Below are 56,480 nucleotides of genomic sequence, written 5' to 3'. Positions count from 1 at the left end.
AGGAAGCCGCAGTGTCGCGTGATGCAGTAACGAACTTCGCAAAAGCGGGAGAGATAGACAAAGAGCCGTTCCTTGAACAGCGTCGGGATCGGGTTGTCCAGGTAGGCTGACTTCGCGAACAGCCACAATTCGCGAATGACCAAAGGCGCATCCGGTGCAGATCGGAAAAAATTCGGAACAAGGCCGAAGCGCGCGGCGACCTCACGCTCGAGATCTTCTTGGCTGGTGTTCTGAGGGCGCGAAGGCCCTGGGAAACGCGTAATCGTAGACACGCTGTAACCTCAACTCGGCAAACCGCTGATCTCCGCACGGCAGAAGTTAACTAGCTTAGAACGGTCGTCAGTTTGAGTCTGAGCAAAATTGCTCACCTTTGGGACCAGCGAGTCGCACCGATTAATCCAAGACTGAGGCCTATTGTGTGGACCTGCCGCGACTTCCGCACGATCGTAATTCCAATGAAGCGCATCATACGCTGCAAGTGAGTACGGCTGCTTGAGATGGAAAAGTGTCAAGAACTCTCTCTTCAATCGGCGTCAACTCGCCGGAACCTGAGCCACTGTTGATTATAGCCTTTTATTCCTGGATGGCGCTCTCCCACCTCAACTGCTGCACAGCTATGCCTATAGGCACCGGCCGCCACGAAAAAAGTAAGGCCGCCAGTTGGCGGCCTCATTGACCAGCCCTAACCGGCGGGCTTTCTTTGTGCTCATGCGGCGCGCCATGGTTTTCGTCAGTCTGCTCCGCATCCCCGGGCTTTTTCCCGGCCATATTTCCGGGATTGAAATGGTACTTACCTTCCGGATTCTCGCCGGGCTGCTTCTCATTTGGGTCTTTGTTGTTAGCCATTAGACTCGTCACTCCTTTGGAAGGGTAACAATGTTGAACGGGACCAAAGTCGTTAGGTTCCAACACTCCGTTTCAGTCGCTTGTCTTGATTTGGTATGGAGCAGCGCCATGCAACTCAGTAAGGGTAATCTTGAACTGGCTAGGACGACAAGGTGCCAGATCCCATGAGAAGAGCGATAGCGGCTGTGATGGCAACAAATACAAACGCATGAGAACCTCGTAGTGATTGCGGCGGCCGCGCCTGGCGACACCATGTCAGTAATGCCGTCGCAAATTGCGGTTGGAACGAAAGCTCAGCTGCCCCCGTTTAGGATGAGCTGCAACATTTCTCATTTGACTGAGGCATCGTGCAGACCACCTGAGGTACTGCGCATGGCTTTTCCGCAAACACGCTCCCCCTCGTTTCTGTCCGACTGTCTGGTCGCCTTCAGGCGATATCCTGCAATCACTACCGTTGCTGGTGCAGCTACCCTCGTGGCGGCGACCGCGCTTGTAAACCGGCAGCTTGCCAAGAAGGCGCTACGCGATAATCCGCCGCAGGGGCGGTTCATCAACGTCAACGGCGTGCGTTTGCACTATGTGGAACGCGGCAATGGCCGGCCGCTGATTCTCTTTCACGGCAATGGCAGCATGATCCAGGATTTCGAGTCGAGCGGTCTAATTGATCTGGCGGCCGCGAATTACAGGGTAATCGTGTTCGACCGTCCGGGATTTGGACATAGCTTGCGGCCCCGGAACGTCGTTTGGACCCCGGAAGCACAGGCAGATCTGTTCAAGAAGGCACTTGATCGGCTGAGCGTCCAGCGGGCGATTGTGCTTGGCCATTCATGGGGGGCGTCGGTCGCCGTGGCGCTGGCGACAAGACATCCGTCGTTCGTCGAAGCTTTGGTGCTGGCATCGGGATATTATTTTCCGACCGCCCGCGCCGACGTAGTGGCCTCGTCGCTACCTGCCATACCTGGGCTTGGCGATATCATCAGCTACACCATCTCACCGATCCTCAGTCGTTTGATGTGGCCTGCGATGTTGCGCAAGGTGTTTGGCCCGCGATCAGTCCCCGAGAAATTCGCCGGCTTTCCGAAGGAAATGGCCTTCCGGCCATCACAGATCCGGGCCAGCGCGGTGGAATCGGCGTTGATGATTCCCGCTGCGTCTGCTTCCTCGAAGACCTACAGCGAACTCGACATGCCTACGATCATACTTGCGGGCGAGGATGATCGTTTGATCGATATCGATGAGCAATCGGCCAGGCTGCATGACGAGGTCAAGCAGAGCAAATTGCACCGCATCGCCGGAGCGGGGCATATGATCCAACAGTCTGCCACTCCTGATTTGATGGCGGCCATCGACGAAGCCGCTGCCAAGACCCTGCACTAGTCCATCGGATGCGGGGAAGCGCTGGCGCGTACCGCTAACCATGGCCGAGTTCGGAGGCTTCGCGGGTTCGGGCTCCGGCAGGACATACTTGCGTGGGGGATGGAGAAAACGCCGTGGTTTCGCTTTCAATGTTGCCGCAGGCGACAAGAGGCAAGCTGTGGACATCTCCCAGCAGATCGAAGCGGACATATCCGCCTATCTGCTCACGATCACCGCCATGAATGCTGCGGTGGGAATTGCGGCGGGGGTTGCGATGTATCTCTGCGGGCTGGGAGACCGACCTCTGGTTGTGGGCAGCCGCCGCCTTCATGCTTCAACTACGTTCCAATTCTGGGGCCGCTTTTGGGAACCGTTATTTTCCGCCGGCTTATGACAGTACCGGGCGTTGGGCCCCTGGTGGCTGTTACCTACAAATCGGCGAGATGACCCTCATCGCATCTTAAAATCGAAGGCGGCAGGCGCGCTGTTCGGGCTCACGCCCAAAAAATACCAATCGGGAGAAAAGGACGTCACGGGCGGAATCACGCTGGCCGAGAGACGAGATGGTGCGGCGGTGTTGTATGAAGCCGCCAACGTTCTGCTATCGCGCATCACGCGGTTCTCAAAACTCAAGCGCTGGGGGATGGACGTCGCCAAGCGGCGAGGCTCGAAGCGCGCAAAAGTGGCTTTGGCACGTAAGCTTGCAGTGATCCTGCATCGGATCTGGGTCGACGGCACAACTTACCGATGGACCGAATCGGGCCCGATCGTAGCATAGAGCACGGCGAGAAGAGCAGGAATGCAACCGGGCTGAACTGAAGCCCATTGCCCGAAGTCCCGTCGCCGGGACGGTGGATGCGGTGAAGCCGTTACACGCCCAGTGGCCGTCGTCCGACGAACCACGCGTATCTAGATAGGCTCACCGCTCCCTCTGACAGCATGATGTGGCGGCCAGGCGTTGACCACGGACAGAAGCATGAGCTCGGCGGCGTGACGTTCACTCGGGAGGCTTGACATTATCGGGCCCATTACAGAAGGGCGCGTACTCATAAGTGTGGTCAGGAGCGACGTGATCGCTTCAGCGCGGCGAATAAGCGCGATTGCTCCTGTGCGGAAGCGACTAAGCACGATTGGCAAGCTCGATATTTCCTCGTAGTGCCCCCTATCGAAGAGCAACATTTGCAGTACGCCCATGCAGGCAACCAGGGTTTTGCGTTCAATCAAACCCTTTTATGCTCACTGGCGACGTCGTTACCTTTGGAATTGCAATCCATGGAATACATCTCGTCTGGTCTCGCCAGGCTTGCCACAGAGGTCGTGGGTAGCGGGACTCCTACAGTATTTCTTCATGCCAACGTGTGCGATAAGCGCATGTGGCGGGCTCAATTAAATGGAATGGGCGCCAGACACAAAGCGGTTGCTTATGACCGGCGCGGATTCGGTGAAACTCGCGCCGAGCCGGAGGATTTTTCCGCCCTGGCAGATCTCGTGGCGGTGCTGGAGGCAACCGCAGACGGAAAGCCCGCGGTCCTCGTCGGCTGCTCTCTCGGAGGCCGCATCGCGCTTGATGCCGCCATCCGGCACCCGTCGCGCGTTCGCGCCCTTATTCTGATTGCCCCAATGTCGTAGGTGCCCCTGATCCGATCTACCCTCCCGATATCGAGAAACTGATGATGCAATCGAAGGAGGCAGAGGAATCTGGCAACCTCGATCGGTTGAATGCAATGAAGGCGCGTCTCTGGCTGGATGGACCGCTGGCCCCCGAAGGTCGCGTAGCCGGTCCCGCTCGCGATCTGCTGCTTGATATGAACGCCATCGCGCTCCGCTCCCCGCCGTTCGGATCGGACGTTGATGTTCAGCCCTTCTTTAACCGGCTCAATGAGATTGCGGTGCCAACTCTTGTGGTATGGGGGGACCTAGATTTCCCGTACGTTCAGGAACGCTGTCGCCACGTTGCAGCGGCAGTACCGGGCGCCGAGGGGCGTGAAATGTCGAGTGTGGCTCATCTCCCTAGTTTAGAGCGGCCAGCGGAAATAACAGCTCTCATTGCCGAATTCATAGCCCGATCTACGGCGGGAGGGGGTTAGATACGAGAATCTGGCTCTGGTCACTTTAAGCTGGGAGCCTGCTGTCGTGAATGAACCGGTGATCCGGATCTGCCGTCGTTGCGTACCATCTCACTTCGCTTGGTCCAAAACGCCCGTTGCCGGCCCCTCCGGCGGCGGGCGGTGCGTTTGGTCAGACACTTGTGATTCAAACTCCCAAACCGGAGCACGTATCATGCGCTATGAGCTCGCCGATTTTGAATGGGTTACTATAAAGCCAATGCTGCCCAACAAGCCGCGTGGCGTTCCTCGGGTGAGCGATCGTCGTGTCCTTAATGGCATCTTCTGGGTCTTGCGATCAGGAGCACCCTGGCGTGATCTGCCAGACGCGTTCGGGCCATACACCACCTGCTATAACCGATTCGTGCGCTGGCGGCGGGCTGGTGTCTGGGGCCGCATCATAGATGCACTTGCCTCTACCCATGATGCCTCTGTCCAGATGATCGACACTTCCATCGTCCGCGTGCATCAGCATGGAGCCTGCATTACGAACCGGCGCCAACGGCGGCGAGGTCTTCGTCGATGGAAGCCTGGCGCAAGTCTGAGGGCTTGAGCATCTGAGCGAGAGGGCTTCATTGCTATCGAAGCCCTCAATGCTTGCTGACTCTAGCTAGATCGGGGCGGGGCTCGTTGCACAATTCAGATTGCCGCGACGTTTGGCGCTCGAAGGGCTCGATGCCTGGTCGGCCGAGTTAGCAGCCCGCCTTTTCGATGTGCTGCCAAAACGCCTCCGCGGCTTGTGCGAGTCGAAGCTTCGGCCGGAATACGTGGATCTCGATCGGCACCCACCATGTCGGTTCCCCTGCCGCGACGATCTCGCCGGAGGCGAGCTGATCGCTGATCAAACTCTCCGGCAGCCACGCCATGCCGCGGCCGGCCTGAACCATCGTCACCAGCAGCTTCGCTAGATGAGAGGTGAAGGTCGGGCGCAGATGGATATCCAGAGGTGACGTCGCGCGCACCGCTTCGAGGATTCGTCCCATGCCGGATTCGAGACGGTAGCTGAGGAAGGGGACAGGTGCTGCTTCCGTCCCCGGCAGCCTGAAGCGCGGCTTACGGCTCCGGCCGGAGACCGGGACCGATGCGGGAATGAGCCGGTCATCTCCGACATGCAGCGACCGGAAATGCGAGGGCGCCAGCGCCGTCGTCGCCGCCGGATGGTAGTGGCAGAGCAGGAAATGCGCATCGCCCGATAGCAATATCCGTTCACAGGCCTCCATATGATTGGCAACGAGCTGAACGTTCGGTACGAACGACAATTTCGTCTCGATGCCGCGCAGCCAGCTGGGAAAGAAGGTCAGCGACAGCGCGTTCGTAGAGGCAAATTTCAGCACGTCGGAGGCGCCGCGGGCGCGCTCCTGAGCGTCCAGTCGGCCGGCGGCGAGCCGGCGCAGAATGTCCTCGGCCGTCTCGCGAAAACCTTCGCCGGCTGGCGTGAGATTGACGGTGTGCGTGGTGCGCTCCAGCAGAGGTGCGCCGGTCCACACTTCGAGCGCCTGTATTCTTCGGCTCAGCGCAGGCTGCGAGCAATTGCGCTGCTCGGCCGCCCGCGAGAAGCTGCGCGTGGTCGCCACCGCGATGAAATCGTGCAGCCAGTTGATCTCCATCGCATCGCCTCCGCCAGTCCGCATTGCTTATGCATGCTTTGCATAACGATATCAGAACACGACATTGGATTTCCAGTGCCGCGGGCGGCACCTTGGAAAAAGAGTTCTCGAGGAGAAAGGCGCGATGGCCGCGCGCACGCTTTACGACAAGCTGATCGACGCCCATGTCGTCCGCAATCTCGATGATCGGGGTCTCGTGCTGCTCTATGTCGACCGTACCGTGCTCAACGAATATACCAGTCCGCAAGCCTTTGCAGGCTTGCGCGCGGCCGGGCGCAAGGTCTGGAATCCGAAGGCGGCGCTGATGGTGGTTGATCACGTCAACTCCACGTCCGCCCAGCGCACCCGCGCGATGCCCGACGGCGCGGCGGCGCGACAGGTCGACTATTTCGCCGAGAACGCCCGGTATTTCGGCATCGAATATTTCGACATCCTCGACCCCCGGCAGGGCATCGAGCATGTCGTCGCCCCCGAGCAGGGACTGGTCATGCCGGGCATGGTGATCGCGGCCGGCGACAGCCACAGCACCGCCTATGGTGCCTTCGGTGCACTCGGCTACGGTATCGGAACGTCCGACATCGAGCATTATCTCGCGACCTCGACGGTTCGCTATCGCCGGCTCAAGACGATGCGCGTGCAGTTGACCGGCCGTCTGCCGCTCGGCGGCACCTCCAAGGACATCGTCATGGAGGTGATCCGGCGGATCGGTGCCGACGGCGCCACCGGATACGCGGTGGAGTTCAGTGGTCCCACCGTCTCCGACATGAGCGTCGAGGCCCGGATCGTGATGTCGATCATGATCGTCGAAGGGGGCGCGCGCGGCGTCGTGATCGCGCCGGATCAAAAGGTGCTGGATTATCTGAAAGGCCGTCCGCGCGCGCCGAAGGGCGAGACGTGGGAGCGGGCGGCCAGGAGCTGGCTGGCACTGGCCTCGGATCCCGATGCCCGGTTCGACCGCGAGGTTGCGCTCGACGTGTCCGAGGTGGCGCCGCTGGTGACCTGGGGCACGAGTCCCGATCAGGCGATCGCGGTCACCGAGACCATTCCCGATCCCAAGCGGCAGGCCGCGCCGGACCGCGCGGCGGCCGCAAGCCGCGCCTTGACCTATATGGGCCTCACGCCCGGACTGCCCATTCAATCCGTTCCGATCGACTTCGCTTTCATCGGGTCCTGCACCAATTCGCGCATCGAGGACCTGCGCGATGCGGCCGAAATCTTTCGCGGCCGCCGCGTCGCCGACGGCGTACGGGCGATCGTGGTGCCGGGGTCGACCCAGGTGCGAGCACAGGCCGAGGCGGAAGGCCTGGCCAAGGTGTTCACCGATGCCGGCGTCGAATGGCGGCAATCCGGCTGCTCGATGTGCCTTGCGATGAACGACGACGTGCTGAGGCCGGGAGAGCGCTGCGCTTCCTCGACCAACCGCAACTTCGAGGGCCGCCAGGGACCCGGCGCGCGCACGCACCTAATGAGCCCGGCGATGGTGGCGGCGGCAGCCGTCACCGGACGCATAACGGATGTACGTTCCCTCCTGGGAAAGGCACGCCAATGATCCCGTTCGATCAGGTCGCGGGCGCGGCAGCTCCACTGATGGCGCCGAACGTCGATACCGACGTCATCATGCCAAAAATGTTCCTCAAGGGCGTGGACCGCAGCGGGCTCGGGGAGGGCGCCTTCAACCTGCTGCGCTTTAGCGCAGGCAAGCCCAATCCGGAATTCGTTCTTAATCAGGCCGGCTATCGCGACGCCTGCTTTCTCGTGGTTGGCCCGAATTTCGGCTGCGGGTCGAGCCGCGAGCACGCCGTCTGGGGACTCCAGCAACTCGGCATCCGCGCGCTGATCGGCACCAGCTTCGCAGGCATCTTCAACGACAATTGCGCCAATAACGGTCTGTTGACGATCGCTCTCGAGGCCGGCGTCGTGGCCGGGCTCGCCGCCGTCGTGGCCGACCGTTCGCGCAACGACGTCACGATCGATCTTGCGGCGCAGACGATCCACTTCGACCGCGGTGATCGCGCGATCTCGTTCGACATCGAGCCGGACAGGAAGGAGGCTTTCCTGTCGGGCCGCGACTTCATTGCTACCACGCTCCTCTTCGCCGACGACATCCGCGCCTTCGAGGCGCGGCACCGCGCGGAGAATCCCTGGATCGTCTGACCTGCACGACCTCGAGCGCGGCGCGGATCGCCGCGTCACGAAGAAATCAATGACAAACAGCGGAGGGACCCTTGGTAGACACGACATATCGCCCGGCTGAGGCGCCGGAGGCTGCTGCTGCGGTGAAGCTTGCCCGTCTCAAGATCGGCCCGTTGCCGAGCGGCATCTACCTCGCCGCCGCGCTCGTCTGTGGAGCGGCCGTCCATTTCGGCAAGCTGCCGAACGATGTGATCGGCGGTCTATTGGTCCTGATGCTGCTTGGCTTTCTGCTCGGCAAGCTCGGCCAGACGATACCGGTCCTGAAGCAGATCGGCGGCACGGCCATCCTCTGCCTGTTCGTGCCGTCAGCGCTGGTGAGCTACGGCCTGATGCCCGATGCAGCGCTGAAGGCGATCACGACCACGTTCCGCACGGCCAACTTCCAATATTTCTTCATTGCCTGCCTGGTCGCCGGCTCGATCCTCGGGATGCCCTACCGCGTCCTCGTTCAAGGCTTCATTCGCATGTTCGTCCCGCTCCTGGTCGGGACGATCGCGGCGGTCTCGGCGGGGATCGCAATGGGGCTGCTATTCGGTCACAGCCCGAAGGACACGTTCTTCTTCATCATCATTCCGATCGTTGGTGGCGGCCTTGCAGAAGGCGTCCTGCCGCTCTCCATCGCCTACGCGGAGATGTTGCAGCGGCCGCAGGCCGAGCTCGTTGCGCAGATGGTGCCGGCGGCTCTTCTCGGCAATGTGGTCGCGATTGTCAGCGCGGGCCTTCTGGCCCGTCTTGGTGAGGAGCGCGTCCATCTCAATGGGAGAGGGATGCTAGTCAGGACCGGAGACGGTGACATTCTCGGCGAAGCGCGGCCGGACCAGCCGATCGATCTCGCCTTGCTCGGCGCGGGCATCGTCCTGTCGTGCGCCCTGTTCGTGCTCGGGATGGTGCTGGCGCCGGTGACGGGGATTCCGGGCCCGATCATGATGATCATCGCCGCGGTGGCGCTGAAGCTGACCAGGATACTGCCGGCTGAGATGGAGCTCGGCGCCTATCAAATCAACAAGCTCATGTCGGCGAACCTGACCTTCGCCATCCTGGTCGCGATGGGAACGCTGCTGGTGTCCTGGCAGCAACTCGTCGCGTCCTTCAACCCAGGCTACATCATGATCTGCACGGCCGCCGTTCTGGCGATGATCGCGTCGGGATTCTTCGTCGGCAAGTGGCTGAACATGTATCCGGTCGAGGCGGCGATCGTGACCGCCTGCCACTCGGGGCTCGGCGGAACCGGCGATGTCGCCATTCTCGGCGCCGCAGATCGCATGGGCCTGATGGCATTCGCCCAGATCTCCACCCGCGTCGGCGGTGCGATCATGATCGTGATCGCGACGCTGTTGATAAAATCGATGTCTTGATCAAGGCCGCGCCTTCGTTCGCGACGAATACTCCAGGAGACTCTCATGCTTGACTTCGAACCGACTAAATCGCGCACCGATCCCTCTGAGATCGGGCTGACGCGCCGTCATCTGATGTCGATGGCGCTGACAACGGGTGCCTTCGGTTCGGCAATACTGGCACCGGGGGCTTTTGCTAAGGAGAACGATGCTGTGAATACGGGCCAGATTCAAAAGCTGCTGCCGGGGTTTCGCCAGATGCGCCTCAAGACGAGCGGGGCCGAGATCAACACGTTCCTGAAAGGCGACGGACCGCCGCTCCTGCTGCTGCACGGGCACCCGCAGACAGTGGCGTGCTGGCACAAGGTGGCTCCCACGCTTGCGGAGCGATTTACCGTGGTGCTGGCCGATCTGCGCGGCTACGGCGACTCGAGCAAGCCTGAAGGCGGCAAGGACAGTATCGGATATTCCAAGCGCGAGATGGCGCGCGATCAGCTCGAGGTGATGCGCGCGCTCGGTTTCGACCGCTTCCAGGCGGTGGGCCACGATCGCGGCGGGCGCGTTCTGCATCGCCTGCTGCTTGATCACCCGGATGCCGTTTCCAAGGCCGTTCTGCTGGACATCGCGCCAACCGCGACGATGTACGCCAAGGTGAACAAGGAGTTCGCCACGCGTTACATGTGGTGGTTCTTTCTCATTCAGCCGGCGCCGCTCCCCGAAACCTTGATCGGCAACAATCTCGAGTTCTACCTTCAGACCCATATCAACAAGCAGAACAAGACGCCGGGCGCGATCGACCCAGTTGCATTTGAAGAGTACCGCCGCTGCTACAGCCGCGAGACCCTGCACGCTGTGTGCGAGGACTATCGCGCCGCCGCCGGGATCGACCTGATCCACGATGAGGCAGACTCCGACAGGAGGATCGGTTGCCCGTTGCTGGTGCTCTGGGGAGGAAAGGGAGTCGTCGGATCGAGTTACGACGTGCTCGATACATGGCGTGCCAAGGCGAACGATGTGCAAGGTGGAAGTCTGCCCTGCGGCCACTATCTTCCGGAAGAAGCACCGGAGCTGCTCCTCGGGAAGCTAAATGCGTTCCTTGCCTGACAAATGCATCCGGCCGCCGAAGTTGGCGAGCAAAGATTCAGTCCCCGGCACGGGTCGGCCGTTGAACCTAACGATCGAAGTGATCGCCGCGCTCGCGGCGAAGCTCAACCAACCCGCGCTGTGTCCGACGAATCGAAACTCGATCACGATCGTTGACGGCGAGCATTCACTAGAGGGCGAGCATCAGCAGAGGTTTCTGCAAGGAACGAATGGCCCGCGGTCCTGATCAGCCCTCCCGCATGGGGCCCGGCTCAGGTCATTGCCGGCTGCGATCACCTAGCGCAACAATCGCATGAAGGTCGCAGCTTCCGCAGCCGACAACCCAGCCAACATGATTCGCTGCGCCGCCCGACCGCCGGCTCGATTCCCTCCACCGTCTTGGTCAGAACCTGGGAGGTGGCGCGCGCGCCTGCTTTATGGCTTTTTATGCCCCGGGCGACCGCGCCGGCATCGCGAAATCTTCGGCGACAGCCAAGATCATGACCGAACGCCTGCTGCTGCTTACCCCCGCCGAAGAGGAAGACCTTTTGCAGGAAGCCGGATATTCGGACGTGGCGCTGTTCTATGCGGCTTTCAGTTTCCGCGGATGGGTCGCAACTTGCTAACGGCGGTCCACGAGATCGACGGCTTGAGCCGCGCCGGGCTTCGCGACGGTCCGCGAAGAGGATTATCGTCAAGGATGACTGGCCCGAGCAAGTTCCGGTCGGCGACGCGGAAATGCGCGCGGCGAGAGCTGGACGAGATGTTCGGAAAGTGACGGGTGAAGTGTCATGACCAGCGCTGCCCCACGACTAAATGATATTGAGGGGCCGCGGGGCCAACTCCCTGAACTTAGGAATGGACCCCGGCGGCCCCGTAGGAGAAGCCAGGACGAGAGAGGCCGGCGCCCGCTATCACAATGTCGACCTGTCCCATTTTTTGGGCTGGCAAGGCGACAACATGTTCTGCCCAGCGTTCAAGCGCCTCGCGCATCTCCGTCGCGTACCGAGCGCGGTTATATACGCCGGCAACGCCAGCCCGGTGGCCGCTGACGTGGTTTAGGATCGCCTCCACGATGTGTGGCAATACGCAAAGCCGGTCGGCCATCACCGTGGATGCCGACCTCCGAAGATCGTGAACTGTCCAATGGGGCAGGGGTTCGCCGAGGGCTTCCGCGATCCGTGCATCGAGCGCCGCCTTCGACTTTGACCAGCCGGAGAACCCGCGATGCGGGTCGCCGCTGCGCCGAGGGCCGTCACCAAAGAGGAAGTCTCGGCCATCTCGCCGGGGTGGGAGTAGGGCTAGGGCGGCGGGAACTAATGGTAGCGAATGCTCGCGATGGTTCTTGGTCCGGGCGCTTGGCAGCGTCCAAAGCCCGGAAAAGGTATCAAGTTCGGCCCATTGCATGCTGCCCACTTCATCACGGCGTTGTGCTGTGAGCAGCAACAAACGCACAATGCGTCCGTAATCGTCATCGCCACAGGCGCGCCAGATGGCTGATAGCTCCGTCTCCGTGAGGACCCGTTCGCGGCTTGCCGGCTGGGCGGGTCGGTTAGTGCCGAGAACCGGATTCGCAGCGATCTCAAGGCCCTCGCGTATTGCCCAGTTGAACATTGAGGACAGGGCTGTACGGGCGCGGGCTGCTGAGACCGCTCCATGAGCTGATGCGAAGTCAGCGATACGAGCCGAGATATGGCGGCGAGTGATCTGGAAGACCGAGACCGGATGCAGTGGTTTCCAACTGACCAACAAGTAGCGTTCTATCTCCGAATAGGTCCGGGGCTTCAGCCTTTGTTTGGCGTTCCGGAGGTATTGATCCGCGATTGCTCGGAGGGTCTCGGCCGCCTGCAGGCGCGCCTTGGCTTTCTCGTCCGCCGGGTCTTTGCCATTCGCAACCAGGCCCAAAAGCCGCTTGGCCTCCTTGCGTGCAAGCTCTGGTGTCCAAGGGGCGCCGTGAGGACCGATGGTCACGAAGCGCTGCCGACCGAACACTCGGTACTTGAGAACGTACGTCGCTTGATCGCGTTGACGCCGAACGCCAAAGCCCCGCACCGCTTCGCGGTGGTCTGCGTCCCAAATAGTCTCGCCCGGCTTCAGTGCTTGCACTGCGCGGATCGTTATATTTGAGACAGCCATCGATCACCTCTGTAGCTACCACGTAGCTACCACCATAGCGCCAATTGCAGCGCAGGTAAGGCGGGCGGCGGCGGGCTTGATCATTGATAGTACTATTATTTTCGTACGAAAGGCGGGGTTGGCGTAGTAACGGCGAAGCCCTCGCGGTGTCTGTGGAACAGGAGGTCGGTGGTTCGAGCCCACCCAACTGTACCAGCCATTTCAATGCCTTAGTGTAATACTGCGGATCGCGTCGCTTAGCGGAGGCGATAGCGGAGATTGCAGTCGACTATGAAAAACAGCGACGTACGATGACGGCGTGCCTCATTTATTGGAAGGTGAAGATCAGAGAAGAGGGACCTTGGCTGCCCATGCTTGATCTCGGACGGGCCAAGTAAGATGAACGCTATTTGGCGACCCATTGATCAATGACAGACGCGCAATGCTTCTAAACTTGGATAAGCCTCAAAAGCGTCTCTATACCCGCCTCCATGTGACAAGGGCTGACTTCGGATACGTAAGCTCGTGTGCGCATTTTCTGTTGCGCAAAGGATGGCACAATAAACGTTGGGAACGCCGCGGTTCGATCTACTTCCAGCAATCTGCATACACAACCGCAATGGTCACAGCTTATGGCAGGCCATTCACGAGTTATAAGAACTGGGACGGATATTTGCTCGACCTGCTAAGCTACAACACGTCACAATTGGCCCTTCATACGGCGCTCATTGAAATGCGGCATCAAGTTTATGCCCATTCAGATACACGGCGTTATGATGTGAGGCCTTTCCACGACGGCAGGGTCACTGCGGCGCGTTATCAAATCAATCGTCGCGAAGTCGTCCTGCAATCGCCCCAGTTCCATTTCGAGCATGGTTGCTACTTTCGCGCCGAATCGCGCATCTTCTCTGCCGTGATGACGTCGGTAAAGGCTTGCTGAAACGCAACGTTGGCGTCAGCTTCTGACATCTCGTTACGGTCTAGCTGCTCCGAAATTTGGGCGCGCTTCGCGATCATCAGCGCCACCAAATCCATGTAGCGATAATTCGCATTGCTAAAGGCTTCGATGATCCGCGGGCCAGAGCACTGAGCAGAGGCAGTGAAGTTTTTCAGCTCGCCCGAAAGACGCTTTGCTCGGCATTCGCTGATCGCTGTCGCGGCTTGATTGCCGGCGGTTTGGAGTACCGGCGGTTCGGCCCGTGCCGAGCCCGGCGCGAGAGCCTGCGATGCCGTAGGTGCGGCCGGGGCTGGCGATGCCATTGCTTTTCCGCCGACAAGCACCGCGAGGCAGCGGCCTGGAGAGAGCTGCCCGTACCGAGCTGCCATCGAGAAGTCTACAACCGCATCAGGCAGGACGCGCGCCAAGCCATCTTGCCGGCGCGTCGTCTCGCGGAGTGCGTCGCAGGGTGAGAGCGTGCCGTAATAGAAATAGGCCGCACCAACGGCAAAGGCCGCACAGATGCCAAGCGTCTTCAGCGTTGTACCGCTCATTGATCGCCTCCCCCGAGCTTGGTCAGGTTCTCACAATCAAAACGAGTTCACAAGTTCCGGCATTACGGTGACAGTGCACGAAACTCCACGAGATCAGGCGACTTCGGTTTAGTGCTGCCGGCGGCCACCGGTCAGTGAGCTTGGCGCCGAGCTCCTTCCTGAGTGAGGTTGACTACGCCTCGATTCTCAGGACGGGGCTCTCCACTGCTACCAATATCCTCTCAACTGGCTACCGACCTCTCGCCTCTGGCTCCCGCGCAGCGGGCTGGAGCGCAGCGACTTAATTGGAAAATCTGCTTTTGCCATTTCATCGAACGGGACAGCAGTGCTGGCTTGAAGAGCATCGCCGCCAGTCACATGTGATGAGGATCGGGGATCGTTGGCCCGACACAGTGGCAACGCACCCACCGGCCTCATTGAAGGTCGTGTGCGTCCAAATAAGAGCAAGCACGGGCTGCGTTCGAGCACCGCTCGACGCAGTACCTCTACTCAAATGCAACGGCATGAGTCGTCGAGGGAGACCTTGGCGGTTTTTTGCGTGTGGCCAGATCTGCGCAAAGAAAAACGGCCCCTTAGGGAAGGTCGGCCAGCCGAGGTTCTTGCACCTGGGTATGGAGATCGGCCGCGCCTTTCATGCCATTACGGTAACAGCACACAAAACTCTCGACGCGGGGAGTGCCCCATCCGCAACGCTGCTCAAAGCCAGTTTTGTCCGTGGTCACCGTAGCTCCTCGGTTCGCAATGCGCTATCGGTAGCGAGCCAAGGACGTTCATGGACAAGCAAGCCGGGCGAAAAAGATCGTGAGTTTCTTCGAGCGTCTCAAGACAGAAGCATCCGTTGAGTGGCGGGCTTACACCGAGCATCCCTTCACGAACGGGTTGGCAGACGGCTCGCTCCCCGAAGCGGCGTTTCGTCACTACCTCGTTCAAGACTACCTGTTCCTCATCGAGTTTGCTCGCGCCTACGCGCTCGCGGTCTACAAGTCGCCCAGACTTGCTGACATGCGTGAAGCAGCGGTCGGCCTTTCGGCCATCCTTGATGTCGAGATGAACCTGCATGTGAAGCTCTGCGCCGATTGGGGTCTGTCCCCGACAGACCTTGAACAGACCCCTCCGGCGGCCGAGATGCTGGCCTATACACGCTACGTGCTCGACGCGGGAATGCGCGGCGATCTGCTGGCACTCAAGGTGGCGCTTGCCCCCTGCGTGATCGGGTACGCGGAGATCGCCACACGGCTCGCCTCGCGACCCGATGCGGACGCCGCGACGAACGCCTATCGCGTCTGGATCGCCGAGTACGCCGGCGCGCCGTACCAGGAGGTCGCTGCCAAGGCGCGGGCGCACATGGAGCATCTCGCCGATCTCTACGCCACGCCGGCCCGCGAGGCAGAGCTGATTGCGATCTTCAAGGAAGCCACCCGACTGGAGGCAGACTTCTGGGAGATGGCCTGGCGCGCGGGCCAGCTTGTTCAATAGCCCTTTCGGCAGTGAGGCTCATAACCTCAAGGTTATACAATTACGATGACGATGCTCCTCGATCTGTCGGGTCGAGCTTCCGTCACGATTCCTGAAAGCCTGACAGGAACCACGTCTGTCGGCCGTCCCCGCTAGACCGCATTCATCATTTCGCGTAGTCTTTTCGCACAGCAACATGTCAGCGGAGGTCCTCCGTGGAACATCGCGGCGTCAGCTTCTCGATTGCTAGAATGCGCTATTTGCCCGGCTGGCAGTGGACGGTCGGAAAGGGCCGAACCGTGTCGGTCGGTGTCTGTGCGACGAGGGCGGACGCGATCCGCCAGGCTCAGACTTTCATTGACGCGATTATGGACTGGGCTGCTTGAGCTGATGATTCACCGGCTGGCGGCGCGCACTGATCTACCTCACCCCCGCCACCACCATCACCACCACCGGCAACGTCACCGCCGCCAGCAGCGTCCCCAGCGCCACCGCGCCCGACACCGGGTTCACCTGCCGCTGATACTGAACCGCGAAGATGTACGCGTTCGCGCCGGTCGGCATCGCCGCGAACAGCACGATCACGCCGGCTGCGGTCGGAGGCAGGCCAAGCAGCTTTGCCAGCACGAACGCTGCCGCCGGCATCGCCAGCAGCTTCAGCGCGCACATCACGACGATGCCGAGCTTCTCGCCCTTGACCTCGAAGCGGAACAGGTTGATGCCGAGCGCGATCAGCGCCGCCGGCGATCCCGCCTGTGCCAGCAGCTCGATGGTCCTGTCGACGACGGGATTGAGGCCGAGGCCGGTGAAGCGCCAGACCACGCCAAAACCGATCGCCAGCATCAGCGGGTTGCGCGCGAGGTCCGCGAGCACGGGCCAGATCACCGTCAGCGCCGAGCCGGTCCGCTTGCGGCTGACGAGCTCCATCTGCAGGATGCCGCAAAGCCAGAGCAGCGGCGTGTTCACCGACAGGATCAGCGCCATCGGGCCTGCGGCCTCGTTACCCAGCGCCGAGAGCGTCAGGGGAATGCCGAGCATCACGATGTTGCCGTAGACCGAGCCGATCGCGAACACGACGCCGTCTTCGCGGTCCTCGCGCCGCGCGCGCAGCAGCACTGAGAGCGCCAGCGCCGCGATCCAAGTGACGGCGAGCGCGCCGTAATAGGCGCCCCACATCCGGTAGGGGCTGACATCGGGGAATTCCGACACGACGATGGTGCGGAACAGGAGGGCAGGGATCGCGATGCTGAAGGCGAATTCGGAGATGCCCTTGTGCGCGGTCTCGGAGACGAAGCGAAACAGCACCGCGGCATAGCCTGATGCGATCAGGGCAAACACCGGCGCGACGATCAACACGGTGGCCATGCGCCCCCTCTCCTGACGGGGATATCAGCCGACCACCCCACGCACTCTCGATGATGGCATCATGCCCCTGTTTTGCCCGACGAGTCAAAACCGATTCGTAAAATCCGTAGAGGCGATTTGACAAGGCATATCAAGGCCCCGGCTACTGTGCATGGGGTTGTTTTCGCGGTTTTTGTTGGAGGGGCGCCGGAGCGTCACGCCGAACCGATCTCGCCAGGTCTGCCAAGGGTTTAGCCGTGAACCTCGGAGTCTCCCCGCGCATAGCTGTCATCCCCCGCGACCCGGCTACGCCAAGGCTTCGCCGGGGTTGAGGTCGAGGCGCGCCGAAGCTTTTAGCGCAGGCGGCAAGCGGGGGATCCAGTACGCCGCGGCCTCTCGGGGAACGTCAGGCGTCTCTGGAATACTGGGTCGCCCGGTCAAGCCGGGCGACGACAGCGGAGAAAGTGCCGCACTCTCCGCCCTGTTGCCGAGAGCGCACACGTTCCGACCTTTCGCTCCCGCCCTCGTTGCCAACGAACGGCGGTTCACCCACACTCCACCCCGACCAGACATTGGGGGGATCGATGCCGGCGTTTCAGTTCAGGAAGTCCGTTCTTGCTGCCATGTCGGGGCTTGCCCTGGCCGTGCTGGTCCACCCCGGCGCCGGCTTCGCCTACTCGCAGGAAGAGCAGCAGGCCTGCACGCCGGATGCGATGCGGCTGTGCGGCGAGTTCGTACCGAACGTCGATGCCATCACCGCCTGCATGATTCAGAAGAAGGCGCAGCTCTCGCCGCAGTGCAAGGTGTTCTTCCGCCGGGGGCCCGAGCCGGGCGAAGCCCGCGCCGGCAAGCCGACCCGCATCGCGCCCAAGACCGCGAAGAAGAGCACCAAGCCGGCGCCGAAGGCGACCAAGAAAAAGAAATCCGAAGGCTGAGCGCGGCAAGCGCGTTCTTTTCCTGAAACCCAGGCCTGGGCAACCGTGCGACGCGCGGCTTCGCGCGCGACGGCATCGGCTCCGCGAAAGCTACCGGACTCCTTTTGTTCGCGCGCCTTGCGCGCCCGCTTGCGGCAATTACCGCCACAGGCGGTCGAAAAGAGTCGCGCCACGGTTTGCGCGGCAAGGTTGCATTCCGGTTTTTCCCGCGCCGCTGCCCAGAAAACGCACGATTGCGCGCAGCGGAGGCGCTTCATTGCAGTTCGTGTCCTTGTCGCGCGCGGCAGTGTGACTCAAAAGCCAACACGCCTTGTTATTTCGTGGCGGCGGAGCAACTCCCGGTAAATTTTTCTTTCCCGAATCAGCGCGCTGATTCATTTTCGGAGCCTGGGGTCAATCTGGAGGCCGAAGGTATGAACGTTATTGTTTTTGCATCGCGTAAAGGCGGCTCGGGCAAGAGTACCCTGGCCGCACATCTCGCCGCGCAGATCAAGGCGAGCAAACAGGTCATGCTCGTGGACGCGGATCCGCAAGGGTCGCTCACGCTGTGGCACAAGCTGCGGGGCACCAACGAACCGCCGATCAAGTCTGCCGTCAACTCCGTCAGCGGCATCGTCTCCGCTGCCAAGCGCGACGGTTATGAATGGGTGTTGATCGACACGCCGCCGAACCTGTCGGCCGTCGTCGACGACGCGATCAAGAACGCCACCATGGTGGTGATTCCCGCCCGTCCCGGCGTGTTCGACGTCAACGCGGTGCAGGAAACCATCCAGATGTGCCGCGCCGCGCGCAAGCCCTATGCGGTCGTGCTCAACGGTGCGCCGGCCAAGCGCGACGAAGCCGAAAGCCCGATCGTCACCATCGCCCGCGAAGCCCTGGCGAAATTCCGTGCGCCGGTGTGGGGCGGCCAGATCACCAATCGTTCGGATTTGTTGATGGCGCTCAGCCACGGCGAAGGCGCGCGGGAGTATCAGGCCGAGAGCCGTGCGGCTCAGGAGATTGCAAGGCTGTGGGCGGCGATCGAGCGTTCGGTCAAGGCCATTCGCGGCACGGCGTCGGCGTCCGGCGCAATGCACAAGCAGGCGGCGTAATTTTTCATAAATCATTCCCCGGACGGAAAACGCGTGGATGTCCGCGCGTTTTGCGTTTTGGGGATGACGATGTTCTGCGCTCTACGCCACCATCAGCATGTAGAACACGATGACCGGCGACAGCGTCAGGATCACCGACCAGATGCCGACGGCCCAGAGAATGTCCCCGGTGGTAAAGTTCTGCTCGGTGGTAAAGCTCTGCTGTCCGGCGCCGTAATGCGACGCCATTTCATTCTGACTATTCACAAACGCCCCCGCGATTTCTTCGCTTATGGGCGTCACGCTAAGCGAGATGTTTTAAGATTCCGGCTTGCAGCGCCGCTCGCATTTTGAGCGCATTTGTGACCTCCGTTTAACCATCCGCGCGGGCCCTCGTCAGCCGACGAGCCAGACCCGAAACAGCAGCACCGGCATCAGGCCGAGCATCACCGCCCAGAACCCGAACGACGAAACCACCAGGATTCCCCGCAAAAGATCGGCGGGCGCGAATTGCTGTGCGGCCGTAGGCCGGCTGCGATGTCCCATGGTCATTCCCCCTTTGGAAGGCTTTGGAGAAAAACGATAGGTGCGAGAGCGTAAACGAGACGTGGACGCGCCATGCGGCGGATGCGAAGGCGATTGGGGCGCGGTTAACCACGGTGGTTCTTACCAGGGCAGGGCAATCGCATTTAAGGCCGCTGCTCTGCGGCCCATCCTTCGAGACGCCCGCCTTCGGCGGGCCCTCAGGATGAGGACGGAGTGTGCGGCAGCAATTTCGAAGATGCCGCTTAGCCTCATCCTGAGGAGACCGCTGGAAGCGGTCGTCTCGAAGGACGAGGCGCGCGCTCAGGCCCCCGCCAAGAAATCAAATGCGATCGCCCCGCCCTCAAGGGGACGGGAGGAGAGCCCCGCTAAACCCACCCGCTATATTTGCGCCTGATCTCGTCGCACCAATTCCACTCCCGCATCACGATCTCCTCGCACAGGCCGATGTCGCGGCGCAGCCAGGGCGACGCCGGATATTTGCCGGCCCATCTGTAACCCTCCACGGATGTCAGGCGTTGCCACAGGGCCTTGAGGGCGCACAGCGATCGGTGAATTCGCATCGGTTGATGTCCAGGGGAGGCTTTCGTCGGGCAGCACGCGGCCGTTCGAACCGGAGCCAACCGGTTCGTTCGCAAGGCCACATGCGGGTGAGGTGAAGAGGGTGGTGCTACGCCGCGACTTTCATCCGTCGCTCGATCTCGCGGTCGATCGTTGCGGCGAGCTCGCTGCTCACTTCCACCATCGGCAGGCGCACTTCGGGGCTGTCGATCAGGCCGCTGCGCCACAGCCAGTGCTTGGCCGGCGCGGGGCTCGGCTCGGTGAACAACAGGCGCGTCAGCTCGGCGACCTCCTGCCAGCGCGCCTGCGCCGCGTCATGGTTGCCGCGCTTCAGCTCGGCATACACCGCTGCGAACGTCGCGGTCTCGACATGCGCCGAGAGCACAATGCCGCCGTCGGCGCCGTCGACGAGCGCCTCGAGGTAGTTCGCATCCTCGCCGGTGAGCACGCGAAATCCCTCGGGTCTGTCGCGCAGCAGCGCGATCGATTGCTCGTGGCTGGCGCCGCAATCCTTCAGGCCAACGATGTTGGGATGCTCGGCGAGCCGCAGCATGGTCTGGTTGGTGATGTTGACCGCGCAGCGATAGGGAATGTTGTAGAGCGCGAGCGGCCAGGCGGCGTGGTCGGCAAGTGCTTCGAAATGCGCCAGGAGCCCGCGTTGCGACGGCCGCACATAAAAGGGGCTCGCGATCAGGTACCCCTCGATCGGCCAGTCCGCGGTTTCGTCGAGGCGCTCCTTCAGCCGCGAGGTGTCCGCGCCCGATAAGCCCAGGCAGATTGGAATGGTGCGGCGGCCGGCCGCCATCTCGTCGCGCACGATAGCGACGAGGCGTTCGAGCTCGGCGTCCCGCAGCGTCATGCCTTCACCCGAGGTCGCCCCCAGGATGAAGCCGTCGACGGCCTGTCCGCTGTAATGTCGCGTCAGCCGCCGCAGCGACGTCTCGTCGAGCTTGCCGTCGCGAAACGGCGTCACCAGCGGCAGCCAGAGTCCGTGCAGATGCGTTCGCAGGTCGGTCATGTCCAGTTCTCCTTCTCGGGAAAAAACCTGAGACGGAGGGCACATGAAAAAACCCCGTCCAGGTGGCGGGGTTTTCGGGATTTGCTGCAATGACGAAGCGTAGTTAGCGCGCGCAAAAATCCGAGGTCCCCGGGCGGGGGCCTTTTTTCGAGACGATTGCGCACGACTTCGTGATCATTTGCAAATGATGCGGGCGATACGTGGAACTGTCAATACACGCGGAAGGCGAATACCGAATTGGACAGAAAAAAAGCCGGGCTCGAACGAGCCCGGCTTAAGGTATTGGCCACGTGAGGCCGACACAATCACCTTCCAAGAGGGATTACTGAACTCCCGCGCCACTGGAGGAGGGGGACAAATGCGCAACGCGAAGGCTCAGCGTGCAAACATTATGAGCTTGCCCAACGCCATGCAGCAACAGCCGAGGCCGCATGTCAGACATGCGGAAATCAGGACGGCCAGCGCTGCGCCTTGCTCACCACGAAGTCGCGGAACACCTGCACGCGCGCGACCGTCTTCAACTCCTCGGGATAGACGAAATACGTATCAAGCTGGATCGAATCCGATTCGCCGAACAGTTGCACGAGACGGCTCTGCTCTTCGATCAGATAGTCCGGCAGCGCGGCGATGCCGAGGCCCTGCTGACAGGCGCGCACCAGGCCGAGGATGTTGTTCACCCTGAAATAGGCCTCGCGCGGACCCGAGCCGTTGCGGCCGGCTTCGACCAGCCAGTTGCGGTTCTGAAGATGCGGCGCGAAGTTGCCGTCCGAGAGCGTGATGATGCGGTGGGAGTCGAGCTCCTCCAGCGTGCGCGGCGTGCCGAAGCGCTTGATGTAATCAGGCGAGCAATAGGCGTGGAAGCCCATCGCGAACAGCTTGCGCTGGATGAGATCCGGCTGCGTCGGCTTGCGGGTACGGATCGCGACGTCGGCCTCGCGCATCGACAGGTCGAGCTCCTCGTCGGTGACGATCAGCGAAATCCGGATCTCCGGATAGAGCGCGGTGAATTCGCCGAGCCGCGGGATCAGCCAGTTGATGCCGACGCCGGGCGTGGTGGTGATTTTGAGATCGCCGCTCGGCCGCTCGCGGCTGTCGGTCAGTTTGGCGCGCGCCGCCTGGAGCTGCATGAACACGTCATGCGCGGTGCGGAACAGGAGGTCGCCCTGCTCGGTGAGGATCAGGCCGCGGGCGTGGCGGTGGAACAGCGAGACCGAGAGCTCCTGCTCCAGCGCCGAGACCTGGCGCGAGACCGCCGATTGCGACAGGCCGAGCTGCTCGCCCGCATGCGTGAAGCTGCCCGCTTCCGCTGCCGCGTGAAACACCTTCAGCTTGTCCCAGTCCATATCCGTAAATCCGTCGCGTGATCGAGGCATGATCTCTATTCCGCTGCAGCGCGCTCGCTGGCGCGCAGGGCCAAGAAACGTTCGGCCTCGAGCGCTGCCATGCAGCCGAGGCCTGCGGCCGTCACGGCCTGGCGATAAGTCTCGTCGGCGACGTCGCCGGCGGCGAACAGTCCGGGCACCGAGGTGGCGGTCGAGTTCGGGGCGACCTCGACATAGCCCGACGGTTTGAGCTTGACCTGGTCCTTTACGAGCTCGGTCGCCGGGGCGTGGCCGATGGCGATGAAGATGCCGTCGGCCTTCAGCTCGGTGAGCGTGCCGGTCCTGACGTTCTTGAGGCGGACATGGGTGACCTTGTTCGGGTTCTCGGTGCCGCAGATCTCGTCGACGGCTGAGTCCCAGACCACCTTGATCTTCGGGTGCTTGAACAGACGCTCCTGCAGGATGCGCTCGGCGCGGAAGTGGTCGCGACGATGCACGATGGTGACCTGCGAGGCATGGTTGGTGAGGAACAGCGCTTCCTCGACCGCGGTATTGCCGCCGCCGACCACGATCACTTCCTTGCCGCGGTAGAAGAAGCCGTCGCAGGTGGCGCAGGCCGAGACGCCGCCGCCCTGGAATTTCCCTTCGGACGGAAGCCCGAGCCAGCGCGCTTGCGCGCCCGTGGCGAGGATCACGGTTTCGGCGAGATAGACGTCGCCGCTGTCGCAGGTGAGGCGGAACGGCCGTCGCCCGGTCTCCAGCTTGGTCACGAGGTCGGTGACGATCTTGGTGCCAACATGGACCGCCTGCTTCTCCATCTGCTCCATCAGCCAGGGGCCCTGGATCACGTCGGCGAAGCCCGGATAGTTCTCGACGTCGGTGGTGATGGTGAGCTGGCCGCCCGGCTGGATGCCCTGGATCAGGATCGGCTCGAGCATCGCGCGCGCGGCGTAGATCGCCGCCGTGTAGCCCGCGGGGCCAGAGCCAACAATCACGACCTTTGCATGAACAGGAGCGGACATTTCGATGGACGCCTTTCACGGGGGATTTGCAGCGCGGGCGCGGAAGGAGCCAGGAGGCCTCGCGGAAGCGCTGAAATATCAGAGCTAATCTAAGCGTTCTGGTGAGCTATGCAAGAATTGCATTCCCTGTCGGCGGATTTTTCCAACAAGGAACAAAAGTCGATTGCGCTGCACGCGCAATAAAATTGCGCAATGGGTGCGGACTGGGCTATGAGGATTGCGACAGACCCACCCGATACCGCCGCAAAGGCCAGGAGTTCCAATCACGTGTCGCGGAACCTAGACGAGATCGACCTGAAAATTCTCACCGAGATTCAGGCCGACGGTCGAATCACGAATGTTGAGCTCGCCAAGCGGGTGGGCATTTCGCCACCGCCCTGCCTGCGCCGGGTCCGGGCGCTGGAGGAGGAGGGCTATATCCACGGCTATCGCGGGCTGCTGGACGCGCGAAAGCTCGGTTTCGACGTCACGGTGTTTGCCGCCGTGCACCTGTCCAGCCAGGCCGAGGCGGATTTGCGCGCCTTCGAGGAGTTCGTCCGCGCCGAGCCCCTGGTGCGGGAATGCTGGATGCTCTCGGGCGAGGTCGATTTCATCCTGAAATGCGTCGCGCCCGACATGGCAACCTTCCAGGATTTCGTCACCCACCTCACCGCCGCGCCCCATGTCCGCAACGTGCGCACGTCGCTGGTGCTGCACAATTCGAAATACGAGGCGGCCGTGCCGCTGGACGTGAAGGGGCGGCGGTAGCCGGGCCGTCGCCCTTCGAGGCTCGCCGAAGAGGCGAGCACCTCAGGGTGACGGTGAAAGGATTGGGCGCGCTGCTTCCACACCGTCATTGCGAGCGTAGCGAAGCAATCCAGACTGTCTCCGCGGAAAGATTCTGGATTGCTTCGCTGCGCTCGCAATGACGAGGGGTGAAGGCGTGCCCACCCCACAGCAACACGCGGAAACAAAAAGGCCGCGCCAATCGCGGCCTTTTCAAAACATCATTGCGCGCAGCGGCAAGTCCTTACCGCCACTCCACCTTGGTGATCTCGTACGCCTTGGCGCCGCCGGGTGCGTTGACCTCGACGGTTGAACCCTTCTTCTTGCCGATCAGTGCGCGCGCGAGCGGCGAGGTGATGGAGATGCGGCCCTTCTTGGCGTCGGCCTCGACCTCGCCGACGATCTGCCACACCGTCTTCTTCTCGGTGTCCTCGTCGACCAGGGTCACGGTGGCGCCGAACTTGATGGTGTCGCCGGACAGTTTCGAGATGTCGATGATGTCGGCGCGCGCGAGCTTGTCCTCGAGCTCGGCGATGCGGCCCTCATTGTGGGACTGCTCTTCCTTCGCGGCGTGATATTCCGCGTTTTCAGACAGGTCTCCGTGCGAGCGCGCCTCCGCAATATGCTCGATGATGCGCGGACGGTCCTCGGACTGGCGCTTCTTCAATTCTTCCCCGAGCGCGGCAAACCCGGCCGAAGTCATCGGAACCTTTTCCATCTTCTCTCTCGTCCTTCGATCGTGCGCCCAGAACGCGAATGGGCGCCCAACCTTGATTCGTCGGTATTTCCGGGGCTCGGTACATGAGCCGCCGGACGTCGACAGATATGGGCTTGGCGCCGGAACAGAACAACCATATGGCCGGACAGTTCCTGCGGCCATTGTGGCTTGACTGCCAATCACTTAGCGGAAGGCTTAACCTCTCAAGGCCTTGCCTTCCACTCGCGATCAGGTTTCCGAAAAGTAGCTCTGCAGGGTACGAACCTCAAGGTCCCCATCCAGATAGGCGCGGATGCCCTGCGCGGCCGCCACGGCCCCGGAAAGAGTGGTGTAATACGGCACTTTATGCAAGAGGGCCGCGCGCCGCAGTGAACGGCTGTCGGCGAGCGCCTGCGGGCCTTCGGTGGTGTTGAAGACGAGCTGGACGTCGCCATTGGTGATGGCGTCGACGATATGCGGCCGCCCTTCCAGCACCTTGTTCACCTTCTCGGTCGGGATGCCCTGGTCGGTCAGGAAGCGCTGCGTGCCCGACGTCGCCAGAACCTTGAAGCCGAGCGAATGCAATTCGCGAACGGCCTCCGCGATGCGCGTCTTGTCGCTCTCGCGCACCGAGACGAACACCGTGCCCTTGCGCGGCACCCGCGTGCCGCCGCCGAGCTGGCTCTTGGCGAAGGCCACCGCAAACGAGCTGTCGATGCCCATGACCTCGCCGGTCGAGCGCATCTCGGGGCCGAGCACCGTGTCGACGCCGGGGAAGCGCGCGAACGGGAATACCGATTCCTTGACGCCGACATGCTTGAGCTGCGCCTTCTTCAGCTTGAAATCGGCGAGCTTCTCGCCGGCCATGATGCGCGCGGCGATCTTGGCGACCGGCGTGCCGACCACCTTGGCGACGAAGGGCACCGTGCGCGAGGCGCGCGGATTGACTTCGAGCACGTAGATCTCGCCGTCCTTGATGGCGTATTGCACGTTCATCAGGCCGACGACGTCGAGGCCGAGCGCGAGCTCGCGCGTCTGCCGCTCCAACTCCTCGATCATCTTCGCATCGAGCGAGTGCGGCGGCAGCGAGCAGGCGCTATCGCCGGAATGGATGCCGGCTTCCTCGATGTGCTCCATGATGCCGACGATGAAAGTGTCCTTGCCGTCGCAGAGGCAGTCGACGTCGATTTCGGTCGCGTCCGACAGGTAACGGTCGAACAGCAGCGGGTTCTTGCCGAGCACGGTGTTGATCTGCCCGGTCTTGTCGTTCGGATAGCGCGCCTTGACGTCGGCCGGCACCAGCTCGGGCAGCGTGCCGAGCAGGTAGTCGTTGAGCTGGTTCTCCTCGCGGATGATCTGCATGGCGCGGCCGCCGAGCACGTAGGACGGGCGCACCACCAAGGGCAGGCCGAGATCGGCAGAGACGAGCCTCGCCTGCTCGACCGAATAGGCGATACCGTTCTTCGGCTGCTTCAGCCTCAGCTTGTCGAGCACGCGCTTGAAGCGGTCGCGGTCCTCGGCAAGGTCGATGGCGTCGGGCGAGGTGCCCAGGATCGGCACTTCGGCCGCCTCCAGCGCGCGTGCCAGCTTCAGCGGCGTCTGGCCGCCGAACTGCACGATCACGCCGTGCAGCGTGCCGTTGGTACGCTCCTTCGCGATGATCTCCAGCACGTCCTCGGCGGTGAGCGGCTCGAAATAGAGCCGGTCGGCGGTGTCGTAGTCGGTCGACACCGTTTCCGGGTTGCAGTTGACCATGATGGATTCGTAGCCGGCGTCATGCAGCGCGAAGCAGGCATGACAGCAGCAATAGTCGAACTCGATGCCCTGGCCGATGCGGTTGGGCCCGCCGCCGAGAATGATGACCTTCTTCTTGTCCGACGGCGTGCTTTCGTCCGCCGGGGCGCCCGCAAACGGCGCCTCATAGGTCGAGTACATGTAGGCGGTTGGCGAGGCGAATTCGGCCGCGCAGGTATCGATGCGCTTGTAGACCGGGCGAACGCCGAGCGCGTGGCGCTTCGCCGTCACCTCGGCTTCCGTAGTCTGCGCCAGCACTGCAAGCCGGGCGTCCGAAAAACCCATGCTCTTGAGCGTGCGCATGCCGAAGGCGTTGGTAGGCAGGCCGTGCTTGCGAACCTTCTCCTCCATGTCGACGATGCCGCGCATCTCGCCGAGGAACCACGGATCGATCTTGCAGGAGTTGAATATCTCCTCATTGGTCCAGCCCAGCCGCATCGCTTGCGCGACCTGGAGCAGGCGGTTCGGCGTCGGCGTGCCCAAAGCGGCGCGGATCGCGTTCTTGTCGTCGTCGCGGCCGAGACCTTCGATCTCGATCTCGTCGAGGCCGGTCAATCCGGTCTCGAGCCCGCGCAATGCCTTCTGAAGACTTTCCTGGAAGGTGCGGCCGATCGCCATGACTTCGCCGACCGACTTCATCGAGGTCGTCAGCGTATGGGAGGCGCCGGGGAATTTCTCGAAGGCAAAGCGCGGCACCTTGGTAACGACGTAGTCGATCGTCGGCTCGAACGAGGCAGGCGTCGCGCCGCCGGTGATGTCGTTGGCGATCTCGTCGAGCGTGTAGCCGACCGCAAGCTTGGCCGCGACCTTGGCGATCGGGAAACCAGTGGCCTTCGAGGCAAGTGCGGACGAGCGCGACACGCGCGGATTCATCTCGATGACGACCATGCGGCCGTCGTCGGGATTGACGCCGAACTGCACGTTGGAGCCGCCGGTCTCGACGCCGATCTCGCGCAGCACCGCCAGCGAGGCGTCGCGCATGATCTGGTATTCCTTGTCGGTCAGCGTCAGCGCCGGCGCCACCGTGATGGAATCGCCGGTGTGCACGCCCATCGGATCGAGGTTCTCGATCGAGCAGACGATGATGCAATTGTCCTTCTTGTCGCGCACCACCTCCATCTCGTACTCCTTCCAGCCGAGCACGGATTCTTCGATAAGCACTTCGTTGGTGGGAGAGGCGTCCAGGCCGCGCTCGATGATGTCGAGGAACTCTTCCTTGTTGTAGGCGATGCCGCCGCCGGTGCCGCCCATGGTGAAGGAGGGGCGGATGATCGCGGGCAGGCCGATTTCGGACAGGGCCATCATGGCCTGGCCGAACGCGTATTCCTGGTAACGCTTGCGGCGATCGCTTTCGCCCAGCGTCCACTGCCGCTCGAGCTCTTCGAGGGCAGCGCCGGAGAGCTTTTCGCGCTCGGCGAGATATTTGTCGCGGAACGACTTCTTCAATGCCGACGCATTGGCCAGCCGTGACTTCGGCGTCTCGAGCCCGATCTTGGTCATGGCCTCGCGGAAGAGCTGGCGATCCTCCGCCTTGTCGATCGCATCGGCCGTGGCGCCGATCATCTCGACATCGAACTTTTCCAGCGTGCCCTGCCGGCGCAGCGACAGCGCGCAGTTCAGCGCAGTCTGGCCGCCCATGGTCGGCAAGAGCGCGAAGCCGCCGGGGATGACGTGACGTTCCTTCTCGATGATCTTGGCGACGATCTCGGGCGTGATCGGCTCGATATAGGTCGCATCCGCCAATTCCGGATCGGTCATGATCGTGGCCGGGTTGGAATTGACGAGGACGATGCGATAGCCCTCTTCCTTCAGCGTCTTCACCGCCTGCGTGCCCGAATAGTCGAACTCGCAGGCCTGGCCGATCACGATGGGGCCGGCGCCGATGATCAGGATGGTGGTGATGTCTGTACGTTTGGGCATCAACTCTCGCCGAAGTCGGATTTGGGCACAAAAAAAGGGCGCGCGGCTGCGCGTCCCTGTGGCCGAGAGCGCGGTGGTCTCCCTCGCGCGCGGGTGGGTCTTAGACCAGTTTTCGGGGCGGCGAAACCCCGAAAAACACCCATCAACCGGCAATTTTGACCGGTTTTGGCCGTGCCTGCCAGCCACGGGCGAGGTGCACTAGAAGCGAGGCCGCAACGCTCGTTCCGCCGATCCAGCCGAGGTCGTTTGGCGAGAGGGTGGCCAGCACCGCGCCTCCCAAGGCGCCGCCGATGGCGAAGCCCAGATACATCGAAGAGGCGTTGAGCGAGAGCGCGATCATCGAGGCCTGCGGCTCGATCCGGATGATGCTGGCGATCTGGGCCGGATAGAACGCCCAGCCCGAAATGCCCCAGAGGAAGATCGCGCCTAGCACGGCATAATGCGCCTGTCCGGGCATCAATTTGAGGACCAGCGAATGCAGGATCAGCGCGGTCGCCATGCCGGCGAGCCCGAGCGCCGCGGTGGCGAGCGTGCCGAGCCGGTCGGCCAGGACGCCGCCGAGCATGTTCCCGATCGCGGCCGCGCCACCGAACACTAGCAGCGCAAGGCTGATCTGCGAGGCATCGAAGCCGAGGCCGCGCAACGGCACCGCGAAATAGGTAAACACGGTGAAGCCGCCGAGCCCCCATAGAATTGTGATCAGAAGCGCGACCAGGACACTGTTGTGACGCGCCACCGCCAGCCGTTCGCCGAGCGAAGCGGTGTTGCGCGGCAGGCCGCGGGGCAGGCCCAGCAAGAGGCCGGCGAGGGCAACGGCACCGATCAGGGCGACCATGGCAAAGGTCGCGCGCCAGCCGAGCAGGCTCCCGACGAGATTGCCGAGCGGGACGCCGATCACGGTCGCAACCGTCAGTCCCGAGGTGACCAGCGCCACCGCGCGGCCACGCCGCTCAGGCGAAGCGACGGCGACCGACACACCGAGCGCCGTCGGCATGCACAGCCCGGAGCCCAGGGCCATCAGCATCCGGGAAGCCAGAAGCAGGGCGTAGCTGGAAGCCACCATTGCTACGAGATTTCCGGCGATGAAGGTCGTCAGCGCCAGAGCCAGCACGGTACGGCGGTCGATATTGTTCAGCGCCACCGCCAGGATCGGCGAGCCCACCGCATAAGTGAGGGCATAGGCGGTAACCAATTGACCGGCGGCCGAGACCGAAATCGACAGGTCGGTGGCGATCGCAGGCAAAAGCCCTGCAATAACAAATCCTTCGGTGCCGATCGCGAAGGCCGCCAGGGCCAGCCAGAACACGCTCATTGGAAGATCCTATGTTCAATGTTTATTGAACTATCGAACGCAACGGCTTCAGTGTCAATCGGTTCAAGAACTATTGAACATTGCGGGCGCATCGCTATGATTCGGACCATGAGCCGCACGCCCCTCCATCCCACCCGCGAGCAGATCGAGCTGCCGACGGTCCTGGATTGCCTGAGCGATCCGATCCGATTGGCGATCGTCTACCAGCTCGCCCAGCAGGAACGTGTCAGCAGCGAGCTGTGCTGTGGCGACTTCAGTGGTCTCGCCGGCAAATCCAACCTCGCCTACCACTTCGCCAAACTGCGCGAATGCGGCCTGATGCTGACACGCGTGGCAGGCACCAACCGCTTCATGCGGCTGCGCCGCGAGGATATGGACGCGCGCTTTCCCGGCCTGCTCGATGCCGTGCTCAGCTCCGCAGCCAAGGATGCGGACCGGCTTCAGCTGTTGTCGGAGTGTGAAGTCGTCAAGGTAGATTGAGCCGCGGATACAGTCCGTCTACGCTTTCGCTTCGCCACGCGTAGCCCCGCAGGGGCGAAGCGTGGAGACCCGGCCTGGATTTGAACCAGGATGAAGAGCGATGCACCGCTCTCGCGTAGACACTTCCGCCACCGGGCCATACCGATCATGGCGGAACGGGGTGCGGCAAGCCACCTCAGCCAAATGTTATGCTTAACGGATCATTGGCGGCCGCGCGATGAAGGTCATGCGCCAGCGATTGTGGCCGATATTGGTGTGGGCGCGCTGGACCGCGAACCCGGCCGCCTTCAGCCTGGCCGTGATCTCGTCCTCGCTGTAGCGCTGCAGCCCGATGCGCGAGCGCAGCTGGCGGTAATCGGACAGCGCGGTGCTGATCAGCCCGATCAGCGCGTCCTTCAGGAAGCCGTGACGCAGGCCGAAGCAGAGCAGCGCTGTCACGTCCCTGAACATGCCGACATTGGGCTGGAGGATGTCGCCGAGCACCAGCTTGCCGGACGGGGTCAATAACCGCCGGATGTTGAGCAGCGCGGCATCGAGCTCCTCCGGCGTCATGTATTGTGCGACCGAGTTCATCACCACGAGGTCGATGGACTGGTCCTGCATCTTGCGGACGTCGTCGAGCGAGCGGACGCGGATCTTTGTGTTCGGGGCAAACCGCGCGATCAGCCGGCCGCGCACGCCCGGCGCAGGCTCGGCCAGGATCAGCTTGGCGCAGGCCGACGCCACCTGGCTCGCCGACAGCGCCTCGCCGCAGGCATAGTCCAGCACCGTCGCTTCGGGCGAGGAGATGTAGCCGATGATGTCCCGCGCGATGATCTGGAAGTGCAAATCGCGATGCAGCTTGCTGACATAGATCGTGTGCGTGGAGTCGTAATAATCGATCCAATCGTCCATGGTATTCGAGGGCCCCCACCAGACAGTTCCTGCGCAGGAACCGGTGCTGCCGCCTTGCGTTAGGGGTGCGACGGCGCGCCGTCAATGTCCGCGTCCTAACAGGAAGGTTTCCCGTGAGCAAAGCCCCCAACAAGGTCTCGCTCGACACCCCCACCGATCTGTCGCCCCAGGCCGTCAACAAGGTTTCGGAGGCGCTCAACGTGCTTCTGGCCGACGCATTCGCGTTGTATCTGAAGACCAAGAATTTCCACTGGCACATCAGCGGCCGGCATTTCCGCGACTACCATCTGCTGCTCGACGAGCACTCGGACCAGATCTTCGCCACCACCGACCAGCTCGCCGAGCGCGTCCGCAAGATCGGCGGCGCGACGCTGAAGTCGATCGGCCAGGTCGCAAAACTCCAGACCATCAAGGACAACAACGAGGATTACGTCCCGCCGCGCGAGATGCTGCGCGAGCTGATGCAGGACAACAAGCATGTCGCGAGCGCGATGCGGAAGGCCCACGACGTCTGCGACGACGCCGGCGATGTCGCCAGCGCCAGCATCCTCGAGGTCTTCATCGACGAGACCGAGCGGCGCACCTGGTTCCTGTTCGAAGCCACCCGCCAGGAAGGCGCGAACGAGGCGTAGGGGCGCAAATGCCTCCACGGTGTCGTCCCGGCCTAGTGCGCAATTGCGCACGGGGGGCCGGGACCCATAACCACGAATGTTGGTTTGGCGAAGATTCGCCCACGCGCATCTCGCGCCACAACTTCTCCCTGGGGTTATGGGTCCCGGCCTGCGCCGGGACGACGGCGGAGATTGTCGCGCGACCAGCGCTACGACCGCCACAACCGCATCAGCGCCCCATCCTTGCCGGTCACAGGATCGGCCGGCGGCAGCGCGACCTTCGGGATCGTCTTCAGCGCCTTGGCATGGTTCTCCGGCGTCGCCCGCGTGATTTCCATCGTCGCGCCCGACGGATAGGCGCCGATCACGCAGAAGTCGCGGCTGGCGTTGATGCATTGATGCCCGGTGCCGGCGGGCAGGATCGCGACATCGCCGGTCTTGACGTCCAGCTCCTGGCCATGGTCGCCGCCGAAGCGAACGCGTGCGCTCCCACGGGCAACGCCAAGTACCTCATGCACCGTCGCGTGATAGTGCAGATAGTCGTAGACGCCGTTGCGCCACGTGCCGCCCCAGCCGTTCTCCTCGAACAGGTTTTCGATCGTCTCTTCCGGATGCTCCGGGTCTAGTTTCACCGCCCCCTGGTAGACCAGGAAGGGGAGGACGTTGTTCGGCACGAGCCCGTCATCCTCAAACACGATGGCGAGCGGCTCGGCATTGTCGCGGACGACGGACATGGCTGGGCTCCTGCGTGGGCGTAGCAAGGATCAACGAGGGGCGTCAGGCGGCGTTCCTCGCTCCACTGTCATTCCGGGGCGACGCGCAGCGTCGAGCTATGATGCGCAATTGCGCATCTGAGAATCGCGCCGCAGAATCCGTTGCCCGATGGATTCCGGGTTCGCGCTATGCGCGCCCCGGAATGACAAAAGCCCGGGACTGGGCCCGGGCTCGATGTCGTCAAGACAGTTTTCAAAAGAGCGCGCCCTACGCGCTCTTCTTCTGCCGCATCAGATCGGCAAAGCGCTGGAACAGGTAGTGCGAGTCGCGCGGGCCGGGTGAAGCCTCGGGATGGTACTGCACTGAGAACACCGGCTTGCCGTCGAGCTGGATGCCGCAGTTGGACCCATCAAACAAAGAAATGTGGGTCTGCGTCGCGCCCTTCGGCAGCGTCGTCTCGTCCACGGCGAAGCCGTGATTCATCGAGGTGATCTCGACCTTGCCGGTGGTCTCGTCCTTCACGGGATGATTGGCGCCGTGATGGCCCTGATGCATCTTCTTGGTCTTGGCGCCGACGGCGAGGCCGAGCATCTGGTGGCCAAGACAAATCCCGAAGGTCGGCGTGCCCGACTTGATGACGTCCCGGATGACAGGCACGGCATATTTGCCGGTCGCGGCCGGATCGCCGGGGCCGTTCGACAGGAACACGCCGTCCGGTTTCATCGCCAGGATGTCTTCGGACGATGTCGTCGCCGGCACCACCGTCACCTTGCAGCCGACGCCGGCGAGCAGGCGCAAAATGTTGCGCTTGATGCCGTAGTCGATGGCGACGACGTTGAACTCGGTCTTGTCCTGGCGGCCAAAACCCTTGTCCCAGAGCCACGGCGTCTCGTCCCAGGTGAAGCGCTGGCCGGAGGTGACCATCGGCACGAGGTCCATGCCCTCGAGCCCCGGCCATTCGCGCGCTTCTTCCTTCAGGCCGTGCAGGTCGAACTCGCCGTTCCTGGCGTGCGCGATCACGGCATTGGGCATGCCCTTGCTGCGGATCAGCGCGGTCAGCGCGCGGGTGTCGATGCCGGAGAGGCCGATGATGCCGCGCGCCTTGAGCCAGGCGTCGAGATGCTTGGTGGCGCGGTAGTTCGAGGGATCGGTGATGGCGGTGCGCAGGATCACGCCGCGCGCGCCTGGCGTCGCGGCCATGTTCACCGTCTCGATGTCTTCCTCGTTGGTACCGACATTGCCGATATGCGGGAAGGTGAAGGTGATGAGCTGGCCGGCATAGGAGGGATCGGTGAGGATCTCCTCATAGCCGGTCATCGCGGTGTTGAAGCAGACTTCACCGACGGCATGGCCTTCGGCGCCGAGACCGAAGCCTTCGAGCACCGTGCCATCGGCGAGCACGAGGAGCGCGGTCGGTTTATGGTCCGGCCAGGCGGGATCGTTGTCATGTTGTGTCATGAGCGCGTTTCATAGTCTGCCCACGCGCCTCCGTCAAAGCGGGAGAGGCCCGATTCACATGCGTTTTTGCATATTTGACAGCCCGTCCCGGGTACTTAAGCTTGGTCGCACAACTTCCGGCAAATCTAGGGGCTTTCGAGGCAATAATGGACCAGACCACCCCGCTTCTGCTGGTTCCGGGGCTGGCCTCCTCGGCCCGGATCTATGCCCCTGTCATCCCGGCGCTGTGGCGGTTCGGCGCGGTGATGGTCGCCAACCATATCCGCGATGACAGCATGGCGGCGATCGCCCGCCGTGTGCTGAGCGAGGCCCCGCCGCGCTTTGCGCTCGCCGGCCGTTCCATGGGCGGCTACATCGCGCTGGAGATCATGCGCCAGGCGCCCGAGCGGGTCTTGAGGCTCGCGTTGATCAACACCCAGGCCCGGCCCGATACGCCGGAGGCGACCCAGCGCCGCCGCGTCCTGATGGAGCGGGCAAAGCGCGGGGAGTTGCGTGCCGCGCGCGAGGAGATGTTCCCGGAGCTGGTGCATCCCTCGCGCCGCGACGATTCCGACATTCGCCGGCTCGTGCACGAGCAGGGCGATGACGTCGGCGTCGAAGGCTATCTGCGGCAGCAGACCGCGATCATCGCGCGGGTCGACTCGCGGCCGACGCTGGCGACGATCAAGTGCCCGACGCTGGTGCTGACCGGCGATCAGGACGCCACGATTCCCAACGCCTTCTCGAAGGAGATGGCGGACGGCATTGCCGGCGCGAAGCTCGTCGTGTTGGCGAATTGCGGGCATCTGCCGCAGCCGGAACAGCCAGAAGCTACGGCGCAGGCACTGACCGGATGGCTGCAAAGCCAGGTTGTCTCAGGGGCGCGAACGGCCTAGATCAGGCGTCGGATATTCGAAGGGATCACGATCATGCTGCGCGACGACATCAACAATGCGGTCAAGGAGGCCATGAAGGCCAAGGACGAGCGCAAGCTGTCCACGCTGCGCATGGTCAACTCGACCTTCAAGAACGCCGACATCGAGGCCCGAGGCAACGGCAAGCCGCCGCTGTCGGACGCCGACCTGCTCGCCGTGCTGCAGAAGATGATCAAGCAGCGCCAGGAATCAGTCGAGCTCTACGACAAGGGCGGCCGCGCCGAGCTCGCCCAGCAGGAGCGCGAGGAGATCGCGGTGATCTCGGCCTACCTGCCGAAGCAGATGTCCGAGGACGAGGTCAAGAAGGCGATCGCGGACGCGATCGCCGAAACCGGCGCCGCCGGCATGAAGGACATGGGCAAGGTAATCGCGATCCTGCGGGCGAAGTACGCCGGCCAGATGGATTTCGGCAAGGCGTCCGGCCTGGTGAAGGCGGCGCTGTCGGGCTAGCCGTCATTCCGGGGCGACGCGTTAGCGTCGAGCCCGGAATCCATCGGGCCGCCAGCTCTGTTGCGAAATGGATTCCGGGCTCGTGCTTCGCACGCCCCGGAATGACGAGAAAAGATGGGGAGGCCGCCGATGAGCGCCATCAAACCGTTCCGCATCGCCATCAGCGACGACATCCTCACCGATCTCAAATCGCGCCTTGCCCGCACGCGCTGGCCGGAGGCTGAACTCGTCGACGACTGGAGCCAGGGCGCGCCGCTGAAATGGATCCGGGAGATCTGCACCTATTGGGCTGATGGCTACGACTGGCGCGCCCGCGAAGCCAAGCTCAACCGCTTCGATCAATACACGACCGAGATCGACGGGCTCGATATCCACTTCCTGCATGTGCGTTCGAAGCAGCCGGCCGCGCTGCCGCTGATCATCACCCATGGCTGGCCCGGCTCGATCGCGGAATTCCAGAAGGTGATCGCGCCGCTGGTCGATCCCGCCGCACATGGCGGCAATCCCGCGGATGCATTTCACGTGATCTGCCCTTCGCTGCCGGGCTTCGGCTTCTCCGCCAAGCCGAAGACCACCGGCTGGGGCGTCGACCGCATCGCCGCGACCTGGGCCAAGCTGATGGACCGGCTCGGCTACGCGCGCTACGGCGCGCAAGGCGGCGACTGGGGCTCGGCGGTGACGACCTCGCTCGGTGCGCAGGACGCCGGGCATTGCGCCGGCATCCACATCACGCTCGCCTTCAACGCGGCGCCGAAGGTCGAGGGCGAGCCGACGCCGGAGGAGAGGCGCGCGCTCGCCGGCCTCAAGCATTATGTCGATCTCGACTCCGGTTATTCCAGGCAGCAATCGACGCGGCCGCAGACGCTCGGCTACGGCTTGACGGATTCGCCGAGCGGGCAGGCGGCCTGGATCCTGGAAAAGTTCTGGGCCTGGACCGATTGCAACGGCCATCCCGAGAACATCTTCACCAGGGACGAACTGCTCGACAACGTCATGCTGTATTGGGCGACGGAGACGGCGACATCGTCGGCGCGGCTCTACTGGGAAAGCTTTGGCAAGCGACGCACGACGCCTGAGGTCGGCGTGCCGACCGGGGTCGCCGTGTTCCCGAAGGAGATCATCACGCCGGTGCGGCGCTGGATGGAGCCCAATTTTCACAACATCACGCATTGGAGCGAGATGGAGAAGGGCGGCCATTTCGCCGCCTTCGAGCAGCCGGAGCTGTTCGTGCGCGAGGTCAGGAAGTTCTTCCGAACGGTGCGGTCATAGTGTGTCGTCATTCCGGGGCGATGCGAAGCATCGAACTATGGTGCGCAATTGCGCACCTGAGAATCTCGAGATTCCGGGTTCGCCCTTTGGGCCCCCGGAATGACATCAAATGGAGACGTCATGCCCGGGCTTGTCCCGGGCATCCACGAGCTTAGACTAGGCTCAAGAAGCAAGTGCGTGGATGGCCGGGACTTTGATCGCGAAGACGCGCTTCGCGCTTTCGCCCGGCCGTGACGCCAAGACCGTGGAAACGCGAGCCATGCTCACCGAAGCCAAATCCTACGACGAGCTCTATCGCAACTTCCGCTGGGACGTTCCGGCGCGCTTCAACATGGCGGAGGCGTGCTGCGACCGCCATGCCGACGGCACTGGCCGCCTCGCGCTGATCTATGTCGACGAGAACGGCGCCACCACGCGCACCTCCTTCGACGAGGTCGCGGACATGTCGCGCCGCTTCGCCAACGTGCTGAAGGCCGACGGGCTCGTGCGCGGCGACCGCGTCGCGGTGTTCCTGTCGCAATCGCTGGAGCTGCCGATCGCGCATATGGCCGCGTTCCGCTCCGGGCTGATCTCGATCCCGCTGTTCGCGCTGTTCGGCGAGGACGCGCTGGAATTCCGTCTGTCGAATTCGCAAGCAAGAGCCATCATCACTGATGAGGCGGGCTGGGAGAAGCTCACGAAGGTCCGCGATCGGCTGCCCTATCTGCAGGACATCTATGTCACGAGCAGCGCCGTCCACGCCGGCGCAAAACCGTTCTGGTCGGCGATCGAAACCGCGTCCGAGGACTTTGCGACCGTCGACACCTCGGCCGACGATCCCGCGCTGATCATCTACACCTCGGGCACCACGGGCAATCCGAAGGGCGCGCTGCATGCGCATCGCGTCGTGCTCGGCCATCTGCCGAACGTCGAGATGTGCCACAACTTCCTGCCGCGCCCCGGCGATCTGATGTGGACGCCGGCGGACTGGGCCTGGATCGGCGGCCTCGTCAATGGCCTGCTCGCGTTCTGGTACCACGGCATCCCGCTGGTCGGCCATCGCGCGCGAAAGTTCGAGCCGCAGGCGGCGATGCAGATGATGGCCGATCTGTCCGTTCGCAACGTCTTCCTGCCGCCGACCGCGCTGAAGCTGATGCGGCAGGCCGGCGTGAAGCATTCCGGCGTCAAGCTGCGCAGCATCTTCACCGGCGGTGAATCGCTCGGCGGCGAGTTGCTCGGCTGGGTGCGCGAGACTTTCGGCATCGATGCGCACGAGGTGTTCGGTCAGACCGAGTGCAATCTCGTGATCGGCAGCAACTCAAATCTCTTTCCAATACGGCCCGGGGCGATGGGCAAGGCGACGCCGGGCTTCGACGTCCGTATCGTCAACGACAAGGGCGAGGAGCAGCCACGGGGGCAGCGCGGCATCATCGGCGTGCGGCAGCCGTGCCCCGTCACCATGCTCGAATACTGGCGCAATCCGGAGGCGACCGCGAAGAAATATGCCGGCGAATTCCTGCTCACCGGCGATCTCGGCGTGCAGGATGAGGACGGCTATTTCTGGTATGTCAGCCGCGAGGACGACGTCATCACCACCGCCGGCTATCGCGTCGGCCCGTCCGAGATCGAGCACACGCTGATGAAGCACCCGTCGGTGGCGATGGCCGCGGTGGTCGGCATTCCCGATCCGATCCGCACCGAGTCGATCAAGGCCTGGATCGTGCTGCGTCCGGGTTTTGCCGGCAGCGACGCGCTCGCGCGCGAGATCCAGGAGTTCGTGAAGGTGCAGCTCGCCGCGCACGAATATCCGCGCTTTGTGGAGTTCGCCGAGACGCTGCCGATGACGGCGACCGGCAAGGTGCTGCGGCGCGAACTGCGGGCGAAGGGTTAGATTCTCACAATGCCAAAGACCTCTCAAGCCGCGGGACTTCACCGCGCCTCACTTGCGAAGCTGCACGATCTGGATGCGGCGCTGGAGCTCATGTACTACGGCTGGCGCGGGATGACGCTGGAGGCCGACGACTATCTTGCAAAGCAGGGCCTGTCGCGCCCGCACCATCGCATCCTCTACGTGGTGGCGCGCCGGCCCGATATCGCGATCGGCGCGCTGATCGAGATCCTCGGCATTTCCAAGCAGGCGTTGAACCGGCCGCTCAACCTGCTGCTGGAGCGCAAGCTCCTGACGTCGAAGCGCTCGCCCGAGCAGCATCGCTCCAAGCTGCTGCGCCTGACGGATTCCGGGAAACGTATCGAGCAAAGGGCATCCGACCACGAGCGCAAGGTCCTGCGCGCGGCGTTCGATCGCGCCGGGGCGCCGGGGGCGGCGGCGTGGATGGCCGTCATGGGGGCGATCGCCGACAACAATTGACGGCGCCTCAAGTCAACGTAGTTGACATGAGAGGCGAGCTTTGCCACTTTCCCGGCAACGAGCCAGGGGAGGGCCGCGTCATGGGCGGACGGAAGCCATGAGCGCTCAAGAGATGAGCGCTCGAGACACCAGTGCAAAGATGGATCGCGCAGCCGCCGAACGCTTCGTCGCGGCATGGTGCGCGAACTGGTGCAGAGTCGATATCGACGCGGTCGTCGCGCATTTTGCCGACAACGCGCAGATGCGCAGTCCTCTGGCATTGACGCTGACCGGTTCCCCCGTCGTCACCAGGGCCGAGAACATCCGCGCCTACTGGCGGAAAGCCTATGGCCACATCGAAAGCGCCGACCTGAAGATCCTGAATTGGAGCTGGGACGACACGATCGCACGGCTGACGGTGTGGTGGCAGCTCGGCGACACGCGCGCCAGCGAGTTCATGGATTTCGACGCTGCCGGCCGCGTGGTGCGCAGCGAAGCCTTTTACGGAAAATAGACATGCGCCTTTCGGATTTCGTCCTGCTTCTCAATGCGCTCTGGTTCGTCGGCGCATTCATCCAGTTCAGCGTTGCCCAGCGCAACACGCTGAAGATATTGCTGCCGCGGGAAGAGCGCGGCAATCCAATCGCGCCGACCCTGGCGGCCAGCGTGGCGTTCCTGGGCGGGATCAATCTGCCGATCGGGCTCTTGTCGTTCTATCTTCTGGTGGCGCGTCCGTTCTTCTTCCAGCCGGTCGAAGCGCAGCTTGCGCTGTTCCTGTTCTTTGCCGGCTGCCACTTCAGCCAGTTCGCCTATAACCTGCCGGTTCTGATGCGCGGCGGGCGCGTCGGGGTCGCCTACTGGCCGGTGTTGAAGGGCCCGATGCTCAGGATCTTCGTCATCGACGCGGCCCTGTTCGCGGCCAATCTTGGTGTCGCGGTTCTGCTCGCGTCGTCGTCCTGACGTCATCGTGGCGGCGCCGACAGCGCGGACCGCAGCATCGCGGCGAGGTCGTGCCGCCGGAACGGTTTTGTCAGAATGCGGGCATCGCCGAGCCCGTCGGGCGCCTTGACGGGGTTTTGGGTGTAGCCGGAGGTGAAGAGCACCTTGAGCCCGGGCCGCAGCTGGGCGGCCTGTCTGGCAAGTTCCGGCCCGAACATGCCGCCGGGCATCACGACGTCGGTGAACAGCAGGTGGATGTCCCCCGGCTGGCGCAACAGGTCGAGCGCCGCGGGACCGTTCGGCGCCTCGATGACGCGGTAGCCGAGCGTCTTCAGCTCGTTCACGACATAGGCCCGCACCATGTCGTCGTCCTCGACTAAGAGAATGGTCTCGCTGCCGTCGGGTGCGGCGATCCGCTCCCGCGGTGATGGATCCTCGGTCGGCGGCGTTGCGAGGCGGGGAAAGAACAGCCTGACGACACTGCCGTGTCCCGGTTCGGACTGCATCTGCACCAGGCCGCCGGACTGCCGCACAAATCCGTAGACCATGCTGAGGCCAAGCCCGGTTCCCTTGCCGACCTCCTTGGTGGTGAAGAACGGCTCGAACGCGCGGCTCGCCACCTCGGCGGTCATGCCGCTGCCGGTGTCCGTCACCGCGACCATGACGTAGTCGCCGGGGCGCGGCTCGCCGTTGACATCGACGTCGGTTTCTCCGAGCGAAGCGTTGCGCACCTCGACCGTCAGCTTGCCGCCGTCAGGCAAGGCGTCGCGCGCGTTGAGCACGAGGTTGAGCAGCGCAGTCGTCAGTTGGCCGGGATCGACGCTGGTCAACCACGCGTTCGCCTCGAGTGCGAAAGCGCACTCGATGTGCCCGCCCAGGGTCCGGCGCAGCAATGGCTCCATGTCGCGAACCTTGCCAGCGATGTCGATCTCTCGCGGTCTCAAGGGCTGCTTGCGCGCGAAGGCGAGCAGGCTCTGCGTCAGGTCGGAGCCGCGCTCGGCGGCGGTCGCGATGTCGCCGGCGATCCGGTGCAATTCCTTGTTTCCCACCAGACTGTCGGCAAGATGCTCCGCATTGCCGAGAATGACGGTCAGCAGATTGTTGAAATCGTGCGCCACGCCGCCGGTGAGCTGGCCCATGGCCTCCATCTTCTGGGACTGGCTGAGCTTCTGGTTGAGGTCCGCGATGGCGACGCGTTGCTGCTGGAGCGACTCGGCGGTGTCGTTGAGCAGGCTCATCAGTCCGCCGAGCTCGCCGCCCGGATGGGGCGGCGGAATGCGCGCGCCGAGGTCGCCGCGCCCGAGCTTCTTCGCCATCGCGGCGAGCCGTCCGACCTGGCGCCCGACGCTCACGGTCGCGAGGATCCAGACCGCCGCCAGCAGCAGCAGCGAGGCCACGGCCAGGATCGCCATGTCCTCGTAGAGCCGGCGGTTCGCTGCCGCGACCAGCCCGTCCTTGGACCGTCCGACCAGGATGTAGAGACCGGCATCGCGGGTCGACGGCGAGCGGGCGGCGACACTCCAGACATGGGCGCGGCCCTCGCGATCGGTGACCTCATGAAAGGACTCCCGGTCGGGCGTTGCCGCGAAGCGGAATAGTTCGGATCCCGCGATCGACCCGCCGACGGGCTCGGTCCAGCCTCCGCCGGAGGGAGCCACCAGAACCGTGCCCTTGGCGTCGACGAGCAGGATATCTTTCTCGGCGAGCAGCCGCTTGTGGTGAAACTCCGCGAATTTGCGCAGGTTGAACGAAGCGAGCAGGATCAGCTTCAGCGCGCCTGCTTCCGATCGCACCGGATATGCGATCTGGAGCACCGACAGTCCGGTCAACCGGCCGAAGACGGGCTCGATCACGACGCCGCGCGAGACCAGGGCCTGCTTGAAATAGGCGCGATCCCTGAGGTCGAGGGTGCGGTTGGTCCGCAGCGAGTCGCAGAACAGGCTGCCGTCCGGATCGATGGTCAATATCCCGGTGAACTGTGGGTATTCCTCGCGCACTTCCGACAGAAACGCCGAGCACGCCGCCTTGTCGCGCGTATCGAGATCGCGCGCACGGGCGAGACCATAGTGAAGCTGGGCGGTGCCCTGAATCTTCTCGTCCAGATCGCTGGCAATCTCGCCGGCCGTCGCAGCCAGATTGGCCAGCGCCGCGTTGATGTCGCTGCTTCGATTCTGCATGAAACGCAGGCCGACGAGGCTCGCCGGCACCAGCATGGCCGCGATGACGAGTATCAGTAGCCGGGTACGCAAGCTCATCGGTCAAGTGGTCCGCTCTGGTCATCGCGTGTGCTGGTTCGAAGGTGCAATTTGCGGCACCATCGTCCGTTCCGTCCATAGGCATCGTGCCCAAAAGCCCTCGATGGGGGAAAGATTCTGAAGTCGCGCGCAGCACGGGTGAGCCCCCGACAGGGGGCGCCGACTCAGCGCTGCCGGGCTCCCAGGATACCGTCATCCGGAACCAAACTGCGCGTGCGCGCGGCGCCCGACGGCGCTAATATCGCGGTCGATCCGTGCGACGAAGATCGCACCGGCAGATGAGGAGGAAGCCGATGTCCATCTCGGGCAAGGTCGATCCGGTGGTGCGTCCCATTATGGCGACCGACATTGCCGAGGCGCTGGTCGAGGGGCTCCGCGATTTCCAGGCGCTGCCGCTCTACGGGCTTTGCTTCGGCGCGCTCTATGCCGCCGGCGGCATCGCCATCATGCTCTGCCTCACCGCCTTCGGCATGGTCTATCTGGTCTATCCCCTGGCCGCCGGTTTCGCGCTGATCGGCCCGTTCGTCGCGATCGGTCTCTACGAGGTCAGCCGCCGCCGCGAGCGCGGCGAGCCCGTCTCCTTCGGCGCGATCTGGTCGACGATACGCTCGCGCAGCGAGATCGGCTGGATGGCGTTCGTCACGCTGTTCATGTTCGTGATCTGGATGTACCAGGTTCGGCTCCTGATCGCGCTGCTGCTCGGCCTGCACGCCTCGTTCTCGAGCCTTCAGGAGTTCATGACGGTGGTGCTGACGACCAATGAGGGCCTGCTGTTCCTCGCCATCGGCAACGCGGTCGGTGCCGTGCTGTCGCTGATCTTGTTCTCGCTCACCGTGGTGTCGTTTCCGCTGCTGCTCGATCGCGAGGTCGATTTCGTCACGGCCATGGTGACGAGCGTGCGTGCGGTCGTGACCAGCCCGCTGCCGATGATCGGCTGGGCGGCCGTGATCGTGATGCTGCTGATCGTCTCGGCGCTGCCTTACTTCCTCGGGCTGATCGTGACGCTGCCGGTGCTCGGGCATGCGACATGGCATCTGTATCGGCGTCTGGTGGCACCGGTGCCGTGAGAGGGGAGCCCGACGCACTCCAAGCGGTCGAAAACGAGGCTTCGGCGGCCTTATTCGGTCGAGAACGGCATTTGGCGCTTCAAAGGCGCGGCGCGCGCGAGAAAACGATAGCTAATTGCAGGGATTGCGCGCACGGTGCGCGCCAATGTCGGAAAGTCCGGTCGTCCCTGCGCACACGCAGCGCCGCGACCATGCGCGCGACGTGAAACGGCGCGCATTCCTCGCACCGGCGGAGCCGACTCATCACGCCGTCGCAACGGCGATCGCGGTTCGATATGAGATCGAACGCCAACCGAAAGCACCTGATGCAAATTCTCTCCCCACGACACGTCAAGACAGACGAAGCACTCCGGCTCGGCGTGGAGTCGGGCTGGTACGCGATCAAGGTCAGTGGGACCTTTGTCTCGGGCCCGCACGATTCGGAAGGGGAATGCCGTCGCAAGATCGACGAGATTCATCCGCCGCCGGTGAAGAAGAAGCGATGAGGGCGCCGATTCCGACCGCTACGGCGTCTTGATCCCCATCGCCTTCAGGGCATCCAGCATCCGCTGCGGCGGGCCCATCTTCACCACCAGCGGCTTGCCGGTCTCGAGCACGCTCTTGAGGCCGGAGAGGATCGCGGGCCAGCCCTGCCGTCCGCCGGAGAGGATGTCGTCGCTGAGCGGCCGGTCATGGCCTTCGCTCATGGTGAGTCGGACTGCGTCGCCGATCTCTTCGATCTCGTAGGTGACGAGGGTCGGGCCGAGCTTCTCGATCAGATCGGGCCAGTTGACGTTGAAGGTGACCGCGAGCTTTCGCGGCGGATCGTAAGCGAGGACCTCGCCGCTGATGTGCAGGGCGCCGTCCGGCGTGCGCACGACGAACGTGCCGCCGAGCCGCGGCTCGACCTCCACGGCATTACCGAAGAAATACTGCCGGCTGAACTCGGCCGAGGTCAGCGCCTCCCACACCTTCTCCGGCGTGGAGGCGATGTAGATAGTGTAGACGGTGAGCGGCTTGAATTGATCGAGGTTCATTTTGCGTCGAATCCCTTGTTGAGGGCTGCGCGGGGGATGGCGAGCACCTTGCCTCGCTCCAACAGGCTCTTGAGCCCGGACAGGATCGCCGGCCAGCCATTGGAGACGGCGCCGAGATATTTGCCGCCCTCGACGAAGCCGTCATGCAGCACGGTCAAACGCACGAGCGAGCCGAACGGTTCGATGGTGAAGACGACGCGCGAGATCGGCTCGCCGCGGAGCTCTTCGTATTTCTGGTGCTTGAAGCTGTAGGACAGGCGCCGCGGCGGATCGGCCTCGAGGATCTCGCCGGAATCGGTGATTTCGCCGTCCAGCAGGAGCGCGAAGGGCGAGCCGACCTTCCAGTCGGAACGGATCTCGGCGCCGAACCAGTATTGCCTGGTGAACTCGCTCGACGTCAGCGCCTCCCACAGCTTTTCCGGCGAGGTCTCGATATAGCTCACATAGACGAATTGCGGCTTACTCATCGCGCTTCTCCAACTGGCGTTTCAACTCGCCGAGCGCGGCGAGCTTGCCGCGCTCGAATTTCCTGATCCAGCGTTCGCCGATCTGATGGATCGGCACCGGATTGAGGTAATGCAGCTTCTCGCGGCCATGCCTGATGGCCGTGACCAGGTTGGCCTCTTCCAGAATCACAAGGTGCTTGGTCACGGCCTGCCGCGTCATCGAAAGGCCTTCGCAGAGTTCGTTCAGCGTCTGGCCGTTCCTGGCGTGAAGCCTGTCGAGCAGCGATCGTCGTGACGCGTCGGCGAGCGCTTTGAAGACCTCATCCATGGTCACGATAATAGGCAACCAAATGGTTGCATGTCAAGCGCGCCGTCATTCCGGAAACCGCGCAGCGGTTATCCGGAATCTCGAGATTCCGGGTTCGCACTTTGTGCGCCCCGGAATGACCAGCCGCGAAATCGTGTTTTGGTCGCCCGCAAACGGCTGTGCTAGCCTCGACGTTCAGCCAACGCAGATTGGTTCCGGGAGGACATGCATGTTCCGTTGCGTCTTGACTGCTGCAAGCCTCGTCCTTTTCGCTTGCGGCACCACGGTACATGCGCAGAAGCAGACTGTCGGGGCGCCGCCGGAAGCCTCCAACATGAAGCTGGTCGGGACCAACGACCTCCAGGCGCGCAGCGCGTATCAGCCGACCATCCATCATCAGGGCGATCGCTGGATCGCCTATATCGGCCATCATGGCGGCACCGATGACGTGCCTGCTCCCGTCAATCCGATGACGGGGAAGGCGGAGCCGAACGGGACCTCGATCGTCGACGTCACCGATCCCGCGCATCCCAAATATCTGCGTCACCTGCCGGGGCAGGAAGGCAAATACGAATCCGGCGGTGCGCAGATGGTGCGGGTCTGCGACGGCAAGTCGTTGCCGAAGGGCGATCCGAATGCGGTCTACATGCTGCGCACCTTCGGCAGCGAGGCGCATGAGATCTGGAACGTCACCGATCCCGCCAGCCCCGTGCTGATCGCGCGCATTGGCGGCTTGAAGGACACGCACAAGAGCTGGTGGGAATGCGACACCGGTATCGCCTTCCTCGTCTCGGGCGTGCCGGACTGGCGCACACGGCGCATGACGCAGGTCTATGATCTCTCCGATCCCGCGCATCCGCAGAAGATCCGTGACTTCGGCCTGCCGGGCCAGGAGCCCGGCGCCACCGGCGCGGTGCCGACCGAACTGCACGGGCCGATCTCGACCGGGCCCGAAGGCAATCGCGTCTATTTCGGGTACGGCACCAACAAGGGCGGCATCCTCCAGATCGTCGATCGCGACAAGCTGTTGAACGGGCCGAAGGAGCCGACGCCGGACAATCTGCGCTATCCCGAGATTGCGCGGATGCCGATGTCCGCCTTCAACGGCGCGCACACGACGTTCCCGATGCTCGATATGCCCGTTGCGGAATTTGCCGAGGACAAGGACGGCAGGACCCGCGACATCGTGATGATCGTGGACGAGGCGATCCTCAACGAATGCGGCGAGGCGCGGCAGATGGTGTGGTTCGCCGACGTCACCACCGAGACGCGGCCGATGATGATCTCGAGCTATACCGTGCCGGAGGCGAGCGGACAGTTCTGCCAGCGCGGCGGCCGCTTCGGCTCGCACTCCTCGAACGAGAGCATGGCGCCGGTCTACTACAAGAAGCTGGCCTTCATCGCCTTCTTCAATGCCGGCGTGCGCGCGCTCGACATCCGCGACCCCTATCACCCGAAGGAGGTCGGCTATTTCATTCCGTCGATCACAGGCGCGACCGACAAGCGCTGCATCCCGATCGAGGGCGGCGAGCGCTGCAAGGTCGCGATCCAGACCAACAACGTGGAGACGGACGATCGCGGCTACATCTACATCGTCGACCGCGCCAATACGGGCCTGCATATCCTCGAGCTGACCGGTCCCGCGCGCGCCGTCGCCGGCCTGCCGAAGAACTGATGATGCGGCGCGGGGCGCGAATGCTGATGGCCATGATCGCTCTCGGCGCGCTGTCCGGCGTGCGTACCCATGCGACGGAACGCGCCGGGCATTGGCAGGAGATGAGCTGGCCGTTTCCCCGCGACGGCTGGCCCGCCGGCCGCGCGTTCCGTTGTACCGCGGGCGGCTGCGACGGTGCCGAGCTCTATGTCCGCGCCAAGCGCGGCTTCTGCAATTGCGACACCGGCGTTGTCGATGACGACGAGGTCGACCGCGTCACCGATATCGACCTGATCAGTCCGCGCTTCACGCCCGTCGCGGCGGGCGAGGCCGTGAGCATCGCCGCCATGCGGGGCCGCATCAGGCATTACGATCTCGACATGCCCGACGGTGCGCGCCATGCCGCCGCCGGCCTCGCGCTGTCGCGCCGCTGCGACCTGCTCGTCGCGGTGGCGCAAGGCGCGGGCGAGGCGAACGCCGTGCAGCGCGCGGCGCTCGTGTTTCTGGAAACACAGGAGATGAAGGAATGGATCGCCGCCGCGCTGGATGGGCGGTGAGGGTGGCGCGAACCGCGCCACGTTCTCCGCTGTCATCACCCGCGAAAGCGGGTGATCCAGTATTCCGAGGCGCTCGTGGGATACGGAGAAGCCGCGGCGTACTGGATACCCCGCATCCGCGGGGTATGACACCGGTGGTTGGGCGGGCACACCGCGCTCATCTGTCTTCCGTTCCCGCCTCCGCCATGCATTAATGTCCCCAAACGCCCTCAGCGAGTTCCTCCTATGATGTCCATGCAAGCCTATCTCGCCTTCGTCGCCGCCTGCATTGCGCTGGCGCTGCTGCCGGGTCCGATCGTCACCCTCGTCATCGCCAACGGCCTGCGCCACGGCACGCGTGCGGCGCTCACCAATGTCCTTGGCGCGCAGGCCGGGCTTGCCATCGTCATCGGCATCGTCGCGGTCGGCCTGACCTCGCTGATGGCGACCATGGGCTACTGGTTCGACTGGGTGCGCTTTGCCGGCGCCGCCTATCTGGTCTGGCTCGGCATCAGGCTGATCTGGGCACCGGTCGAAGGCGTCAATGTCGACCAGCCGCCTCCGCCGCCGCGCGGCGGCTTCTTCCTGCAAGGTTTCCTGGTGCTGCTGTCGAACCCGAAGGTGCTGGTGTTCTTTGGCGCCTTCATCCCGCAGTTCATGGACATGAACCGCGACCACTTCCCGCAAGTCGCGCTGCTGGGCGCAACTTTCATGGTCACCGCGGCGATGACGGACGCGCTCTATGCGATTGCAGCCGGGCGCGCCCGAAAATTCTTCTCGGCCCGCCGCACGCGAATGATGTCGCGTATCTCCGGCGGCTTCATGATCGGCGGCGGTATCTGGCTGGCGCTGACGCGGGCGAAATAACCTCCTGACGGGGTTTGGTTTGAACCCTTCGCGGCGGCAATGCGTCCAATCGGGCATTGCCGCTGACGAAGGATTTTGCCGTGCCTGATCTGCCCCCGCTCGTTTACGCGATGCTGCTTGCGCCGCTCGCGCTGATCCTGATTGCCGCCGTTGTGAAGACCTGGCAGGCGCGCGAGGCGCGGAGCTGGCCGCAGGCCGCCGGCAAGGTGGTCACATCGGTTGCCGAGGCGCGCGAGGTCAGGGTGTCCGACGACGAGCGCGAGGACGGCTATCGGACGGAGAATCGCAACTTCGCCAACGTGACCTACGAATATTCGGTCGGCGGCCGCAAGCTGCGCAACAACCGCATCTCGATCGGCGAAGACCTCGGCAATTTCCAGGTCGCCGAGAAGCTCGCGAAATATCCCGCCGGCAGCATCGTCACCGTCTACTACAATCCGCGTCATCCCGATCAGGCCGTGCTGGAGCGCGATCTGCCCAAGGGCCTGTGGGGCTGTCTCGGCATCGGCACGGTGATCGTGCTCGCCATCGTGTTCGGCTCGGCGTTCGGTCTCAACCAGAGTTACCAATATCTCGCCCATCACGTCGCGCGGCCCGATCTCGCGGGCCTGGTGGTTGCCTTCGGCGCGTTCGGCCTCGTCATCGCGCTGATGGCGTGGGCCGTGCAGCGGCAGGCCTCGATGGCGACGCGGTGGCCGACCGTGCCGGGCACGATCAAGCTGTCGGGAATCGAGGAATATCACCAGGCCAGCGAGCCGGGCGAGCGCCGCGGCACCGAGATGTTCGGCAAGCGCGTGACCTACACCTACCTCTATCAGAACGTCAGCTACACCAATGAATGCGCGCGCGTCGCGGCAGGAACGCCGTCGGCTTCCGACGAGATGTTGCGAAAGCTGATGTCGCGCTATCAGGACGGCGCGACCGTCGAGGTTCGCGTCAACCCCGACAACCCGGCCGAGGCGACGCTCGACGCGCGCGGCGATGGCCGCATCGCCTACGTGCTGTGGGGCATCGCCGCGATCTTTGCCGCGCTCGCGGTGTTCGTGGCAACGCGTGGCGGCTAATCGACCAACCTCTCCGCCCGCAGCTCCAGCTCGATCTCCGCAAAGATTCTTGCCAGCCGCTCGGCCCATTGCCGCTGGCCGGACTGGTCCGCGATCAGATCCTGGCGGATCTCGATGCCGGTGCTGACGAGGCCGCGGGCTTCGCCATGCACGGGGATGGTGTAGTCGGTGAGGTCGTTGACCGCATAGGGCTCGTTGTCGCCGACGACGAGATCGCTCTCGGCGTGGAGATGCTTCAGCAGGAGCTGCGGCAGCACGGTGTCGCGGTTGTAGAGTGCGCCGATATGCCAGGGTCGCTCGACACCGGCATAGACCGGCGTGAAGCTGTGCAGCGACACCAGCACCGTCGGCCGCTTGTCGTGCAGGCGGCGGCCGATCGTGGCATCGATGCGATGATGATAGGGCTCGAAAATCTCGCGCCGCCTTGCCGCGCGCTCGCCCGCGGAGATTGCCTCATTGCCCGGGATTGCCGTTGCCTCGGACATCACGGGAATCGAGCTCACGGCGCCTGGCGGGCGGTTGCAGTCGATCACGAGCCGCGAATAACGCTGCGCGATCAGGTGGGCGTCGATCATTTCTGCCAGCCGCTCGGCGACGCCGGCAATGCCGATGTCCCAGGCGATGTGCCGCGTCAGCTCGTTCTCGGCGACGCCGAGATCGCCGAGCGCGCGCGGCAGCACCCGCCCGTAATGATCCGCGGTGAGCAGGAAGGGCGATGCCCCTGTCGCATTCACCTCATGCACTGGCGGAATGTCACCCTCGCCGAGCAGTTGATCGGCCGCGTCGGCTGTGTCTAAAGCCATCCTGATTGCCTATGGAAAATGCAGTCACCCCAAGAATCGAGCACAATCGCTATAGATTGATCCGCCCAAAGTCACCATGATCGCCTCACGATGCCGCTGCTCACGATTCATCACAAGACCGAATATCGCTATAACCGCCCCGTGGCGTTCGGCGAACACCGGATCATGCTCCGTCCGCGCGACGGGCACGATCTGCGCGTGCTCGATTCCAGGCTCGAAATCTCGCCGGAGCCGATGTCGCTGCACTGGATCCACGACGTGTTCGGCAATTCGGTCGCGATCGCCAATTTCGACGAGCGCGCGGACACGCTGATCTTCGACTGGCATGTCACCGTCGAGCACAATCCGGTGGAGGAGTTCGCGCTGACGCCGGACGATCCGGCCTATTTCTATCCCTTCGTCTACGACGACGAGGAGTTCCCCGATCTCGTCCAGTACATCACGCCGCAATACACCGATCCCGACGGTGAGATCGCGGAGTGGGCGCGCGGCTTCCTCGACGAGGACGCGCCGACGCCGACCTTCAAGATCCTGAGCGGCATGACCCACGGCATCCGCAAGCAGTTCAAATACCGCAAGCGCCACGAGTTGGGCACGCAGCATCCGCTCGACACTTTGCAGTCGGGCACGGGAACTTGTCGGGACTATGCGCTGTTCATGATCGAGGCGCTGCGCCAGCTCGGCATCGCCGCGCGGTTCGTCTCCGGCTACATCTTCGTGCCGGAGGATATCGAACAGCGGCACGTCGGCGGCGGCTCGACCCACGCCTGGGTGCAGGTCTATTTGCCGAGCGCGGGCTGGATCGAGTTCGATCCGACCAACGGCATCGTCGGCACCCGTGACCTGATCCGGGTCGCGGTTGCCCGCGATCCGCGCCAGGCGATCCCGCTGCACGGCGTCTATATCGGCTCGGGGGACGCCTTCGACGCCATGGACGTGAACATCAAGGTGGTCTCGGACGACCAGGACAACGACCAGGAGCTGGAGGCAGAGGTCTTATAGCGGAGGTCTTATAGATGGACATCAGGGTCGGCTTCGAGATCGCCTACGCGGCAGCACAGCCGACACCGATGGTGATCATGCTCAACATCCACCCCTCGCGGCAGGCCGACATCATCGGCACGGAGGCGGTGGTTGCGGAGCCCGGCGTTCCGATCCGCTTCTATCACGACAGTTTTGGCAATGTGTGCGGCCGCCTCGTCGCGCCCGCCGGCGGCGTGACGCTGAAGGGCCGTGCGCTGGTGCGCGACACCGGCCTGCCCGACGAGGTGATGCCGGACGCGCAGCAGATCCCGATCGAGCAACTGCCGAACGAGCTCATGCTCTACCTGATGCCGAGCCGCTATTGCGAGACCGACAAGCTCACCGACATCGCCTGGTCGCTGTTCGCCAAGACGAAACCTGGTTGGGATCGCGTCGCTGCCATCACCGAATTCGTGCACAAGCACGTCACCTTCGGCTACGAGCACGCCCATCACATGAAGTCGGCGCACGACGTCTACGAGCAGAAGGCCGGCGTCTGCCGCGACTTCGCGCATCTGGCCGTCGCGCTCTGCCGCTGCATGGGCATCCCGGCGCGCTACTGCACCGGCTATATGGGCGACATCGGCATTCCGCCGGATCCGTCCCCGATGGATTTTTCCGGCTGGTTTCAGGTCTGGCTCTCCGGCAAATGGTTCACCTTCGACGCCCGCCACAACGTCCCCCGCATCGGCCGCATCCTGATGGCGACAGGCCGCGACGCCGCCGATGTCGCGCTCTCGACGAGCTTTGGACGGATGGAATTGAAGAAGTTCGAGGTGGTGAGCGACGAGGTGATGAAGGCGGGGTGAGGGGACGCTCCAACCTCGTCATTGCGAGCGCAGCGAAGCAATCCAGTCTTTCTCCACGGCGGCAGTCTGGATTGCTTCGTCGCAAGAGCTCCTCGCAATGACGGCGGCGGGTGCAATGGCTCCCAACGCATAGCCTTGTCGTTCCGCAGAATTCGCAGCTATAGAGCCCCCATGACCTCCGATCGTCTCTTCGTCTATGGCACCCTGATGCGCGGCTTCGACCATCCGATGGCGCGGCTGCTTGCCGGCCATGCGGAATTTCTGGGTGAAGCGACCTGCCGCGGCCGGCTCTTTCTCATCAAGCATTATCCGGGATTGCTGCTGTCGGATGCGCCGTCCGACCTTGTCCATGGCGAGCTGTTCCACATGCACGTGCCCGACGAGCTGTTGCGCGAGCTCGACATGTACGAGGCCTGCGGCGAGGGGTTTCAGGAGCCGACCGAATATCTGCGCAGGCTGATCGACGTGACGCTGCCGGACGGCACCGCCGGCAAGGCGTGGACCTATGTCTACAACTGGCCCGTCGCCGATCTGCCCCGCATCGAGTCGGGGCGATTCCTGGATCACTAGCGGCCGATACTGAGTTCACCTCTCCCCGCTTGCGGGGAGAGGTCGGATCGCTCTTGCGATCCGGGTGAGGGGGTACAGGTCTCGCGGCAGTCGCACGTGTAGAGAGAGGCCCCTCACCCCAACCCTCTCCCCGTAAGAACGGGGCGAGGGGGCGCACCGTCATCGCGGCACTAGGCCGACAGCACTTCCTTCACCACGCGCACGTCCACCTCGTGCTCGACGTAAGTCCATTCCTCGGTGCGCCTGAGCATCGCCACCAGCTCCTCGAACAGCGAGGCGTGCGTGGGGGCGAACTCGAACCAGGTCAGGAAGTCGAAGGGGCCGCCGAGATCGCGGCAGTGATAGAGCTGCCGCGCGATGGCGGGCAGGAAGCGCAGGCTGCTGGCGATGTGGCGCGACCTGTCCTCGAAAATCTTGCGGCGCTCTTCCTGCGTCAGATCCCACCAGGCCTGCGATTTGCGGATCGGGATCAGCGCCGCGCTGGTTGCCTCGAGCCGGCCGAGCCCGGCCTGCACTGCCACGAGCTGCTGCTTCTCGGCGCGCTCGGTGTAGCGCAATGTGCTGGGAACGCCGACCAGCCGCCACGCATTGCGCGAGGGCACCAGCGGCAACGAGACGGCCTCGCTGTCGGTGACCGACAGCGCCGGCATGAAGGGCAGGGGCTCGCCCGTCACGGGCGAAATCGAGGTCACGCGCCAGCCCCCGCTGTGGCCGCCTCGAAAGGTCCTGAACATGGCCTATGGAAGCGTGGAAGCGGGCCGGGTTCAAGCTTTTCCCGTCATTCCGGGGCGCTTGTTCCGTCATCCTTCGAGGCTCGCCGACGAGGCGAGCACCTCAGGGTGAGAGGAGAGACCCTGTGAACAGCGCGTATAATCCTGACAAACCTGACTTTTGGGCGGAGCGCACCTATATCCCTGATCCTTCGCCCGACTCACACGGTTTCGCGCTAGACACACCCCATGCGCTTCACGCCCCAGTTCCTCGACGAGCTTCGTGCCCGGCTTTCGGTTTCCGAAGTCGTGGGCAAGCGCGTGAAGCTGAAGAAGGCCGGGCGGGAGTGGAAGGGGCTGTCGCCGTTCCAGCAAGAGAAGACGCCGTCCTTCTACGTCAACGACCAGAAGGGTTTTTACCACGACTTCTCCTCCGGCAAGCACGGCGACATCATCACCTTCGTGATGGAGACCGACGGCCTGCCGTTCGCCGAGGCGGTCGAGCGGCTCGCGAGCATGGCGGGCCTGCCGCTGCCGGCGGTGACGCCGGATGCGGCGCGGCACGAGCAGCGGCGCCGCACGCTGCATGACGTCATGGAGCTCGCCGCAAAATTTTTCGCCGAGACGCTGGCCTCGCGGCTCGGCGCCAAGGCGCGCGGCTATCTCGCCGATCGCGCGATCTCGCCGGCGACGCAATTGCAGTTCCGCCTCGGCTACGCCTCGCCGGATCGCTTCGCGCTGAAGGAGCATCTCGGCAAGCTCGGCGTGTCCGTTGACGACATGGTCGAGACCGGCCTGCTCGTCGGCGGCAACGACATCCCCGTGCCCTATGACCGCTTCCGCGATCGCGTGATGTTTCCGATCACGGATTTGCGCGGCCGCGTCATCGCCTTCGGCGGGCGCGCGCTGGAGAAGGACGTTCCGGCCAAATATCTGAACTCGCCGGAGACGCCGCTCTTCCACAAGGGCGACAATCTCTACAACCACCAGACCGCGCGCGCCGCCGCGCATAACGGCAGCGCCCTGATCGTGGTCGAAGGCTATGTCGACGTCATCGCCATGGTCACCGCGGGCTTTGCAGGCAGCGTCGCGCCGCTCGGCACCGCGCTCACCGAAAACCAGCTCGCGCTGCTCTGGAAGATGGCGGACGAGCCGATCCTCTGCTTCGACGGCGACCGCGCCGGGCAGAAGGCAGCATATCGTGCGGCCGATCTCGCGCTGCCGTTCCTCGCGCCTGGAAAAAGCCTGCGCTTTGCGCTGCTGCCGGAAGGGCAGGATCCCGACGATCTCGTGCGCTCCGGCGGCCGCGGCGCGATGGAAGAGGTGATCGCGGCGGCGCGTCCGCTCGCCGACATGCTCTGGTCGCGCGAGCTCGAAGGCGGCAACTTCGCCACCCCCGAGCGCCGCGCCGCGCTGGAGGCGCGCATCAAGGAGCTCTCCAATGGCATCCGCGACGAGGTGGTGCGGCGCTATTATCGCCAGGACCTCGCCGAGCGGCTTCAGCGTACGTTTGCGCCCGAGACCGGGCGCGGCGGCTATCCCGGCCGTGGCAATTTCCGTCCCGGTCAGGGCGGCCGGCCGTTCCAGCCGCGGGGCGGCGGGCAGGCGAATCGATTCGGCGGTCAGGGGTTCCGCGGCGCGTCCGGCCCCACCCCGCTACCCTCCGGCCCCTACCAGGCGGCGAGCCCCCAGCTCGCGACAAGCCCGATCATGAAGGGACAGCGCAGCGCCATCTCCCGCCGGGAGGCGCTGATCCTGCAATCCCTGATCAACCACCCCTGGCTGCTGCACGAGCACCTCGAGGAGGTCGCCGCCCTGGAGCTGGCCCATCCCGAGGCCCACAAGCTGCGGGCCGGCATCATCGCCGCCTTCGCCAACGACCATCATCACTCACCGGACCCCGGCGAGCAGGCCGAGAAGATGCGGGCCGACATCGAAAAGGGCGGATTTTCTCAGCTTCTTCAAAGGGTTGAGAATGGCATCACGACCCAGGCGGTATGGGGCGCGCGCGAAGGCGCGGCGAGGGACGACGTTCTCTCCACTTGGCACCAGCTGGTCGCCTTGCATCGGCAATGGCATTCACTACTTAGGGAGTTGAAGGACGCCGAGCTGGCCTTGGGGGAGGACCCCAGCGAGGCCAATTTGGCGTGGCTGCGTGACGTCAAGGCTCGGATAGGGGAGGTCGACGGCACCGAGGCCCTGATCGAGGGTTTTGGCGAGCTGTCGGGTCGGCTCCAGAAGAGCGTGTGATAAAAGAATCATGCGGACGGCCGGGGCCGGAACCGCTAAAAGACTCGCCAAATCCATGGTTTGGCGGCAAAAACAGGGTTAATCGAGGCTTAACGGTCTTGTAGCACTTTGGCCCAGAGGCGGCCGCAGGCAGAACAGACGCGTCAGGAATGAATCCGCGCGAACACTGTTGGCACTACACCTGCATCCGCTGCGACAAAGAGGCTCACGAAGCGTTAGGCAATTCCGGCGAGAGAAAGTTGGGGGTGGCGAGAGAAGTGCGCGCCGCCCTTTCCGTGTCGAGAGCTGACGAAGCGAGAGCGTCGAGCAACAGGTTCAAGTGATTTCAGGCAGGCGCGGCGAACGTCTGTGTGAAACGCGTTTAGGAGCAATGGATGGCCACCAAGGCAAAGACGCTGCAGGCGAAGGACAAGGAAAAAGACGACAAGGCAGCGGATGCTCCCGAGAAGGATTCCCAGGACGCGCCCTCGCCGTTGCTCGATCTGTCCGACGCGGCCGTGAAGAAGATGATCAAGCAGGCCAAGAAGCGCGGCTTCGTGACCTTCGATCAGCTCAATGAAGTCCTGCCGTCCGACCAGACCTCGCCCGAGCAGATCGAGGACATCATGTCCATGCTCTCGGACATGGGCATCAACGTCACCGAAGCCGACGATAGCGAAGGCGAGGAAGACAAGGACGAGGGCGGCGAGGACGAGACCGACAACGAGCTCGTCGAGGTCACCCAGAAGGCCGTCACCGAGGTCAAGAAGAGCGAGCCGGGCGAGCGCACCGACGATCCGGTCCGCATGTATCTGCGCGAGATGGGCACCGTCGAGCTGCTGTCCCGCGAAGGCGAAATCGCGATCGCCAAGCGCATCGAGGCCGGCCGCGAGGCGATGATCGCAGGCCTGTGCGAAAGCCCGCTGAGCTTCCAGGCCATCATCATCTGGCGCGACGAGCTCAACGAAGGCAAGATCTTCCTCCGCGACATCATCGATCTCGAAGCGACCTATGCCGGCCCCGAAGCCAAGGGCGGCATGAACACCGCGATGATCGGCGGTCCTGCTGGAGAGAACGGCGAGGCCGCGGCCGAGGGCGGCGAAGCGGTGGCAGTGACCGGCGGCGCGCCCGCCCATGTCGCTCCGCCCGCGGCACCGCCGGCGCCGACCCCGTTCCGCGCC

At 63.5% G+C, this 56,480-nt stretch carries 55 protein-coding genes and 3 pseudogenes (1 of these 58 running past the window's edge); 34 read left to right on the top strand and 24 right to left on the bottom strand.

The window, feature by feature from the left end:
- On the bottom strand, positions 1 to 272 hold the start of the coding sequence (locus XI08_RS20595; RefSeq protein WP_271575728.1) for a sensor histidine kinase. The gene continues 1,150 nt to the left of window position 1, outside the view; only the first 272 of its 1,422 coding nucleotides appear in the window; the start codon lies at positions 270 to 272; the stop codon falls past the left edge of the window.
- Positions 273 to 669: 397 nt separating this feature from the next.
- Complete coding sequence (locus XI08_RS20590; protein ID WP_271575727.1) at positions 670 to 846, bottom strand: hypothetical protein; 177 nt, start codon at positions 844 to 846, stop codon at positions 670 to 672.
- Between the two features lie 372 nt (positions 847 to 1,218).
- Between XI08_RS20590 and XI08_RS20585 the strand changes: the two genes are divergently transcribed.
- The 5 genes and pseudogenes from XI08_RS20585 to XI08_RS20565 all read left to right on the top strand — a co-directional run.
- Positions 1,219 to 2,223: an alpha/beta fold hydrolase gene (locus XI08_RS20585; protein ID WP_271575726.1), complete on the top strand. Its 1,005-nt coding sequence runs from the start codon at positions 1,219 to 1,221 to the stop codon at positions 2,221 to 2,223.
- Positions 2,224 to 2,365: 142 nt separating this feature from the next.
- Positions 2,366 to 2,583 (top strand): annotated as a pseudogene (locus tag XI08_RS20580) (AI-2E family transporter); the annotation flags it as partial.
- Positions 2,584 to 2,980 (top strand): annotated as a pseudogene (locus XI08_RS20575) (transposase); the annotation flags it as partial.
- Between the two features lie 401 nt (positions 2,981 to 3,381).
- A complete protein-coding gene (locus XI08_RS20570; protein WP_271575724.1) occupies positions 3,382 to 3,831 on the top strand; it encodes an alpha/beta fold hydrolase in 450 nt (149 codons plus the stop codon).
- Between the two features lie 651 nt (positions 3,832 to 4,482).
- Positions 4,483 to 4,788: pseudogene (locus XI08_RS20565) on the top strand (IS5 family transposase); the annotation flags it as partial.
- A gap of 211 nt (positions 4,789 to 4,999) precedes the next feature.
- On the opposite strand, the gene XI08_RS20560 reads toward XI08_RS20565, so the two are convergent.
- The gene (locus XI08_RS20560; RefSeq protein WP_271575722.1) at positions 5,000 to 5,938 is read right to left on the bottom strand and encodes a LysR family transcriptional regulator; all 939 of its coding nucleotides are present in this window, start codon (positions 5,936 to 5,938) and stop codon (positions 5,000 to 5,002) included.
- Between the two features lie 100 nt (positions 5,939 to 6,038).
- On the opposite strand from XI08_RS20560, the gene leuC reads away from it, so the two are divergent.
- From leuC to XI08_RS20535, 5 genes are all read left to right on the top strand, one after another.
- On the top strand, positions 6,039 to 7,463 hold the full coding sequence (leuC, locus tag XI08_RS20555) for a 3-isopropylmalate dehydratase large subunit (protein ID WP_271575721.1): 1,425 nt from the start codon (positions 6,039 to 6,041) through the stop codon (positions 7,461 to 7,463).
- A complete protein-coding gene (gene leuD, locus XI08_RS20550) occupies positions 7,460 to 8,068 on the top strand; it encodes a 3-isopropylmalate dehydratase small subunit (protein ID WP_271575720.1) in 609 nt (202 codons plus the stop codon). The genes leuC and leuD overlap by 4 nt, the downstream gene beginning before the upstream one ends.
- A 71-nt stretch (positions 8,069 to 8,139) precedes the next feature.
- Positions 8,140 to 9,462, top strand: a complete 1,323-nt coding sequence (locus tag XI08_RS20545) for a 2-hydroxycarboxylate transporter family protein (RefSeq protein ID WP_271575719.1) — start codon at positions 8,140 to 8,142, stop codon at positions 9,460 to 9,462.
- Between the two features lie 45 nt (positions 9,463 to 9,507).
- Positions 9,508 to 10,545, top strand: a complete 1,038-nt coding sequence (locus XI08_RS20540; protein ID WP_442869848.1) for an alpha/beta fold hydrolase — start codon at positions 9,508 to 9,510, stop codon at positions 10,543 to 10,545.
- A 479-nt stretch (positions 10,546 to 11,024) separates the two neighbouring features.
- Entirely contained in the window at positions 11,025 to 11,150 is a 126-nt protein-coding gene (locus tag XI08_RS20535) for a hypothetical protein (protein WP_271575718.1), read from the top strand.
- 226 nt (positions 11,151 to 11,376) lie between these two features.
- On the opposite strand, the gene XI08_RS20530 is transcribed toward XI08_RS20535, so the two are convergent.
- Positions 11,377 to 12,630, bottom strand: coding sequence for a tyrosine-type recombinase/integrase (locus tag XI08_RS20530; RefSeq protein ID WP_271575717.1), 1,254 nt, complete (start codon positions 12,628 to 12,630; stop codon positions 11,377 to 11,379).
- Between the two features lie 888 nt (positions 12,631 to 13,518).
- The gene (locus XI08_RS20525) at positions 13,519 to 14,130 is read right to left on the bottom strand and encodes a hypothetical protein (RefSeq protein WP_271575716.1); all 612 of its coding nucleotides are present in this window, start codon (positions 14,128 to 14,130) and stop codon (positions 13,519 to 13,521) included.
- 801 nt (positions 14,131 to 14,931) lie between these two features.
- Here XI08_RS20525 and tenA point away from each other — a divergent pair.
- Entirely contained in the window at positions 14,932 to 15,606 is a 675-nt protein-coding gene (gene tenA / locus XI08_RS20520) for a thiaminase II (protein WP_271575715.1), read from the top strand.
- A gap of 399 nt (positions 15,607 to 16,005) precedes the next feature.
- Here tenA and XI08_RS20515 read toward each other — a convergent pair whose 3' ends face one another.
- On the bottom strand, positions 16,006 to 16,950 hold the full coding sequence (locus tag XI08_RS20515) for an AEC family transporter (RefSeq protein WP_271575714.1): 945 nt from the start codon (positions 16,948 to 16,950) through the stop codon (positions 16,006 to 16,008).
- Between the two features lie 563 nt (positions 16,951 to 17,513).
- Between XI08_RS20515 and XI08_RS20510 the strand changes: the two genes are divergently transcribed.
- Together XI08_RS20510 and XI08_RS20505 are read left to right on the top strand one after the other, a co-directional pair.
- Positions 17,514 to 17,864, top strand: coding sequence for a hypothetical protein (locus tag XI08_RS20510; protein ID WP_271575713.1), 351 nt, complete (start codon positions 17,514 to 17,516; stop codon positions 17,862 to 17,864).
- Between the two features lie 413 nt (positions 17,865 to 18,277).
- Complete coding sequence (locus XI08_RS20505; protein ID WP_027547672.1) at positions 18,278 to 18,955, top strand: ParA family protein; 678 nt, start codon at positions 18,278 to 18,280, stop codon at positions 18,953 to 18,955.
- An 81-nt stretch (positions 18,956 to 19,036) separates the two neighbouring features.
- On the opposite strand, the gene XI08_RS20500 is transcribed toward XI08_RS20505, so the two are convergent.
- The 6 genes from XI08_RS20500 to trxB all read right to left on the bottom strand — a co-directional run bounded on the left by XI08_RS20500 (position 19,037) and on the right by trxB (position 23,400).
- The gene (locus XI08_RS20500) at positions 19,037 to 19,201 is read right to left on the bottom strand and encodes a hypothetical protein (RefSeq protein ID WP_271575712.1); all 165 of its coding nucleotides are present in this window, start codon (positions 19,199 to 19,201) and stop codon (positions 19,037 to 19,039) included.
- A gap of 129 nt (positions 19,202 to 19,330) precedes the next feature.
- Positions 19,331 to 19,480 (bottom strand): hypothetical protein, encoded by a 150-nt coding sequence (locus XI08_RS20495; RefSeq protein ID WP_167771324.1) that lies wholly within the window; start codon positions 19,478 to 19,480, stop codon positions 19,331 to 19,333.
- Between the two features lie 365 nt (positions 19,481 to 19,845).
- Complete coding sequence (locus tag XI08_RS20490) at positions 19,846 to 20,040, bottom strand: hypothetical protein (RefSeq protein ID WP_271575711.1); 195 nt, start codon at positions 20,038 to 20,040, stop codon at positions 19,846 to 19,848.
- A gap of 107 nt (positions 20,041 to 20,147) precedes the next feature.
- Positions 20,148 to 21,056, bottom strand: coding sequence for a 4-hydroxy-tetrahydrodipicolinate synthase family protein (locus tag XI08_RS20485; protein ID WP_271575710.1), 909 nt, complete (start codon positions 21,054 to 21,056; stop codon positions 20,148 to 20,150).
- Between the two features lie 449 nt (positions 21,057 to 21,505).
- Positions 21,506 to 22,429, bottom strand: coding sequence for a LysR family transcriptional regulator (locus XI08_RS20480; protein WP_167771322.1), 924 nt, complete (start codon positions 22,427 to 22,429; stop codon positions 21,506 to 21,508).
- A gap of 5 nt (positions 22,430 to 22,434) precedes the next feature.
- Positions 22,435 to 23,400, bottom strand: coding sequence for a thioredoxin-disulfide reductase (gene trxB / locus XI08_RS20475; RefSeq protein ID WP_027547668.1), 966 nt, complete (start codon positions 23,398 to 23,400; stop codon positions 22,435 to 22,437).
- Between the two features lie 267 nt (positions 23,401 to 23,667).
- Here trxB and XI08_RS20470 point away from each other — a divergent pair, with 267 nt between their 5' ends.
- Entirely contained in the window at positions 23,668 to 24,147 is a 480-nt protein-coding gene (locus tag XI08_RS20470) for an Lrp/AsnC family transcriptional regulator (protein WP_027547667.1), read from the top strand.
- Positions 24,148 to 24,409: 262 nt separating this feature from the next.
- Here the strand turns inward: XI08_RS20470 and greA are convergent, their stop codons facing one another.
- The 3 genes from greA to XI08_RS20455 form a co-directional block, all read right to left on the bottom strand.
- Positions 24,410 to 24,883, bottom strand: a complete 474-nt coding sequence (greA, locus tag XI08_RS20465) for a transcription elongation factor GreA (protein ID WP_027547666.1) — start codon at positions 24,881 to 24,883, stop codon at positions 24,410 to 24,412.
- Positions 24,884 to 25,111: 228 nt separating this feature from the next.
- Positions 25,112 to 28,576 (bottom strand): carbamoyl-phosphate synthase large subunit, encoded by a 3,465-nt coding sequence (gene carB, locus XI08_RS20460; RefSeq protein WP_271575709.1) that lies wholly within the window; start codon positions 28,574 to 28,576, stop codon positions 25,112 to 25,114.
- A 142-nt stretch (positions 28,577 to 28,718) separates the two neighbouring features.
- On the bottom strand, positions 28,719 to 29,888 hold the full coding sequence (locus XI08_RS20455) for an MFS transporter (RefSeq protein ID WP_271575708.1): 1,170 nt from the start codon (positions 29,886 to 29,888) through the stop codon (positions 28,719 to 28,721).
- 108 nt (positions 29,889 to 29,996) lie between these two features.
- Between XI08_RS20455 and XI08_RS20450 the strand changes: the two genes are divergently transcribed.
- A complete protein-coding gene (locus XI08_RS20450; RefSeq protein WP_271575707.1) occupies positions 29,997 to 30,368 on the top strand; it encodes an ArsR/SmtB family transcription factor in 372 nt (123 codons plus the stop codon).
- 192 nt (positions 30,369 to 30,560) lie between these two features.
- On the opposite strand, the gene XI08_RS20445 is transcribed toward XI08_RS20450, so the two are convergent.
- Positions 30,561 to 31,262 carry a class I SAM-dependent methyltransferase gene (locus XI08_RS20445; protein ID WP_271575706.1) on the bottom strand — a complete coding sequence of 234 codons (702 nt, stop codon included), beginning with the start codon at positions 31,260 to 31,262 and terminating at the stop codon, positions 30,561 to 30,563.
- 113 nt (positions 31,263 to 31,375) lie between these two features.
- Between XI08_RS20445 and XI08_RS20440 the strand changes: the two genes are divergently transcribed.
- Entirely contained in the window at positions 31,376 to 31,894 is a 519-nt protein-coding gene (locus XI08_RS20440; RefSeq protein ID WP_271575705.1) for a Dps family protein, read from the top strand.
- 188 nt (positions 31,895 to 32,082) lie between these two features.
- Here XI08_RS20440 and XI08_RS20435 read toward each other — a convergent pair whose 3' ends face one another.
- Entirely contained in the window at positions 32,083 to 32,607 is a 525-nt protein-coding gene (locus tag XI08_RS20435; protein WP_271575704.1) for a cupin domain-containing protein, read from the bottom strand.
- A 247-nt stretch (positions 32,608 to 32,854) separates the two neighbouring features.
- Positions 32,855 to 34,045, bottom strand: a complete 1,191-nt coding sequence (carA, locus tag XI08_RS20430; RefSeq protein ID WP_271575703.1) for a glutamine-hydrolyzing carbamoyl-phosphate synthase small subunit — start codon at positions 34,043 to 34,045, stop codon at positions 32,855 to 32,857.
- Positions 34,046 to 34,191: 146 nt separating this feature from the next.
- On the opposite strand from carA, the gene XI08_RS20425 reads away from it, so the two are divergent.
- From XI08_RS20425 to XI08_RS20395, 7 genes are all read left to right on the top strand, one after another.
- Positions 34,192 to 34,920, top strand: a complete 729-nt coding sequence (locus tag XI08_RS20425) for an alpha/beta fold hydrolase (protein ID WP_271575702.1) — start codon at positions 34,192 to 34,194, stop codon at positions 34,918 to 34,920.
- A gap of 33 nt (positions 34,921 to 34,953) precedes the next feature.
- On the top strand, positions 34,954 to 35,409 hold the full coding sequence (locus XI08_RS20420) for a GatB/YqeY domain-containing protein (RefSeq protein WP_135177588.1): 456 nt from the start codon (positions 34,954 to 34,956) through the stop codon (positions 35,407 to 35,409).
- A 129-nt stretch (positions 35,410 to 35,538) separates the two neighbouring features.
- Positions 35,539 to 36,678 carry an epoxide hydrolase family protein gene (locus XI08_RS20415; protein WP_271575701.1) on the top strand — a complete coding sequence of 380 codons (1,140 nt, stop codon included), beginning with the start codon at positions 35,539 to 35,541 and terminating at the stop codon, positions 36,676 to 36,678.
- A 259-nt stretch (positions 36,679 to 36,937) separates the two neighbouring features.
- On the top strand, positions 36,938 to 38,548 hold the full coding sequence (locus tag XI08_RS20410) for an acyl-CoA synthetase (RefSeq protein ID WP_271575767.1): 1,611 nt from the start codon (positions 36,938 to 36,940) through the stop codon (positions 38,546 to 38,548).
- 9 nt (positions 38,549 to 38,557) lie between these two features.
- Entirely contained in the window at positions 38,558 to 39,025 is a 468-nt protein-coding gene (locus tag XI08_RS20405; protein WP_027547654.1) for a MarR family transcriptional regulator, read from the top strand.
- 112 nt (positions 39,026 to 39,137) lie between these two features.
- Complete coding sequence (locus XI08_RS20400) at positions 39,138 to 39,518, top strand: hypothetical protein (RefSeq protein WP_271575700.1); 381 nt, start codon at positions 39,138 to 39,140, stop codon at positions 39,516 to 39,518.
- Positions 39,519 to 39,520: 2 nt separating this feature from the next.
- The gene (locus XI08_RS20395) at positions 39,521 to 39,964 is read left to right on the top strand and encodes a hypothetical protein (protein WP_271568105.1); all 444 of its coding nucleotides are present in this window, start codon (positions 39,521 to 39,523) and stop codon (positions 39,962 to 39,964) included.
- 2 nt (positions 39,965 to 39,966) lie between these two features.
- On the opposite strand, the gene XI08_RS20390 is transcribed toward XI08_RS20395, so the two are convergent.
- Positions 39,967 to 42,198: an ATP-binding protein gene (locus XI08_RS20390; protein WP_271575699.1), complete on the bottom strand. Its 2,232-nt coding sequence runs from the start codon at positions 42,196 to 42,198 to the stop codon at positions 39,967 to 39,969.
- Between the two features lie 293 nt (positions 42,199 to 42,491).
- On the opposite strand from XI08_RS20390, the gene XI08_RS20385 reads away from it, so the two are divergent.
- Together XI08_RS20385 and XI08_RS20380 are read left to right on the top strand one after the other, a co-directional pair.
- Positions 42,492 to 43,265 (top strand): DUF2189 domain-containing protein, encoded by a 774-nt coding sequence (locus XI08_RS20385; protein ID WP_027547650.1) that lies wholly within the window; start codon positions 42,492 to 42,494, stop codon positions 43,263 to 43,265.
- A 305-nt stretch (positions 43,266 to 43,570) separates the two neighbouring features.
- Complete coding sequence (locus XI08_RS20380; protein WP_027547649.1) at positions 43,571 to 43,750, top strand: hypothetical protein; 180 nt, start codon at positions 43,571 to 43,573, stop codon at positions 43,748 to 43,750.
- Between the two features lie 18 nt (positions 43,751 to 43,768).
- Here the strand turns inward: XI08_RS20380 and XI08_RS20375 are convergent, their stop codons facing one another.
- From XI08_RS20375 to XI08_RS20365, 3 genes are read right to left on the bottom strand one after another with little or no spacing between them, the layout of a single operon-like run.
- Positions 43,769 to 44,281, bottom strand: a complete 513-nt coding sequence (locus XI08_RS20375) for an SRPBCC family protein (protein WP_271575698.1) — start codon at positions 44,279 to 44,281, stop codon at positions 43,769 to 43,771.
- On the bottom strand, positions 44,278 to 44,748 hold the full coding sequence (locus XI08_RS20370; protein WP_011090095.1) for an SRPBCC family protein: 471 nt from the start codon (positions 44,746 to 44,748) through the stop codon (positions 44,278 to 44,280). The genes XI08_RS20375 and XI08_RS20370 overlap by 4 nt, the downstream gene beginning before the upstream one ends.
- The gene (locus XI08_RS20365) at positions 44,741 to 45,055 is read right to left on the bottom strand and encodes an ArsR/SmtB family transcription factor (protein ID WP_027547646.1); all 315 of its coding nucleotides are present in this window, start codon (positions 45,053 to 45,055) and stop codon (positions 44,741 to 44,743) included. Before XI08_RS20365 ends, XI08_RS20370 begins: the two co-directional genes overlap by 8 nt.
- 208 nt (positions 45,056 to 45,263) lie before the next feature.
- Here XI08_RS20365 and XI08_RS20360 point away from each other — a divergent pair, with 208 nt between their 5' ends.
- The 4 genes from XI08_RS20360 (at position 45,264) to XI08_RS20345 (ending at position 49,155) form a co-directional block, all read left to right on the top strand.
- A complete protein-coding gene (locus tag XI08_RS20360; protein WP_271575697.1) occupies positions 45,264 to 46,709 on the top strand; it encodes an LVIVD repeat-containing protein in 1,446 nt (481 codons plus the stop codon).
- Between the two features lie 26 nt (positions 46,710 to 46,735).
- A complete protein-coding gene (locus XI08_RS20355; protein WP_271575696.1) occupies positions 46,736 to 47,245 on the top strand; it encodes a hypothetical protein in 510 nt (169 codons plus the stop codon).
- A 225-nt stretch (positions 47,246 to 47,470) separates the two neighbouring features.
- Entirely contained in the window at positions 47,471 to 48,091 is a 621-nt protein-coding gene (locus XI08_RS20350; RefSeq protein WP_198033840.1) for a LysE family translocator, read from the top strand.
- Positions 48,092 to 48,171: 80 nt separating this feature from the next.
- Complete coding sequence (locus XI08_RS20345; protein ID WP_271575695.1) at positions 48,172 to 49,155, top strand: DUF3592 domain-containing protein; 984 nt, start codon at positions 48,172 to 48,174, stop codon at positions 49,153 to 49,155.
- Here the strand turns inward: XI08_RS20345 and XI08_RS20340 are convergent.
- Positions 49,152 to 49,958: an N-formylglutamate amidohydrolase gene (locus XI08_RS20340; protein ID WP_271575694.1), complete on the bottom strand. Its 807-nt coding sequence runs from the start codon at positions 49,956 to 49,958 to the stop codon at positions 49,152 to 49,154. The two genes, XI08_RS20345 and XI08_RS20340, sit on opposite strands and share 4 nt — an antisense overlap.
- A 90-nt stretch (positions 49,959 to 50,048) precedes the next feature.
- On the opposite strand from XI08_RS20340, the gene XI08_RS20335 reads away from it, so the two are divergent.
- The 3 genes from XI08_RS20335 (at position 50,049) to XI08_RS20325 (ending at position 52,360) form a co-directional block, all read left to right on the top strand.
- A complete protein-coding gene (locus XI08_RS20335) occupies positions 50,049 to 50,960 on the top strand; it encodes a transglutaminase family protein (protein WP_271575693.1) in 912 nt (303 codons plus the stop codon).
- A 14-nt stretch (positions 50,961 to 50,974) separates the two neighbouring features.
- Positions 50,975 to 51,790 carry a transglutaminase-like domain-containing protein gene (locus tag XI08_RS20330; RefSeq protein WP_271575692.1) on the top strand — a complete coding sequence of 272 codons (816 nt, stop codon included), beginning with the start codon at positions 50,975 to 50,977 and terminating at the stop codon, positions 51,788 to 51,790.
- A gap of 171 nt (positions 51,791 to 51,961) precedes the next feature.
- Positions 51,962 to 52,360, top strand: a complete 399-nt coding sequence (locus XI08_RS20325) for a gamma-glutamylcyclotransferase family protein (RefSeq protein ID WP_271575691.1) — start codon at positions 51,962 to 51,964, stop codon at positions 52,358 to 52,360.
- A gap of 170 nt (positions 52,361 to 52,530) precedes the next feature.
- Here the strand turns inward: XI08_RS20325 and XI08_RS20320 are convergent, their stop codons facing one another.
- Positions 52,531 to 53,094: a chlorite dismutase family protein gene (locus tag XI08_RS20320; protein WP_027548363.1), complete on the bottom strand. Its 564-nt coding sequence runs from the start codon at positions 53,092 to 53,094 to the stop codon at positions 52,531 to 52,533.
- Positions 53,095 to 53,319: 225 nt separating this feature from the next.
- On the opposite strand from XI08_RS20320, the gene dnaG reads away from it, so the two are divergent.
- A complete protein-coding gene (dnaG, locus tag XI08_RS20315) occupies positions 53,320 to 55,320 on the top strand; it encodes a DNA primase (protein ID WP_271575690.1) in 2,001 nt (666 codons plus the stop codon).
- 374 nt (positions 55,321 to 55,694) lie between these two features.
- Positions 55,695 to 56,480 (top strand): RNA polymerase sigma factor region1.1 domain-containing protein (locus XI08_RS20310; protein WP_271575689.1); only part of this gene is annotated, 786 nt, incomplete at its 3' end.

The sequence above is a fragment of the Bradyrhizobium sp. CCBAU 11361 genome (assembly GCF_028128935.1).
Lineage (GTDB): Bacteria > Pseudomonadota > Alphaproteobacteria > Rhizobiales > Xanthobacteraceae > Bradyrhizobium > Bradyrhizobium niftali.
This window is presented reverse-complemented; position numbering and strand designations above follow the sequence as displayed.

Coding starts and splice junctions, on each gene's coding strand:
- XI08_RS20590 (WP_271575727.1), bottom strand. CDS start 846: ATGGCTAACAACAAAGACCCAAATGAGAAGCAGCCCGGCGAGAATCCG.
- XI08_RS20585 (WP_271575726.1), top strand. CDS start 1,219: ATGGCTTTTCCGCAAACACGCTCCCCCTCGTTTCTGTCCGACTGTCTG.
- XI08_RS20560 (WP_271575722.1), bottom strand. CDS start 5,938: ATGCGGACTGGCGGAGGCGATGCGATGGAGATCAACTGGCTGCACGAT.
- leuC (WP_271575721.1), top strand. CDS start 6,039: ATGGCCGCGCGCACGCTTTACGACAAGCTGATCGACGCCCATGTCGTC.
- leuD (WP_271575720.1), top strand. CDS start 7,460: ATGATCCCGTTCGATCAGGTCGCGGGCGCGGCAGCTCCACTGATGGCG.
- XI08_RS20540 (WP_442869848.1), top strand. CDS start 9,508: ATGCTTGACTTCGAACCGACTAAATCGCGCACCGATCCCTCTGAGATC.
- XI08_RS20535 (WP_271575718.1), top strand. CDS start 11,025: ATGACCGAACGCCTGCTGCTGCTTACCCCCGCCGAAGAGGAAGACCTT.
- XI08_RS20525 (WP_271575716.1), bottom strand. CDS start 14,130: ATGAGCGGTACAACGCTGAAGACGCTTGGCATCTGTGCGGCCTTTGCC.
- XI08_RS20515 (WP_271575714.1), bottom strand. CDS start 16,950: ATGGCCACCGTGTTGATCGTCGCGCCGGTGTTTGCCCTGATCGCATCA.
- XI08_RS20510 (WP_271575713.1), top strand. CDS start 17,514: ATGCCGGCGTTTCAGTTCAGGAAGTCCGTTCTTGCTGCCATGTCGGGG.
- XI08_RS20505 (WP_027547672.1), top strand. CDS start 18,278: ATGAACGTTATTGTTTTTGCATCGCGTAAAGGCGGCTCGGGCAAGAGT.
- XI08_RS20495 (WP_167771324.1), bottom strand. CDS start 19,480: ATGGGACATCGCAGCCGGCCTACGGCCGCACAGCAATTCGCGCCCGCC.
- XI08_RS20490 (WP_271575711.1), bottom strand. CDS start 20,040: ATGCGAATTCACCGATCGCTGTGCGCCCTCAAGGCCCTGTGGCAACGC.
- XI08_RS20485 (WP_271575710.1), bottom strand. CDS start 21,056: ATGACCGACCTGCGAACGCATCTGCACGGACTCTGGCTGCCGCTGGTG.
- XI08_RS20480 (WP_167771322.1), bottom strand. CDS start 22,429: ATGCCTCGATCACGCGACGGATTTACGGATATGGACTGGGACAAGCTG.
- trxB (WP_027547668.1), bottom strand. CDS start 23,400: ATGTCCGCTCCTGTTCATGCAAAGGTCGTGATTGTTGGCTCTGGCCCC.
- greA (WP_027547666.1), bottom strand. CDS start 24,883: ATGGAAAAGGTTCCGATGACTTCGGCCGGGTTTGCCGCGCTCGGGGAA.
- carB (WP_271575709.1), bottom strand. CDS start 28,576: ATGCCCAAACGTACAGACATCACCACCATCCTGATCATCGGCGCCGGC.
- XI08_RS20455 (WP_271575708.1), bottom strand. CDS start 29,888: ATGAGCGTGTTCTGGCTGGCCCTGGCGGCCTTCGCGATCGGCACCGAA.
- XI08_RS20450 (WP_271575707.1), top strand. CDS start 29,997: ATGAGCCGCACGCCCCTCCATCCCACCCGCGAGCAGATCGAGCTGCCG.
- XI08_RS20445 (WP_271575706.1), bottom strand. CDS start 31,262: ATGGACGATTGGATCGATTATTACGACTCCACGCACACGATCTATGTC.
- XI08_RS20435 (WP_271575704.1), bottom strand. CDS start 32,607: ATGTCCGTCGTCCGCGACAATGCCGAGCCGCTCGCCATCGTGTTTGAG.
- carA (WP_271575703.1), bottom strand. CDS start 34,045: ATGACACAACATGACAACGATCCCGCCTGGCCGGACCATAAACCGACC.
- XI08_RS20425 (WP_271575702.1), top strand. CDS start 34,192: ATGGACCAGACCACCCCGCTTCTGCTGGTTCCGGGGCTGGCCTCCTCG.
- XI08_RS20420 (WP_135177588.1), top strand. CDS start 34,954: ATGCTGCGCGACGACATCAACAATGCGGTCAAGGAGGCCATGAAGGCC.
- XI08_RS20415 (WP_271575701.1), top strand. CDS start 35,539: ATGAGCGCCATCAAACCGTTCCGCATCGCCATCAGCGACGACATCCTC.
- XI08_RS20410 (WP_271575767.1), top strand. CDS start 36,938: ATGCTCACCGAAGCCAAATCCTACGACGAGCTCTATCGCAACTTCCGC.
- XI08_RS20405 (WP_027547654.1), top strand. CDS start 38,558: ATGCCAAAGACCTCTCAAGCCGCGGGACTTCACCGCGCCTCACTTGCG.
- XI08_RS20400 (WP_271575700.1), top strand. CDS start 39,138: ATGAGCGCTCGAGACACCAGTGCAAAGATGGATCGCGCAGCCGCCGAA.
- XI08_RS20395 (WP_271568105.1), top strand. CDS start 39,521: ATGCGCCTTTCGGATTTCGTCCTGCTTCTCAATGCGCTCTGGTTCGTC.
- XI08_RS20390 (WP_271575699.1), bottom strand. CDS start 42,198: ATGAGCTTGCGTACCCGGCTACTGATACTCGTCATCGCGGCCATGCTG.
- XI08_RS20385 (WP_027547650.1), top strand. CDS start 42,492: ATGTCCATCTCGGGCAAGGTCGATCCGGTGGTGCGTCCCATTATGGCG.
- XI08_RS20380 (WP_027547649.1), top strand. CDS start 43,571: ATGCAAATTCTCTCCCCACGACACGTCAAGACAGACGAAGCACTCCGG.
- XI08_RS20375 (WP_271575698.1), bottom strand. CDS start 44,281: ATGAACCTCGATCAATTCAAGCCGCTCACCGTCTACACTATCTACATC.
- XI08_RS20370 (WP_011090095.1), bottom strand. CDS start 44,748: ATGAGTAAGCCGCAATTCGTCTATGTGAGCTATATCGAGACCTCGCCG.
- XI08_RS20365 (WP_027547646.1), bottom strand. CDS start 45,055: ATGGATGAGGTCTTCAAAGCGCTCGCCGACGCGTCACGACGATCGCTG.
- XI08_RS20360 (WP_271575697.1), top strand. CDS start 45,264: ATGTTCCGTTGCGTCTTGACTGCTGCAAGCCTCGTCCTTTTCGCTTGC.
- XI08_RS20355 (WP_271575696.1), top strand. CDS start 46,736: ATGGCCATGATCGCTCTCGGCGCGCTGTCCGGCGTGCGTACCCATGCG.
- XI08_RS20350 (WP_198033840.1), top strand. CDS start 47,471: ATGATGTCCATGCAAGCCTATCTCGCCTTCGTCGCCGCCTGCATTGCG.
- XI08_RS20340 (WP_271575694.1), bottom strand. CDS start 49,958: ATGGCTTTAGACACAGCCGACGCGGCCGATCAACTGCTCGGCGAGGGT.
- XI08_RS20335 (WP_271575693.1), top strand. CDS start 50,049: ATGCCGCTGCTCACGATTCATCACAAGACCGAATATCGCTATAACCGC.
- XI08_RS20330 (WP_271575692.1), top strand. CDS start 50,975: ATGGACATCAGGGTCGGCTTCGAGATCGCCTACGCGGCAGCACAGCCG.
- XI08_RS20325 (WP_271575691.1), top strand. CDS start 51,962: ATGACCTCCGATCGTCTCTTCGTCTATGGCACCCTGATGCGCGGCTTC.
- XI08_RS20320 (WP_027548363.1), bottom strand. CDS start 53,094: ATGTTCAGGACCTTTCGAGGCGGCCACAGCGGGGGCTGGCGCGTGACC.
- dnaG (WP_271575690.1), top strand. CDS start 53,320: ATGCGCTTCACGCCCCAGTTCCTCGACGAGCTTCGTGCCCGGCTTTCG.